This is a genomic window from Chryseobacterium wanjuense, from assembly GCF_900111495.1.
GTDB lineage: Bacteria > Bacteroidota > Bacteroidia > Flavobacteriales > Weeksellaceae > Chryseobacterium > Chryseobacterium wanjuense.
In genome coordinates, this window is the sequence record NZ_FOIU01000001.1 from 748,699 (window position 1) to 806,369 (window position 57,671).

Below are 57,671 nucleotides of genomic sequence, written 5' to 3' on the forward strand. Positions count from 1 at the left end.
CGGTCGTACTAATATTATGCAGGGTGTTGTGCTTATCGGTATATTTTTAATCTATCTTTTCATCACCATTGTACCATAAAGAGAGGTTTTATAATCAGTTATTTTGATCATCATTTCTTTTGAGTTCCCTTTCGATTTCATTGATTTCCTGTAAGGGGAGGAGATAGCTTTCTTTTATATAATTAAGAATTTTTTCGTCCGTACTGTCATTTATTTTCCGGATAAAAAGATAGTTGCTGGATTTTAGAGATTCAATGAATGTCTCAACATTTTGTTTTTTATTAAAAAAAGTCTTTTCGATGATGGCTCTCTTATCATCATTTACAATAACGTCATTAAAGGCGGTATTCATTAAAACAGTCTGAAAAAAAGATTCAGCGGGCAAAAGGGTATGAAGGTAATAATCTTCAAAATCCATCACCCGTTTATTATTGGTCATGAAAATACAGGTTTCCCTCGTGAGTACAAACCATTTCCCACCAATGTAGGGCGTGACACCAAGCATAAATTTTCTTTTATAAATCATGGAAGAAACCTTATGGGTAAGCTCCGTAAAATGATTTTGTATTCTCTGAAGGGTATCCGGTCTGTAAAACTTCTGGTCGTAATAGAAAATATAATTCCGGCCATTATTCACCGTAAGAAACTCGCGGATGATCTGCTGTGATTTCAGGGGATAATCTTCTCCACTCAGATTGATAAAATAATCCCATTCACCTGCTATATTTAGCAAAAACTCCATTGCATCGAGCTCTGCCTGGATCATGCTGAATCCTCCGGCGACAATATTTATGCTTTCCAAAATATAAACATTGGGAAATTGGGAAATATAAAGTTGGATCTCTTCGGTCACTTCCTCCTCAGCTTTGCGATCGATATGGATAAGGTAAAACTGGTCTTTGGAATAGATTTTCTGAAACATCGCCCTGAATACCTCCGGTTTATGGTGGATCATAATGAAGTAGGCAATTCTCACATGCTGATCCGGTTGCGATTTTGAAGGTTTCAGATAAGGTTTTGGGGTAAAAGCAGGGGTTTGCATCTGTTCGTAATTTAAAAAATCATCGGCATTTTGCAAACAATTCGGTTTATGTGCGAAATCTACAAATATATTTCTGATAATCAATTAATTAAATTTGCGGTTATTCGGTTTATTTATTGTATATTTGCATTGCATTTATAAAAACAGGTTTCTGCCTTTGCTATTCTGTAATAAGTTTAAAATCATTTTTTTCTTTCAGTTTTGCTTTATCAGCTGCCATTTTAAGCTTAATTATTATAATGAATATGGGCAGTTTGATTTCCGGAAAAGGAAAATAACACCTGAGACCATCTCCTGATAAACATTTTAATTTCTAAAGATAATGTAAATCATACGGATAAGATTTTTATTCTATGATGATAAAGATACGCATTGCAAAGCTCAACATTGTATTTTCGGACCGAATATGTTTTGTCACAGTTGAAGCAAAAGTGAAATAAGATAAATAATGATTTCCTTTTTCATTGTTTTAAAAAAAAGCATCAATTCAAATCCCCAAAAAGGATTTTGTCACAAAAAAACCGGAATTCCGGAATATTTACAATGAGTTTTAAAAATTTAAATTTAATCAATCCTATCATTCGCGCAGTTACTGAAGCAGGATATTCCAAACCTACGGAGATACAATATACGGCAATCCCGCATATTCTGGAGGGGAAAGATATCATCGGATGCGCCCAGACAGGAACAGGAAAAACGGCTGCATTTGCCATGCCTGTTCTGCAATTACTGAAAAAACACACTCCCGACCATAAAGAAATAAGAACTTTAATATTAACACCTACCCGTGAACTGGCGGTACAGATAGAAGAAAACTTCAAAGTGTACAGCAAATATCTACCATTATCACAGCTTTCCATTTTTGGAGGAGTTTCGATAGGAGGTCAGCTGGCTGCCCTTAGAAAAAGAGTAGATATTCTTATTGCTACGCCGGGAAGACTTTTGGATCTGGTGAACCAGAGACATATTGATCTTTCTAAAATTGAAATATTGATCCTGGATGAAGCCGACAGAATGCTTGATATGGGATTCATCAATGACGTGAAAAAAGTGTTAAAACTAATTCCACAGAAAAGACAAACTTTGTTTTTTTCTGCAACGATGCCTTCAGATATCAGAAGTTTTGCCTACACCATGCTGAATAATCCGGTGGAGATCAATGTCACTCCGGTGTCATCAACAGCAAAAACAATTCAGCAGTCGGTATATTTTGTTGAAAAAAAAGATAAAACAGATTTGCTGATCAATATCCTGCAGGATGAAAGTATTTTACGCTCGCTCGTTTTTACCCGTACCAAACACGGAGCCAATAAGTTGGTAAAACAACTGGAAGACACAGGAATTTTCGCAGCCGCAATCCACGGAAACAAATCCCAGGTTGCAAGACAAAAGGCGCTGGAGGATTTTAAAAGCAGCAAAATCCGCGTTTTGGTAGCAACAGATATTGCCGCAAGAGGAATAGATATCGATGAGCTTCCTTATGTGGTCAACTACGAGCTTCCCAATATTCCTGAAACCTATGTACACCGAATCGGAAGAACCGGAAGAGCAGGTACGGAAGGAAATGCAATTTCATTTTGCGATCATGAGGAACGTTCTGACCTTAAAAACATACAAAAACTGATAGGATTTTCGATGCCGGTAATACAGCAGCATAAGACATTCCAATATCAGAATTAATTCAAGATATTTTCCGGATTTCCTTTAAAAAATTAAGTCAGGGAAAAAGAAAAAGCACAAAGGTGGAAAGAAAGAATAAACAAATGATTTACGTGAAAACGGAAGAAAATTAAAAGATTTTTCCGCCATTATCGTAAGTCTCAATACTAATACAATTTTTAATAATCATTACAATGCAACAAGGCACAGTAAAATTTTTCAATGAAGCAAAAGGCTTCGGATTCATCACTCCTGCAGACGGAGAGAAAGATATTTTTGTACATTCTTCGGGATTAAGTACCAGATCGATTCAAGAGAACGACAAAGTAACTTTTGAAGTACAAAAAGGCGAAAAAGGTTTAAACGCGGTAAACGTAAAGTTAGCTTAATTTAAATCCACTAACATATAATTAATCAGATACAATCTGAATATATTGTTTGAAAGACGTTCATATACGATATAATTAATTTTTATTTTATATAAATGTTCATCAACCTCTCGCTTTATGTGAGAGGTTTTTTTTATATCAAAGATTAATATTTTTTTCAAAAAAATTACCGCATCTGCTTTATACAGTGCGGCAATACAAGAAAATAGAATAATATGGGATAAAATGTTAACCTAATAATCTGTAGATCGGGCCTCCAATTCTTCTTGCAAGTGTGGTGAGGTATCCTCTCGTACGGGTTCCTCCCAGAATAGCTCTCTGTAAGGCAATTTCAATTTCCTCATCCGTTGCATACCCCGGAACCAATGCTATACTATTAATATTCCTTGCAATAATATCATCGATATTGCTGTGTCCTTCTCTTAAAAATCGGGAGAAAAATCTTCCCAAAAAAGTAAGTTTTGCACGGGTATCATCTTGTCTGTCATTCCTTATTTCAGTCATCTGGCGCAATGTTTCCAATTGGTCTTCAATATTGATGGCTGCATTATTTCCCGGGCTTAAAATTCCCCCGGTGAGCAAAAAATCTGCGCTTTGATCAGCTTTCACGACATAGTTCTTATATCTTTGGTATAAGTCATGAATAAACAATCCGGAACCGAAAAGTGCGGTTATTCCTAATGCGGCCAGCACATTCGTTAATGTCAATGAAGCGCCGGCTGTTTCTAAAAGTTGTCTGTAATTTGGCATGTGATAAAATTTTTAAAAATTAAATTAATTACGAGAAAAAAAGGTTTCTCTGATTTTAGCCAGAAGTTCTTGTATAACGGCACGCGGCACTGGATACATCCAGGCTCCGATACAAATGACAACATTATCTGGTAAAGTCGCTCCCTTACCTTGATGAAGTATCCAGTAGTTTTGATCGATGACACCAAACCGTCTGTTATTTTTAAAATTTCTTGGACTGTCCAGAATTTCCACAGCATACGGCAGGCCAAATTCTCTTCCAACTTTTTGTTGACCAAGATCCCTGAATATAATGTAAATAAAAATTGTTGCTGCATGTACTCCAAAACCTACCTTATCTGGTGTATAGTGACTTGTTGAGACCACTGCCTTCAGTCTTCCGTCAGGAGCTACCTTATCAGGATTTTTTAATGCAGAGGTTACTTGTTGGTAATTTTTACTAAACCAGGGAATGCTCACAAAACCTCTGGTCTGAACACTTATCAATTGAGCACTTCCTGCAAGGCGTAAATAATGTTTAATCATAGTTATAAATTATTTTAAAGAATAAATGGGTTCCTTCTGATATTGTATAATAGAAGTATCACAAATTTCCACCGAAAGATCTTTGCAGCATAGAGGGAAAATCCCCATTTTCTGAAATTGGGGGCTTACCCTTACAGTAAAAAACGAAAGCACATTGTAGGTAAAATTTCACCATTGGGAGAATTCCCTTATTTTCTAAAATTCAGTTTTTTCCCTGAATGTTGAATTGTTTTGATTCGAGAAATTTGTATCAGACAAAAGAGATAACGAAATCTATTGTTCGGGTCAGATTTTAAATGCTATGAAATATTGACTTGAGAATTGAAAGGCGTCTTTGAGAATAAGATGTCTAAAATTAAAAATAATAACCAATTAAACAAAATATATGGCAGATACAGTAAACAATCAGACTACAGATGCAGTTACGCAGACCAATGTTACCGTGCTTGGCGAATCTCCGGCACAGGCTATGAGTATGCTCTATCAGATGGCCACGCACGCCAGCGGAATTTCCATTCAGAACTCGGTGACCAATCAGCAGAACCTGAATCAGCTCAACCCCGCGATTGTTGCCGATGCCATTAAAATTTTAAAAGGATAACCTAAAATTTTACCACAATGGATGAGAACAACAGTGAAGCAAAGGAAACGAAGGCAGTAGCCACGACTCCGGCAGAAAAAGCGGTAGAATTTGTAAACGCCGAAGTGCTGTCACCGCCAACAGCCTCTCCGATGGGCGGAGTTGCAAAAGTAATGATAGAGCAGTCAGCAGGAATGATGGTTCAGGATTTACAGTCCTTTTTAAAAGGTTTTGAACAGGTGGGACTTATTGCATTGAGCCGATTGGCCAATAATTTACTGACCTACGGATCACCGAGTGGACCGAAAAGTAAAAAAAATAAGGACGGAAATGGTAGCAGTAATGGCGGAGATAAATCCATTGAAGAAGATCAGGAATTCGGCGCAGGGAATGGAAATAATGAAATGATGCGGGAATTATTTAAAATCGTAAGCGATTATGCCGAAGCGAAGACCAAAATTTCCGGTGCCATCTATAATCCCAGTATTCTTTATCCGGCAGATCCCAGCGGAACGCAAAATCCTCCCCCTTATACCGATTTTTCTGCTGTAGCTGAGGATCCCGAAAAAAAAAACGAGTAGCCGAACCGGCTAAGGAAGAAATTCCGGAAAACAAAGATGATAGTGTGAAAAAAAACTTTATCTCGGCTGATAATGGGGGAAAATTGGTATTAAAATCAGTCAAACTAACAGAGCCACTCGTAAAACCTGAAATAAAAGAAGCGGTAATTCCTGCAGAAGTACATACCAGCGAATCATCGAAAAAATCAATATTAACAAAACTAATCGATCAATTAAAAAAAATTAGAAGATGAATTATTCAAACGAAACAAAACCTGCGAAAATTTTAAATTTACGTTCATTAAAGGAAATCAACGAAAGCCTTTATCTGGAAAGAAATAGCGATAATGCCTATTTCAGTGCCAAAAAACCGGAAAATAACAGCGACCGTGCCGTATTCAGCCTGGCAACATCCGATATTAATATACAGCCGCTCGTAAGACAGGTAATCTGTACCAATAAAGGAAAGAGATACAACAATTATCAGTCGTTTGTGGTAGAACCAAAGGATAAATCTATGGGCATTGCGATCATCATGCTCAAGCTGGAAGAGCATCAGACGTTCTTCTGTAATGTGAGGATTCTTCCGCTGAATACGCTGAGTGATATTGCAGAACCGGAAATTGACTCAAAACTTCTTACCGTAAACCTTGAAAAATCAAAATGTGTCCTGAAAACAGATATTACCATCACGGCATCCAATACCGGGGAAGCTATGTATTCCGTGCACGATGTGGATGTAAATGGAATTTCTGATCTCGTTACCCCAAGTGAAATTGTGGAATTAAAAAGAGAACTTGAATTCCAGGGATCTAAATTAATTGCCCATTATTTCCAGGAAATCCTAAGTATTGTAGTAAACGAAAATCCTTCGAATACCGGCAAATTACCCGTAATCCCGGATGAATATATTCTTAACCTTCCTCCGGATCAGTTGAAAGAAATGATTTCAGCAAATGCTATTTCGGGCTGTATTGCGATAGAAATCATAGGAAGCAATGTGATCCAGGATCTCAACCGTGACTGGACTGCAGCGGGAGCTTTTATAGGCTATCTGATATAGGTCCGTCTTTTTTTGAAGAACAATCTTCAATTATTAATCTTTAAAAACAAAATCTATGCGCAGACCCATACATCAACGGGTGAAACCTCCTGTTCCTGTTGTTCCGGATCCGGAACCGATAATGAAAGAGTTGCTGGCGGCAGAAGATGCCATCCTGGAAGCAGATGATGAATTGATAGATGAAGAGAATACCATCCTGGATCAGGAAGATGTCATGCCGTTTGTTATCACCCATGAAGATGAAATCATCAATTATATCAAAGACAAAGCAACGAAGGAAACCCTCAAATCTTTAGCCCCTTTACTCGAAAAACTGGAAGAAGCCGTGAAACAGCAGCAAGCTTATCAGCAGGTGACTCCGGTGGCCGCAACAGCAGCTAGCCCGATTCCGTTGAGCTACGAAGATCAGCTGAAAAAGCTTCAGGAAGCTTCCAAAGGAAAAATAAAAGAGAAAGAACTGAAGATCGCAGAAAGAATGAACAAGCTGCAAGCAAGATTTGCCAATATCCGTAAATAATATCTTTAACCCAAAAAATTAATAGTTATGATACACAATCAGAATCACATCAACACAGAAGTTGTAGGGATGGCTCCCACAGTGCCCACCGCAATTTCTATGCAGGTAAATGCCCACTCCACAGGATTAATGTATGAGCAATCCGTACTGAATCAGCACAGAGATTCGTTGATCGGCTTGAGCAATTCTGTGATGGGGATTAAAAAAATTGGCTCCAAGAAACTGAAAAAAGAATTGATGATGTTGAGAAAAAGCCGTTTTGATTTTTAATTTTCAGCGGTAGCCAACTACGGATGCGGCACACTTCCCTGCAGAGACAAAAGCCGGTGCCCTCAGCATATACATTTAGGTCAACATTTTTTTTGCATCGTCTTTTAGATGCTGTGAATGCACAATTAATTTTTTAGAAATGCGTTCTTCAGCCCACGGTAATATTTACAGCATACCTGCAGAAGGAATTGATTTTAATGAATAGTAAAAAATCTTCGCCGCATCCTTTATGTAAACCATCCTTTAAGCTCCCGCAGATGATACGGGTCACGATTTTCAACCATTGTACCAAGAGTCACACTTACGATCCAATATCAATTTATTAGCCTGAAACAGTGCTTTTAAATCTTGTCAGCGTACCGTCTGCGGAGATTAAATCAATATAAAAACTAGTTTAACAATCAAATAATTTATTAACCGAGAGTAAATCTCAAAAAAAACCAATTACAATTATGGCAACAACAGTGAATCCACAAATTACAGATGCAGTAACACAATCAAACGTAAAAGTGGTAGGCGAAGCTCCTGCAATGGCTTTAGGCAACGTTTATCAGACGGCTGCACATTCAACAGGTATCATGTTTGAAAATGCAGTGAACACTCAGAATCAACAAAACATTTTAGGACAGGCAGCGACTACTCAGGGAGTAATGCAGATCTACAGCATGGATACCGTAGCAGACGCTATTTCTATTGCTAAAATGCTGAATCCTAATACTTAAAAAAATCTTTCTCTGAACTAAAAAACAGAAAAGTAATGGCCGGAAAGCCCGGTTGTTTTTTAAACTTAATAATTAATAATCATTTATGGCAACAGTAGTTAATGAACAAATTACAGATGCGGTAACTCAGACCAACGTGAAGGTAGTGGCAGAATCTCCGGCGATGGCTTTAGGGAATGTTTATCAGACGGCGGCCCATTCTACGGGAATCATGTTTGAAAACGCGGTGAATATCCAAAACCAGCAAAACATCCTTACCCATGCGGCAACTACGCAGGGAACCATGCAGATCTACAGCGTAGATACCATCTCGGATGCACTTTCTATCGCTAAAATGCTGAATCCTTAAATTCATTTCTAAATAATATAAAAAATAAACCATACAGTCGGAAAATCCGGTTGTTTTTAAACCCAAATAAACAAAATCATTATGGCAACAGTAGTTAATGAACAAATCACAGACGCAGTAACGCAGTCGAACGTAAAAGTGGTAGCAGAAGCTCCGGCAATTGCTTTAGGTAACGTTTACCAGACAGCAGCGCACTCAACAGGTATCATGTTTGAAAATGCGGTGAATACGCAAAACCAACAGAATATTTTAGGTCAGGCAGCCACCACTCAAGGGGTAATGCAGATCTATAGCCTGGATACGGTAGCAGATGCAATTTCTATCGCTAGAATGCTGAATCCTAATTCATAATCCGGCATTTTACTTTAGAACAAAATAATTTCAGCAACCGGAGCTGTTTTCCGGTTGTTTTTTAAAATCAAATCAACAAGTATACAATAACCATGACCGGAAAAACCGGTTATCCAAACTTTAATAAACAATTACAATTATGGCAACAGTAGTTAATGAACAAATTACAGACGCAGTTACACAGACCAACGTAAAAGTAGTGGCAGAAGCTCCTGCAATCGCTTTAGGCAACGTGTATCAAACCGCTGCACATTCGACAGGAATTATGTTTGAAAATGCAGTAAATAATCAAAATCAGCAAAATATTTTAGGTCAGGCAGCCACTACTCAGGGTGTAATGCAGATCTACAGCCTGGATACGGTAGCAGATGCAATTTCTATTGCACAAATGCTGAATCCTTCTTAATTCTCAGTGTGTTTTTTAGATTTTTTTTATCAGGGAGAAGGTTACAGTTCTCCCTGACTTTTTTTAATAATTACAAATTTTTTTAACTTAAAATAAAATTAATATGAGAGTATTCTTATACGGTGTTTTGTTGCGATCTGCTCAATATGCCTATCAAAAGTCTTGGGAAAAAGAAAAAAAATATATCCGCGAATACAGAGGAACTCCGATAATGAATGCTGTACACGGTGTATGGAAAAAATTAGATCTATCCATAGATAAGCGGAAACATTTTTATTCTGAGATACAATTAGTAGGAAAAGTTGAATCCGGACTGGATGCGCGTGCATTTTACGAATTTTTAAAGGCTAACAGCATCAAGACTGTTCCCATGTCCATCAGAGGTGGAAATAATCAAATTCTAGGCCCAAGAACTCAGGGCGGCAGGGCTACGGCAATATTTGGCGGCCCGGTAGAAACATCACACGATGATAAAACCATGATGCTGATCAACTTTGCCAAGCAAGGACACTTTTTCGAAGGAGGATATGTGATGATCAGGGTTTTTGAAGAAGATGGGAAGGTGTATTCAGAGTTCATAGGATTTGGGAAAAATAATTTTGCAGGGTTTAATGAACAGCTTGGCAGTAAGCTGTTTAAGGGAATGATGAGCTTCAATATTCTATTATTTAATTTTCGAAGGTATACGGAGTAACTATTTATCAAACAACACAATCTCATTGGCATCTACAATATTATTCTGTACGGCATAAATTACTAGCCCCGCCATATTTTTTACACAGGTTTTGATCATCAGATTGGTTTTGTGCGTTTCCACCGTTTTTGGAGAAATGAATAGAATATCTGCAATTTCTTTAGTGCTCAATTGCTGACAGACCAGTTTTAGCACGTCAATTTCCCTTTCTGTAAGGGCATCTTTGGAGTAGGAATGAAATTCCGGGAGTTTATTCGAGAGCTGGCTTCGCATCACATCGATCTGCTCATCGGAAAAATAATGCCCATGATGATAAACCGCCTGTATCACCTTCAAAAGTTCTTCCATCTCAATTTCTTTGGGTAAAAAAGCATGAGCGCCCATTTTCAGCATTTGTCCCATAAAAGACCGCCGGTAAAAACTAGACAGCACAATGATCTTGGTTTCGGCGTTTTTTTGGGATAAAGCAGACAAGACTTCAAGCCCGTCGCCATTGCTCATTCTGAGATCCAGGAGGAGAATATCCGGTAAATCTGTTTCTGTTTCGTTTAGAAAATGATGTCCGCCGGTTGAGGTCAATACCACTTCGTAATGTTCACTAGTATTGATATAATTTTCTAAAAGCTGTACAAATAGCAGGTCATCATCCACGATGCCGATTTTAATTTTTAAATTTTCCATGTTTATTGTTGTATCGTATTGACAAAGAAGATGTATTTTGTTCCTCTTTGCGGTTGGGTTTTTAGTTTATAATGGGCTTTTATCTGTTTTGTTCTCAGTTGAATGCTTCGCAAACCTATTCCTGTGGCCTGATTTTTTGCATTAAATCCACTTCCGTTATCTTCAACGATAAGAATGAGGTATTGTCTTGAAATTCTTAAATAAACCTTTATTAATGAAGCATTAGCGTGTTTTAAAGTATTATTGATCAGTTCCTGAACGATCCTGAACGTGTTGAGTTTTATTTGATTATTAATACTGTTTTCGTTTACAATTAATGGATAAAAATCTACTTTAATATTTGTTTTTACCTGTTCGAGATAATCTATAAGTAAGTCTGTCAGATCAATCTCACTGAGATCGGGAGGGGTTAAATTATGTGTCAGTTCCCGGATAAGCTGCATAGAGTTTTTTAAATCCAGATTCAGTTCATTCATATTTTTATAATGGGCATTCAGCCGGATGAGGTTCAGGCGGGAGATGATGTTGTCATGCAGCTCTTCCGCCAGTCTTTCCCTGTCTTTTTCCTGCAGATAAAGGGTGTTTTCCCAACATTCCGATTGGGTATTCCGAACCATTTGCATGACTTTCTGTTTGTTTTTTTTGACGCTTTTTGTATAACTGGCAATCAATAATGTTATAAATAGGGTGGTTAAGAACAATAGCCCGATACCTATCCATATCCATAGTGTTACCACACTTTCATTTTCCCCGCGCGACATCCCAGGTTAATAAAAGCAATATAAAAGAACCATAATAATACGCCTCTAAAAAGCCAGACGGGCGCTACCCATTCCAGATGATTATTAATTAAAAAATTAAAAGTCGTTGAAATTATACTTTCAATCGAGAAAAATAAAAAGATAAAAACGTTGACGATAAATAAGGTTTTGTCGATTCTTGATTTCCTGATCACATTCAGAAAGTACACGGCCGCAAAACTGCAGATGAAAATATTGGTAATGATGTTTGAATAAAAAGTAACTGATTCTGTATTTTGTTGATAAGTGAAATTAATGATTAATGACAAGCCTGCAAAAGCATAGATTATCCATTTTAAAGACCGGGGAATTTTAAAAAAATATTTGTTATAAATCTCAGTCATCATCAATAAACCAAAGCATTGACTTATGGGATAAATATAAATATTCACAGTATTCACCTTCAACAACCGGAATACAAGATCCGACAGCTCTAATGCAAACTCACCCAAAAGAAAGATCAGCAATAGTTTTTTTACCTGTTTTCCGCGTTTCAGAAACAGGGCAACTCCGGTGAGCAGGGTAAGATTGATGGTAAACTGTAGGTAAAATGAAAGCTCGTTATACGTGGGCATCACTCTTCAGCAATAGTTGATAATCTCCGATAGGATCATTGGCTGTAAACGGAGGGCGCGGCGTAGAATAGTTCTCTGCAGTCTGGCTGATGCTGTTGACCCCGATATCTTTTACGGTAATGATTTCTATGTGATAATCTTCGATGGGATTGTTTTCTTCCGTTTCATTGGTAAGTCCGAAGAATGATGTGCAGGATTGATCATCTGTAAGCTGCATTCTTTCATAGTCGTCAAACGGAACATAAATAATGCGGAAGGGCTCTGCCTTCTGAGCTGTAAGCCATGCGCTGCAATACATATTGAACCTGAAATTGCGGTAAATGGCAGATTCTGAAGTGATAGGCGGCCCTGAAACCAATTCTGCAGAGGTATTTACAGGACTTTCAGGAGGTATACGGTTGAATTCTTTTACGACGATATAGCTAAAATCTGCATCTGCATCGCTTTTAGAATCGATCAGGAAAAATTTAAGGATGTTGTTATCAATGCCCATATAAACATGGATTGCTTTATCCGATTCATTTTCAAGGCGTTTTTTCCATTCTTTAATTTCCGTTCCTTCGACAGAAAAATGAGATCCCTGATTCAAAAATTTCATGATCTCTTTCCCGCTTTCATCGTTTCCGTTTTTGTAGGAATCAATCAGAATTTTCCAGTTTTTGATAGCTTGATAAATGGTGTCAATTTGCATATTTTTTTATTTGTGAAGTGGTAAAATTATTTGTGTTGAAATTTACAAAAAAAAGCGTTTATATTTAGTGTTAAATCACTTTTTGGTGGGAATTGTTTTGTAGTTTGCTGTAATAAAGAAAAATAGTTGAATTGATGTTTTGGGAGAATATAAAAAAAGACAAAATTTTTTCTTCGTTTCCAACACCAATGCAAAAAATTGCATCCTTAATATAATACGACATACTTTGTCGTTTTGCGAATCTATCTTTGAATCGGGGAAATTTAAAACAGATATAGATAAAAACGTGATAATATTCACATTAAATCTATGTAATAAATGTTTCTGACATAAAGTAAAAGAGATAATTTTGCAGCGATTTAAAATTAATAATTAATAAAATTCAAATAAACACTAGGTATGAAGAAATTTTATACTGGTGCATTTTTCTTATGCACAATCTTGGGAGTCTCAGCTCAGGAAGTAGTCTGGCAGAAAGACATCAAATCCTCGACGCAGGATTTTCTAAGTCAGGTTACGACAACTATCGATCAGCAATATCTTATTTCAGGAAGCTCGATTCAGGCTGGAGGCCAGAAGATGGGAGCTGGAAGTAAGCAGAATAACGGCTACGACTATCATTTTATAAAATTGAACCAGCAAGGAGAGGAAGTCTGGGAGAAATATTTCTCGGGTCAGAATCATGATTTTTTGTCGGCTACTGTTGCTACTCAGGAGGGTGGATTTTTAGCGGCAGGAACTTCTTATTCAGGAAAAGGATTGGATAAAAAAGACGATTCTAAAGGAGGAACAGATATTTGGCTGATTAGACTCAATGAATTCGGGGATGAATTGTGGCAGAAAACAATCGGAACTCAGGCCGATGAAGAAGCAAGAGCTGTTATTCAAACCACAGATTTCGGATTTTTTGTGGCCGGATCCTTCGTCTCCGCTCAGGACTCTAAAATGAAGGGTTACGGCTCAAAGGATGTTCTCATTGTAAGGTTGGATAAAAATGGCAAAGAGCTATCACAACTTATTTTAGGTGGAAAAGGTTTGGATGAAGTAGAGAAAATGATTCCGACAAAGGATGGTGGAGCTTTATTGGGAGTATATTCAAGGAGTTCCGAGTTTCGTGGTTCGGGTTCAGGAGTTCAAAATTCCGACAATAAAACCTCGAATCCCGCATCCCGTTATCCAAAATCGACCAACAATTTCGGTGAAGGTGATTATTGGATCATTAAACTTTCAAAAGACGGGAAAGTAGAATGGGAAAAGAATTTTGGAGGAAAAGGTGATGATCATTTGAGAACCTTGGCTCTAACATCAACAGGATATTTAATCGGCGGAGAATCAAGATCGGAAAGGTCTGGAAATAAATCTGTAGGAATCGAAGAAGGAACAGATTTATGGTTGATTTCACTCGATGAAAGAGGAGAAGAAATCTGGCAAAAATCTTACAATTTCAAAAACAGAGATGTTTTAATGGGAATGAGTGTGATAAGCGGGATGATGGAAGATGGAAGCGGGAAGTCAAAAGGAATTTTGTTAGGTGGCTACACGCAAGCGGAAGGCAGAATTGAAAATGATGATGAGACTTTTTGGATGTTATATCTTGATCAAAATGGTAATGAACAGTGGAGAAAACATGTAAAAGGTGAGACCAGAAAGAAAGAGGAAAGATTGTCTGATATTAAATTAAACAGAGACGGCTCGATCATCCTTGCAGGAACCAGTGCAGAGGAATTAGGAAAAGAAAACTGGAAGATTGTAAAACTGGGTGATAAGCAGATTAATCAGTTGATTGAAAAACAGGATATTAAGATTTATCCTAATCCGGTATCAGACTATGCTTATGTAGAAATAGGTTTTGATTTCAAGGAAGCCGAGATTTTGTTGTATGATATGTCAGGAAGACAACTTCAAAGTTTGAAAACCAAGAATAAAGTGACTAAGATTAATATTCAGCCTTTAATTCAGGGAGCTTATCTCATCACTATAAAAACAGATACAAATAAAACTGCGAATGCTAAATTGATTAAGAAATAACTATGAAAAATGTAATTAATATTCTTATAACAATTGTTTTTATAAGCTTTAATCTGAAGGCTCAAACAATTATTACTCCTGAGCCCACAAGCTCTTCGTTACAGAATTATGTAAATGCAAGTGTATCCCCCGCTATGGGCATTCCTTCTATTAATATTCCTTTGTACCAGTTAGAAACCTCAGATGCAAACCTTCCTCTATCTCTATCATTATCTTACCACCCCTATAATGCTAAGGCTATTGTGCCAGCAAGTGAAGTTGGTGCAGGATGGAGTTTATTCAAAGGAAGCATGATTTCAAAAGAAACTTATTCGAAAAACAACGAATATACTGAGATCAATGATTTGACAAAACTTAATGCTGACCGATTTTATTATAGTATTCCGGGGCATAGTGGTAAATTTATAATTTATAAGGATCCGCTTAGTGGCTATCTGAAATTACAAAATCTAACAGGTGAAAAAATAAAAATTGATTTCACGCGCGATGAAAGTAGTACAAAACTTATTATTAACTCTTTTAAGATTACGGACGATAAAGGCTATCAATATCTTTTTGATAACTATAATATCAGTTCCTGGAGTCAACCTGGAATCCCTTATGGTGTTAAAACTCAAAGATCATCGTATGTCATCACAAGTGTTAAAAAAGCGGATAACACAGATATTATCATATATAGCTATGACATTAAAACAAGGTACATTGATAATACTCCAAATATTCCTAAATATAAACTGTGTAAACTTAATACCATCACCACATCTAAAGGGAAAATTAAATTTGAATACGATTATGATCTTTATTTAGATAACACAAATAATTATAATAATGATTTTTATACCATTAACAATATTTCATTAGTATCTAACTCAGGGAAGATGATATCAAAATATAAGTTTATTAAAGGTAATATACCTGGCTTGGTGACAACCTATTCATTTGATACTCCAATAGCAACACTTGGATCAAAATTAGGCTTATATAGACTTCAAAAATTGGATTCTAATAATGTATTAGAAGAACAGACAGAATTTTTTTATAATGAAACGGGTTCTGATACTCAATATGGTTATTCCGAAAATCCAGATTTGTACGGAGATGATATATGTTCTAATGAAAATCCATATATGAGTCCTAAAAAGGAAGTTATCGGCTTGTTGCAGAAAATTATTTTTCCAACTGGAGGATCGGTCGTTTATGATTTTGAAGCGAGTGAAGTGTATACAGATAGAACTACTGAAGATTATACTACTTCAAATATATTTAGTGAACCACTATTTCAATATTATGATATCAGTGACAGTCTTGATTTTGATACCAATATTAGCAGAACGTATACCTTCAATGTTAGTGGAGCAAGCAACAAAACCTATCCAGTCAAAATAGGAAAAGGACTTGATGGATTAGATTATGGACTGACAACTACTCATGGAGATCCTTATCCTTTTAGCTTTTCTGTATTGAACTCAAATAATGTTACTATGCAAGTTGAGAACTCACCTTGTAATAATATTTTTACTAAAATGTACAAACTACCACCAGGTACATATACTATAAAAATAAATTTATGGGGTGGAACAGGAAATTTTGCTATCATTCAACTTAAGAGTCTGCCAAAACCATACAAAAATTACGACCCATTACAAATTGGAGCAAGGATTAAGAGAATTACTTATTTTGATCATGATGATAATATACAAAAAGAAAAGGTTTATGAATATAATCTATTCACTGATCCTCTTACATCTTCTGGTTATCAGTTCGCTGATGAAAACACTTCATTGGCAGCAGACCTGGATGGTTTTGTACTATATCGAAATGTAAGAGAAAAAGAAATATCAGGAAATCAAAGTAATGGATATATCGATTATTATTTTGACACTCCTGAGGATTATAAAGACCTTTCCGGTAACATAATTTATTATTATTACAATCTGACTTCTCAAGGAATTCTGAAAAAAAAGAATACATATAATTCTCAAAATCAGTTGATAGAAACTTCAGAGTATGATTATACCTTTGAAGAAGTTCCCGGAGCAGAATCTCAAAATATGGGTTATTTTACATCTGTTCCCTCGTGGATCCAATATATAAAAGATACTTCCATCTCATATCTAGGACAATCTTTTAACAAGACAATGAAGGAAACCACATTCAGCCCTAATAATTTTCAGGAAATTCTTTCGAAAATCACGACGAATAATGGAGATATTAATGAGGTAAGTACTAAATATGCACAAGACTTGAGTGATTCTCATCTTATCACAGCCAATATGATTTCCGTACCGTTGCAAGTAGAAACAAAATCCAATGGAATAACCCTTTCCAAAGCGACGACTGTTTATGGAAACTCTAGTCATTTTTATCCTACTGCCTTAGAGTCAACAGACCTTGATCAGATTTCTGAAACACAGATAACTTATGATCTTTATGACAATAAAGGAAATCTTGTACAGACTACTGATAAATCAGGAAACAGCGTTACGACAATCTGGGGATATTATCAGACACTTCCTATTGCGCAGATTGTTGGGGTGAAATACAATGATATTTCTTCTTTATCTGTTGTAACTGCAGCAATTAGCGCTTCCAATTCAGATGCGGATAATCCGGCAAATGAAGGTGCTTTATTGACTGCGCTTCAAAATCTTCGCCTTGCTTCACAGCTTCAGGGGTATTCTATGACTGTTAATACATACGATCCTCTGGTAGGAATTACCAATACTATCTCTTCCAACGGAATTAAGAAATCATATGAATATGATGCAGCTGGAAGATTATTGAAAGTAAAAAACAGTGATGGACAGGTATTGAAAGAAAACCAATATAACTACAAACACTAATAAAAATGAAAAGAAAATTAAAAATATTGAGCCTATTGTTTGTAGCGGGATTATCTTATGCACAAACAAGCGGACTTTCAACGAGTGAAAACTATATCTACACCAAAAACTGCCTGAATGAAGATTGCAGTAAAAAGACAGAAGCGGTAGAATATTCAGATGGGCTAGGAAGATCGAAACAGGTAATAAACATCAAAGGTTCTCCAAACGGAAAGGATATTGTAACCCCTGTTGAATATGACAATTTTGGGAGACAGTTAAAATCGTATCTTCCTATTCCACAGTCAGGAACCCAAAACGGAGCAATTTATACAGATCCAAAATCCAATGCTTCCCAAACATATGGAACTGATTTGTATTTCTATGCTGAATCTGTTTTAGAAAATTCACCCTCTGCAAAACTTCTTTCACAGACCAAGCCGGGGATAGATTATCAGGGGCATTCTCAAAACTATGAATATGAAATGAATATAGCAAACGATGTAAAAAAATATATAGTTTCTACTTCATGGACAGATAAAGCGACGAATAACACTATTTCCATCTCGGGAACATATAATGCAGGAGAACTCATTAAAACTTCTGTAACGAATGAAGATGGGAATAAAACCATAGAATTCAAAAATGGGAAAGGACAAACTATTCTAGTCAGAAAAAAAGTAAGTGGTACCCAAAATGCAGACACTTATTATATTTATAACAAATATGAGCAGTTGGTTTATGTGATTCCTCCATTGGCTTCTGCTCTGCCATCAATTTCAACAACAACCTTAGATGATCTCTGTTATCAGTATAAATATGACAGTAAAAGCAGACAGGTAGAAAAAAAACTTCCCGGAAAGGGCTGGGAATATATGGTGTATGACAAAACAAATCAATTGGTAATGAGTCAGGATGCTAACCTCAAAGCTCAGGGTAAATGGCTGCTTACTAAATATGACCAGTACGGAAGGGTTGTTTTAACAGGTGTAACTAATAACACCGGAACTAGACTCACTTTGCAAACTGCTTTAACAGCTGCTGCCTATACTTTTGAGATAAGAAGTGTTGGTTCTTTTACAGTAAGCGGAATGCCCATTTATTATACGAACAGAACACTTCCGGGAAATCTAGCGCAGGTTTTAACGGTTAATTATTACGACACCTATCCCGCAGGAAGCCCAGCAAGACCCTCACAGATTCTTGGTAAAAATACAATTGGGGATAATATGGGAGATGTAGTGAATACCAAAAACCTTCCTACTGCTTCTTATGTAAAGAATATTGAGGATGATAATTGGACGAAAAACTACATATGGTATGACATCAAAGCAAGAGCAATTGGAACACACTCGATCAACCATTTAGGAGGCTATACGAAAACGGAATCTTCTTTGGATTTTGCAGGAGTTTCTCAACTCTCAAAGGTATATCATAAAAGGTTATCTTCTGATAACGAAAAAGTAATTACCCAGACTTTTGAATATGACAGCCAAAATCGTTTGAAAAAACAATGGCACCAGGTAGACAGTAATCCTCAAGAACTTCTATCAGAAAATACCTACAATGACCTTTCTCAACTTATCAATAAAAAGGTCGGAAATAACTTGCAAAGCATAGATTATATTTACAATTTAAGGGGAGCAACAATCAAAATGAATGACCCGGCGAATCTTGGGACAGATCTTTTTGGATATTCGCTTTCTTATTATAATCCTTCAAGTTCTTCTGTAGGAAAATACAATGGAAGTATTTCGGAAGTAAGCTGGAAAACGGCTCAGGATAATATGTTAAGAAAATATACTTATCAATATGATGCCTTAAATCGGCTAAAAAAAGGAGTTTACTCAGAACCAAACTCATCTATTCCAGAAAATGAATTCTTTAACGAAAGTGCAGAATATGATCTGGGAGGGAACATCACTTCATTGCAAAGAAATGCAAAAGGACAATTTTCGTCAACTGCTGAGCTTATAGATAATCTTACCTATACCTATTCAGGAAACAGGTTGAATACGGTGAGTGATATTTCTGCCAACTACCGAGGCTATCCTGATACCTCAGGAAACTTAATTTCTTATGATGATAATGGAAATATGACAGATCATATCGACAAAGGTATTTTAAAGATTGATTATAATATTTTAGACTTGCCCGTATATGTTAAGTTTAATGAATTTGCCGCTCCGGACAGGAACAATAAAATTTATGTAAATACTACTTATGTATACAGGGCAGATGGAACAAAAGTCAGAAAGATACATAACTATAAAGATCCTTCTTATAATAGTGCTCTAGGAAATAAAACAACGGATTATCTGGATGGTTTTCAGTATGAGTACGACTGGAACCCACTAGCTGGAACTTCTCCCACCAATAATTTTCAGCTGAAATTTGTGCCAACATCCGAAGGCTATTACAATTTTGAAAATAATAAGTATATTTACAACTATACAGATCATTTAGGGAACGTGCGTCTAAGCTACACCAAAAATGGTTCAGGAACGGAGATCATTGAAGAAAATAATTTCTATCCGTTTGGTTTAATACACGAAGGATATAACCAAACAGTCGGAAATCTATCATACAATTACGGATACAATGGTAAGGAATTACAAAAAGAAATGGGCTGGAGTGATTATGGAACAAGGATGTATATGAGTGATATTGCAAGATGGGGTGTGATTGATCCCCTGGCTGAATCGTCAAGAAGATTTAGTCCTTACAATTATGCTCTAAATAATCCAGTAATGTTTATTGATCCTGATGGCAGAAAAGCGATTTCTCCTGACGCAAGACTTGAAATGATTGGAGGAATTTCAACGGGAGGTGCAGCAGAGTATCTAGCAACTGGAGGAAGAGCCGAATGGGGGTCTTTTGATAAATTTATAATCCCCTATGATTATACAAAAGATTGGAAATCTGGAGGCGGCGGGGGCGGCAGTTTTAAGTCAGGTACTACAGTTGGTGGTATTATGGCTGCATTAGGTATTAATATGGATGGGAGTCTTAAATCTTATGAACAAGTTATTGGAGGTTTGAATCTTTGGCAACAATTAGTTATTGCAGGATTTAAAAATCCAGAAAAAACTAAAGCAAGCTATAAGGATTTAGGAGCCCTTTTAACTAATATTCCTTCTCTTACAGAATTATATAGAATAACAGAAGCAGAATTTATAGAAGATACTAAAGGTAAACATCCTGCCGAAACTGTAGATAAATATGTTTATCTTACTATGTCAAAAATAGATAATATTTTATTTTTTGCGTATACATTGGGACATGAAATGAACCATGTATTTGATAATAGATTTTTTCAAAATGAATTTATTGAGATAACGAAATTTGGAGATAAAACTAGTATACCGTTTCGAACGACATTTGGGCTTTATAAAGAATCAAATGGATTGGGCTGGGAAATGCAATTTGGGAATTCAAAATTATGTGGATTAACAGGTTTTGAGGCTGCTTCTTTTTATTATGGTCCAAGTGGATGGGGACTTTATAATCAAGAAACGGTTGATAGATTAAGTCCATATATAAATCGACTGAACAGAGCGCGTGCTATTATTTACAGTACAAAAAAAAATAATTTAAAATGATTTACAAGATTATAAAAATATATTTCACATTTGTAATGTTGTTTATAACAACTAAATTTTATACTCAAATCAGAATTACCTGGGAGTTGGATTCAAAAAAGGAAAATGCTGAAGTTACGGTATATAATGATAGTGATAAAAATATTGCCATACCTCTTGATACATTGTCTCTTCAAGGGTATTATAGTGATAGTGATAGAATAACGGAAAAGAATTGGAACAAAGATTATCCCTTTTTTGCTCTTACTTTAAATATTTATGAAAATTCCAAAAAGAGAATCAAAACAAATTCAGGGGCACCTTATTTTGATATGTCTAAATTTGAAGAAATAAAAAATAAGAAAGATTCTATTCAAAATGAGTATAATTTTGTTATAAAACAATGGCAGGCCAAAAATAAGATTCAAAAGGATTTTACCGCGCAGATAAATTATTATTTATTAAAAAAAATACTTTTAATTAAATCAAAAGATAAAATTAAATTTTCAGTAATTTATAATTTACGGAATATTACTAATACAGAAAATGGTTTACATGATTCTTATCAATTAGAATTTGGGAAAAATTATTTTGCTTCTTTAACATTAAATATAAATAGTTTAATTTATAAATATCTAACTAAAGATCAAAAACAAGAACTAAAGAAGTATGAGCTTTTTGAAGGTAAAATTGAGAGCAATAAAATCGAATTAAAGGATTAAATAATAGAAAAGCTTAAAGAATATAAACTGTTTGTTGGAGAAGTTGAAAGTAATAAAGTCGAATATAAAGAGTTATAATTAAGGTTAAAAGAAGATTTAAAGTTAAACATGAACGGATAATCAGAAATGATCATCCGTTTTTTACGTTTTCCCGTAAACCAGAATTAAAAAAAATCATTATCATTGTGCCTGAAAGACAAAACATTTTTCGTTGAATTCAGAAACTAATAATCGAATATGAATTTTACAGAATTAATCAATGAACAGGATATTTGGGAAGAATGGCGGGGAAATTATAAGAATTTTGTTCCGAAATTTATTGAAGAAGCCAAAGCCAATAAAAACTGGCAGGAATGGGATGAAGAAGTTTTTTATGAATTTTTCATGCGTTCTTCAGATCAGTGTGTTTCTTCATTAAAACAGGGCTATTTCAACAATGCGGAGAAAGAGGCCATCAAAGAAGACTGGGCTGAACTTTCCCCTTTATTGGCACAGATTTCATTAAGTCAGGATAAACCATTGTTTGAGACTTACCATCAGATAAAAACTTTAATCAGAAAAAACACGGGAACTAATAAAAAAGCTGCGACAAATCGCCTGATAGCGAGCCTTCAGCCCAAATTATTATGTACCGTTGTTAATGAAGAACGATTACGTCATTTAATCCATTTATTGAATACCAAACTCGAAGATTTTAATCTGGAAATAAAAGCAGATTGGTTTGAAAACAGCTATTATTTGTTCCAGGAATTTAAAAAACGAATGGGAAGTGAAAGTGGTTATGAGATAATGACTTATCCTTGGCAGTTGTACGATTATTTATTAGATCAATCCAACTTTCCCGGTGAAAAAAACAATGATATGAGTGAAAGTAATATCGAAAGCAGAATAGACCTCCTTAAATACAAAAAACAAATCATCCTTCAAGGCCCTCCCGGAACAGGGAAGACGAGGGAGGCGAAGCTTATTGCAAAAGAATTGTTGGGCGTTTCTTCTTTGAAAGAGTTGGAGGAGCATGAGCAGTTCAAATTGGTGCAGTTTCATCCAAGCTATACTTACGAGGATTTTGTGAGGGGTATTGTGGCTAAACCGAATGAAGAAGGAGAGGGCGTTATTTATGCCGCTGAAAATAAAACGTTGGGAAAATTTGCCGAGGAAGCCAGAAATAATTTTTTAGCTCATCTTGGAAAAACAAAGAATAAAATTAACTTTCAGAATAAGTTGAACGTCTTATTGGAAAAGATAAACACTGAAATCAATAAAGGTTCAGTATATTATTTCGGAGAAAAAAGTACGGCGCAAATTATTTCCATTAAAGAAGATGGATTGATTTATAATTTTCAGGATCGTGAAGAGATTAAATATAAAATTCTTTTCAGCGATATGGAAAAAGTATACAATAATTGGAACGAAATTTCAAAACCTATTGATTTAAGGGATCAGGAAGCCAAACTCGGACTGACCATGAAAGGGAAATATCCTTATTATTACATGATTCAGCAGCAATTGATTTCCATTAATGTCAACAAAAATAACCCGTTCATTCCGGAAGATCTTAAAAATTATGTATTGATTATTGATGAGATCAACAGGGCGAATTTATCCTCCGTCCTTGGCGAACTGATTTATGCCCTCGAATACAGGGGCGAAACGGTAGACAGCATGTATGAAGTCGGCAGCCGCGAACTGATGCTTCCGCCCAATCTCTATATTATCGGGACGATGAATACGGCGGATAGAAGCGTCGGACACATCGATTATGCGATCAGAAGGCGTTTCGCGTTTGTTGATGTCTTGCCGACGGATCTCGTGGAATTGGGTAATGATTTTAAATCCGATCTGTTTAAAAAGGTTAAAGCGCTGTTTACCAGGGATAATTTTACTTCACATTCTTCCAATTTATCGGGGGAATTTAATCCGAAAGATGTATCATTAGGCCATTCTTACTTCATTCAGCATTATGAAAAGGATGAAAATGGTGAAAATATTAAAGAAAGTCCGATCGATTTCAGTTTTAGGCTGGAATATGAGATAAAACCGATCCTTCTTGAGTACGTAAAGGACGGAATTTTAATGGGAAATGTAGAAGGACAAAAGATCGAAGATTATATTAAGGCGTTGTAATGGGCATCGTATTAAAAGAACATCGCTCACATTCACTGAGTATTTATTACGAAAATTTTCCGGAGAATATATCTTCCTCGGACGCTTTGTTATTTGCTCAAAAAGATGATCTGAATACGATAAATACAAGGCAATTTAAAACGGAAAGAGGCAAGGATTATCATTGTTATGAGGTTAAAATACAGGATGATACCATTACTGTTTTCTCCAATTATTTTGTAGGGGTAGATTGGTTTTGGCAGCAGGGAAATCGAACCATTCGGGTAGAACCGAAGATCAATTCAACCGTTTATAAGTGTTTTGAAAATCTTACAACTCTGGAAGATGAATACTTAATTGAAAAGGAAAATGAGGCGGCTGAAAAGAATATTTTTAATGATCTTTACGAAAAAGAAATAGATTGTATCGCGATGCTGATGGAGATCATGTCTTATCCTGAAGTCGCAAAAGAAACGGAAAAATTAGTTTTGATCGATTGGGATTCGGCACAGATTAAAATTACCCAGAAACAGGATTTGCTGACTCCTTTTTTGATTGTCCGCTTTCTGAAAATTGTACAGGATATTGTAAGAAAAGGGTTGAAAAAATCTTATTATAAAGTAGAAGAAAACCTGAGAAGCAGAACAAAAGGGAAAGTTCTTATAGCCAAAAATATCAAGCAGAATGTTTTCAAAAACAGATTCACAGATACACTTTGTGAATATCAGGTTTTTGGTGAAAATTCAATCGAAAACCGTTTTTTGAAAAAGGTTTTTTCGTTTTGTGTTCAGTATGTAGAAAATGATTCTTCTTATTTTAAAAACAAACAAAATATCCATTGGATTCTGAATTATATCCGTCCTGCATTTGACCAGATCGGTGATGAAGTGAATCTCCATGATGTTAAAAATTTAAAGCATAATCCGTTTTTTAAAGAATATAAAGAAGCTGTAAAAGTGGGAGAATTGATATTAAAAAAATTCTCTTACAATATTACAAAAACAGTGCAGCAGGAGACTTTCACGCCGCCGTTTTGGATTGATATGCCTAAAATGTTTGAGCTGTATGTCTACGTCAAATTATTAAAAGACAATCCAGGAATTTCAGCAGAGCAGCTTCATTATCAGTTTTCTACCTATGGAAATTCATTGGATTTCCTGATTTGTTCAGACCTGACGAAAATTGTGGTAGATGCAAAATACAAGCTTCAATACAATTATAAAACAATTCACGACGATATCCGACAGGTTGCAGGATACGCAAGATTGAAGAAGGTAAAAGCCCAGAAACCTCAGATCGATGATGAAGAAATTTCCTGCCTGATTATCTATCCAAATCCTGACACACAGGAAGATGTAAGCTTACATATTGAAACACTCTTGCGCGAAAACAACGAATTAAAAACTTACCATAAAGTCTATAAAATAGGGATTCCTTTACCTCTTTTGAAATAGAATAAACAGAGATGGTTTTTTGTAGTTGAAAAAATTAATCTAAAATCTGAATCAATGAAATTTTTTCATATTGCTCCGGACGGGTTTTGGGATTTAAAAATTTTAATGATAATCGTGTAATTCTATAATGATTTTCCGTGTCGATAAATTGATAATTCTTTTTCACAAGATTCAGATGTTCATTATAAATCACGAGATAATCTCCTTTTTTCAACGTATTTTCATCCACTCTCGGTGTATTTCTTCGGGTATAAAAATCGAAAGCCCAAGGTTCATATCCTTTTAGCATCAATATTTTTTCCTTATCAATCTTATTTTTATTTACAAATTCAGCCATCTTTAAGCTGCCTTGATATTGCGTAAGAACAGGATAAAATTGAGTATTAAGATAAATATTGACACCTATCGAAAAGATCAGCGAAATGAAAACATATTTCTTAAAAAGATCTTCTTTCGTGAAAATTTTAACTAAAAGATACATCATGACCAAACAAAACAACAGGTAAAAGACAATATTGTGAATTCCCGTGAAAAAATAGGTCAGCAAACCGGTTCCGACAAAAGCCGATAAGATAACAACCAGCTGAATAATGTATAAAATTTTTATTTTTTTAATACAGTTTCGTCTGTAAATATCGAATAAATACGCCGATGTCAAGATTGCGAGAACGGCAATCAAACCGTTTAAATAATGCGGAAGCTTAAATTTTGAAACCGAAAAAATAAGCATCACCATCCAAAAACCGCCTAATGTAAGAAATTCTACGCCTTCAATTTTTTTGAATTTATTTTTAATGAAAAAAGCTGTTTTTTCGAAAACGCCAAAATAAAATGCCAGAGAGAATGGCAAAAATGCCCACAACAAGGTATGGAAAAAGAAAAAGTAATCCGGACTTGTTTCTTTAAAACCATTCGCCGTAAGCCTGTTCAAGCTCTGATTAAATAAGATAAATTTAATTCCTTCTTCTCCAAACTGATGTTGGTAAGCATACAGTACAGGAGTAATTCCGATTATAAAAAATATTAATGCGAAAAAGATTTTCAGGTTAAAAAATTTCTTCCACTCTTTTGAGTACAATAAGTAAGAAAAAATGCAAAGCCCGATAATCACAAAGGCCATCAAACCTTTTGACGAAAATGCCAAAGCAGTTCCCAGTCCGGCAAGAATCGCATAGGTAACAGATTGAGATTGAATAAATTTCACAAACTGCCAGATCGAAAAAATAATGAACCCGGTTAAAACCGCATCTGTTCTTACATCGTGAGCGGATAAAATGATAGTCTGTGCCGAAAGGAAAATCAACGAAGCAAGATGGCTGGTATTTTCATTTTTATAAAGCAGATAGGCTAATTTTTTCGTTGAATAAACGCCCAAAAGTAAAGCCAGCAAAGCCGGAATCCTGTAGGCAATATGATTTATTCCGAAAATTTTCATAGAAATCGCAGCCAGCCAGAAATGCAAATGGGGTTTATCCAAATAAGGATTTTCTCCTTTGTAAATGGTGAAAAAATCATTGTTTAACACCATTCTCATGGCCATTGAAGCGTGCTGTGCAGAATCATTTTCCATGAGAGGAATAAAGAGCCCGGAGATGTAAACGAGGGCAAAGCCAATGTAAAGAAAAAGTAATTGACGAGGCGAGATTAGTAACATTTTGTTCATCTGAAAGAATAAGGTTTTTAATATTTTTACTAAACGCTCGCAAAGCAAATTTAAAAAAAATCCTATAAAAAAAATGGATTATAAAAAATTTTACTCTTTGGTGATTCCGATGTATAATGAGGAAGGAAATGCCGGGCTCATTATCGACCGGATTTTTGAAACGATGAAGGGCTATCGGTACGAACTCATCCTCGTTGATGACAATTCAAAGGACAAAACGGTAAAAGAAATTATTGAAAAAAATGATCCCAACGTAGTTTTGATCCAACTGAAAAGGAACTATGGCCAAAGCTCGGCAATGATGGCCGGATTCGATTATGCTTCAGGGGATTACATCATTACGTTGGATGGCGATCTGCAAAATGATCCGGCTGATATTCCCGCAATGGTGGATCTGCTCGAACGCGGTAATTACGATCTGGTAGTAGGAAAACGGCAGAAAAGAAAAGATTCTTCGTTAAAAACAATTCCTTCGAAAATTGCCAATTTTATTATTAAAAGCTCAACAAAACTTAATATTTCGGATCAGGGTTGTGCTTTAAAAGTTTTCAGGTACGAAACGGCAAAAGATCTTACTTTATATGGTGAAAATCACCGTTTTATAAGTCTTATGGCGCATCTCAACGGTGCCAGTATCGCGGAGATTCCGGTGAGGCATCATGCGCGGCAATTTGGTGTTTCGAAATACAGGATCAACCGGACTTTCAAGGTGATCAACGATCTGCTTTTGATTTTATTTAATCAGAAATATCTATCCAAACCGATCTATCTTTTCGGAAACATCGGATTGGCGGCTTTTACCCTCGGAATGATCATTAATGCCTATCTTTTTATAGTAAAATTAATGGGGCATCATATCGGAGGCCGGCCCTTGCTGGTTTTGGGAGTGCTTTTGGTTTTTGTTGGAATTCAGATGTTTACAACGGGAATTGTCGTTGATATGCTGATGAAAACGTATTATGAATCTCAAAACAAACGTCCTTTTAATGTCAGAAAAATTACAGATTTTGGGAAAAACAGATTCAAGGAAAAAGAAGATTTTCATCAATGGTCTGAAAGTGCTCATTAGCATTGCTTTCCTGTATTTTGTGTTTAAAAAAATCCCTTTTCGGGAGGTGGCAAAAATATGGTCGACCGTCCACGTTTTGTATGTGATTTTCGGAGCATTTTTCTTTTTGGCTTCTCAGATTTTATCGGTAAAAAGACTGGATTTTTATCTTAAAGCGAATAGTTTTAACCTCAGTTTCAGAAGCAATCTTGAGCTTTATTTTCTGGGAATGTTTTACAACTTTTTTATTCCGGGAGGAATAGGAGGGGATGCTTATAAAGTTTATATTTTAAATAAAAAATTAGGTTGGGAATTAAAAAAAATCACTTCTGCTATTTTTAATGACCGACTCAGTGGCTTGTTGGCGATTTGTGTTTTAATTTTAATATTCTCATTATTTCTGTTACCATTACAATGGATCGGATTAATGGTAATAATGATGATTGCTGGGTTTTCCCTGACTTATTTTTTGGTTAAAAAATTATTTCCCGTTTATACGCCAATCTTCTTTAAAACATTTTTCATTTCAATCGTAATACAGCTTTTACAAGTGATATGTTTTTTATTTTTAATTAAAAGTTTAGGATTAAATGAAAATTATTTAATCTACATGATTGTATTTCTGGGAAGTTCCATATTAAGTTTAATTTCTTTTGCAGGAATCGGAGTGAGGGAGTTTTTATTCCTTCAGGCTTCCGGATATTTCAATTTCAATGCGTCTGTATCGGTTTCTGCGTCTTTACTTTTTACGGTAATTACAGCATTTTTTTCTCTTTTCGGTTTGGTCATTATGTTTACAAAAAGAGTTGATGAAATAAAGGAGAATAAAGAATTTACTTAATTATTTTTCGACCGTACAATAAGATTCTTTTGAATGAATAGATTGCCGGAAGTTTCGGAAAGCTGGCCGCAATACGTTTCTTAAATTCCGCTGTAAAGACCGACTGTTGTTCTTCATCAAGCCTTTCCAGATAAGGGATCAGCGCCGATCCTGAAATAAAATTGAACAACGTTTCATGATCTTCCGCAATGATAGGATACACCTTCTGGAACAAATTCAGATTTTCGATCCCATTATCGAACAAAATCTGCGCATATTCGTCGATCGTAAGCACTGCAGACGGGCGGTTCCAGCTGTTCAACTGTGTCTTGAAAGGCTCCTCGTCTGCCAGTTCAAACAAAATCTGATTAAGAATATTGCCCGGCTGATAGGGCATTTGTATAGCCAATTGACCGTGAGTATTCAGTTTTGAAATCAGTTTCGGGAACAAATCCTGATGATTGTCAGACCATTGCAAAGCAGCATTGCTGAAAATAAGATCCCAGTTTTCATCGCTTTCCAAAACTTCTTCCGTTGTCGCTTGTCGAAACTGAAGTCGTTCATTTTCAAGTGCTTTGGATTTTTCAAGCATTTCGGAAGACGAATCGATCCCTATAAATGTCGCCTTCGGAAATTTCTCTGAAAGAATGGCGGTCTGTTCGCCCGTTCCGCATCCCAGATCGATCGCTTTCATCGGATTTTCTTCACTAATGAGATCGGCAAGATCAAAAAAAGGCTTAAAACGGATATTTTTAAATTGGTTGTAAACTTCAGGATTCCAGGGCATAACTTGTAAATTTAAGGTGACTCAATTTACTTAATTTCAATGTAAAAATGTAAAAAGAAATATTAAAAATCACTTAAAAATTGCAAACTAAAATAAAAATTCGTGTCCAGATCCTTGTAGAATGATAAATTTTGTGTAGGGGTTTATGTTAATGAAATTCAGTCTTTAAATGCTGCTAGGTTTTTGCTGAGTGAAACGCCCTTGCGAACGAAAAATATTCACAATAATTTTAAAAAAAACTTTCCGTCTTTGTGTTAAAATCAAAATTAAATTCAAAGAATCTGAGCACTTTCCTTAATACTATTCATCACGAAAATACTTTTTGTCTGCCCGATTCCTTCGATTTCGGATAATTTATTGACAAAAAATTCATGAAATTCATCCATATTCGGAGCTAAAATTTTTAGCATAAAATCAAAATCCCCGCTGATGTTGTAAAATTCTACCACTTCATTCAGCTTTCCAACTTCCTCGATGAATTTTCCTGCTGTTTTTTTATTGTGAACATTAAGGGCGATCATACAGATCACCATCATTCCTTTATTCACTTTTTTGCGGTCGACAACGGTCGTATATTCCTTAATAATTCCCAGTTTCTCCATTCTTTTGATGCGTTCGTGGGTCGGAGTCGGGCTCAGGTTAATTTTATTCGCAACATCACGGACACTCAGTTTGGCGTCTTTCTGCAGGATTCTAAGAATAGAAAGGTCTTTTTCGTCTGGTGTATAATTTTCCGTTGCCATTTGTTCTGTTTTTTAGGATTAAATTTTTAATAAAAGAATATTTGTTCTTTTTAAATTAATTTAAATTTAAATATGTTCCAAATTTAATATAAAATTTTATAATATGTTCTGTTAATTTTAATTTTGCAGCATAATTGAGCTATATGGACAGGAAGAATTTGATATTAATTTTAGCATCGGCGGGAACATTTGTAGAGGCTTTGGATATTGCCATTATTAATCTTACAATTCCTTCGATTCAGGAGCAATTTGGTATTGGTGCGGAGACGGTGCAATGGCTTCAGACACTGTATGTATTGTTTTTCGGAGGTTTTTTAATTATCGGTGGAAAACTCTCAGATCAGATTGGTAGGAAGAAAATTTTTCTTTTAGGATGCCTGATTTTTATGCTGACTTCTTTGGGAGCTGGCTTGTCCACAAACTTTGAAACACTGGCCATTTTCAGGGCGCTGCAAGGTCTTGGAGCGGCTTTCATCATGCCTTCTGCCATGTCGATTGTGACGAATACTTTTACGGGAGATCAGGAAAGAAACCGGGCGATCGGGATTTTCAGTTCGTTTGCTGCGATTGGCTCTGGAAGCGGCCTTTCGCTGGGCGGAATTATCAGTACTTATCTGAGTTGGCATTGGGTTTTTCTCATCAATGTTCCGATTCTTTTTATTACGTTAATATTTGCCTATCAATACCTTCCGAAAGATGAAAAATCCGGAAAATCTCAGAAAACAGATGTCGCATCAGGTATTTTATTGGTGTTGGGATTATTGAGTTTGACATACGGAACGCACGAATTAATTCACATTAAAGAACAAACTTTCATGGTTGTTGCTTCTTTAATTTTGTCGGTTTTATTGCTGGCTTTGGTATTTTATCGCTTAAAATCGGTGTCGCAGCCGTTGATTGATTTAAAATTATTTAAACATCAATCTTTACTGGTTTCCAATTTTGCCTTTGTTGCGTTGGGTGCGTTTTTCATCGGATTTTTGTTCCTGATTTCACTGATGCTGCAAAAAGATATGAATCACAGTGCGGCTTCTGCGGGATTACTGCTGGTTCCTTTCAGTGTGATGTCTGCTTTGGTAGCGAAGTTTGTCCTGCCTCATATTTCCAGAAGATTAAATTCTACACAAATGGGAATTTTTGGTTGGATTTTCATGCTAACCGGTGCTTTATCTTTATTAATTTCCGTTTACTTCGGACATCCGTTGCCGTTGGTTTTGTTGGGGGCGGCCTGTATTTCCGGAGTCGGAATGACGTTTTGCTTTACCGCTTTGTCGGTGTTGGGAATCCAGGATGTGGAACCTTCAAGTTATGGGGTGGCTTCAAGTTTAAGCTCTACAAGTTACTTTTTAGGAGCGGGAATCGGATTGTCTTTCATGACTTTAATGAGTCAGATTTTCCCTTCAGAATGGGCAGTCGGAAATTTGAGTTTACTCATACTTATCGGGTATTCGGTAGCTGCTTTGGGAATGTTGTTTTATTTTATAGTTAAAAATGTAAAGGTGAAACAGACGGAAATGGCAGTTTCGTAAATATGATATAAAGAATCGGTGTGAAATATGCCGGTTCTTTTTTATTTTAGCGACATGAAAATACAAATCATCAGTGATCTGCATCAGGAATTTGGATATACCGATTTATCTTTTGATAAAGCGGATGTTGTTGTTTTGGCGGGAGATGTGAATTTGGGAACAAAAGGAATTGATTGGATAAAAACTAAAATCCAGGATAAGCCGGTGATTTATGTTCTTGGAAATCATGAATATTACAAAGGTTCTTACCCGAAAACGTTAAACAAAATAAAAGAATCGGCACAGGATTCCAATGTTTTTGTATTGGAAGATGATTTTGTGGATATTGATGGGATTCGCTTTCACGGAGCGACTTTATGGACGGATTTTTCCATTTTCGGAGATCCCAGATATTACGGATTTGTATGCCAGAACGGGATGAATGATTTTAAGCAAATCAGACGCGATCCTTCATATTCGAAAATGAGATCGATTGATATTTTTAAAATTCATCAAATATCCAGAGCCTGGCTTCAGGAAAGTCTGGAAAACTCAAAAGGTTTAAAAAATATTGTAGTGACGCATCATGCGCCAAGTCTTCAGTCGACGCCCGCACATTTTAAGGAAGATCCGTTGACATCAGCTTATGTTTCCAACCTCGAGGATTTTATTCTGGAACATCGGCCTTTGTATTGGATTCATGGGCATATTCATACGCCTTCAAGGTATAAGATCGGAGAAACGGAAGTGATTTGTAATCCGCATGGATATGTGGTAGACGAATATAACGGATATGAAAAGGAGCTGATTATAGAGGTGTAAAAAATATTTTTCTTATTTTTTTGCGATTTGATGTAACATTTATTCATCATTTGGTGTCTTATAGTTAAAATCAAATCATTAATGAAGAAATTATTTTCGTCAATTGCTGTACTCGTTGGTCTTTTGGCGTTTGCGCAGGAGAAAAAAGATACCATAAGAAAAGAAACACAAATCGAAGGAATCACGGTAACCGCCAGAAAACCCACCGTAGAATCAAAAGTTGACCGCACGGTTTTCAATGTTGCCAACAGTTCTATTTTAGCGGGAAATACGACGTGGGATGTCTTGAGAATGACCCCTTTGGTAAGTATCGATAACAATGATGCTGTAAAGGCTGAGGGTGAATCGGTGACGGTTTATATTAATGACAGAAAATCTGTTTTCACAGGAAAGGAACTGAAAGAATATTTAAAGACAATTCCTGCTGATAATCTGATGAAAATTGAGGTCATTACCAGCCCTTCTTCAAGATACGAAACTGCCGGATCGGTCATTAATATTGTTTTGAAAAAAAGGGATGATGAAGGAATTAAAGGAAGTGTCACCTTCAACAACAGGCAACAGCAAAAAAATTCGCAATACACAAATCTTAATTTAAATTATCATAAAAAAAGCTTCACACAAACCTTAATTGGAAGTTACAGTGATAATAGTTATCTGCAAAAAAGCGCTCTTCAAAGCACGTCTTATGCCGATAATTCTGTTACGGAAATCAATACGGTGAGTGTCGGGAGAAGCAAAAGCCCTTCACTTTCTTCCACTTCAGAATTTGAATTAAATGACAAAAATACTGCAGGGCTTATTTTGGAATACTATCAGGGAAACTCAACAAATTCCGCAGAAGCGAACGGAATAACGCACATTGATAATATTTTTAACCGTTCTTATACACAAAACCAGTGGGCATCGGGACTCAGCCGTACTTTAGGAACCAATATTTTTTATAAATTTTACGATAAAGAAAAAAACAGAATTCTAGACATCAATCTTGGATCGAATTATTATGGTCAGTCTGAGGATAATAATTTTGTGAAAAACCAATTAATATCAAACAATTCTACTCTATACGAAACGAGAGTGCTGTCGGACAGTGAAAACAGAAATTATTATGTTAAAATTGATTATACACAGCCTTTAGGGAAAGAATGGGGAACATTGGAAGTAGGCGGAAAAATGGACTTTAACAATAATGTTATTCCCAATGATTTGTCTGCTACCCAGATGGATGGTTTGAGTACTCATGATATTTTCCATTATGAGGATAATATTAACTCGTTGTATGCGAACTACAGTAAAACTTTCTTTAAAAAACTGGAAACAAGAATAGGGCTTCGTTACGAGCATATTGATTATAAAATGCGACAGGATGTAGCAGGAGCCAGCCGGAAAGATTCTTATGGAGCTTTCCTTCCTAATTTATTGCTAAAATATTCCTTTTCTGAAAAATATGATTTAAGTCTGACCTACAACAGGAATCTCTGGCGTCCCTGGTATGCGGAGTTTAATCCCTTTATGGTTCCAAATGACAACGGATTTTACAGTCGGGGAAATATGGAGCTGGAGCCTAATCCGAGCCACAGATTGTACATGAAGCTTGGGCTTTTTAAGAAATATTTTATTTCTGCGAGATACATGTATACCGATCAGGATTACTGGACAAGTTATATTTTTGAAACCAATCCTACAGACCCTACAAAAAACAAAACGATTACCCAGCCTGATAATTTCAAAGGGAGGGTACAGAAATACTATCTTTTTGCTAATACCAATCAGACATTTTTGAAAAATAAACTGACCGTAAATGTAGGTTTTGGATGGTATTATATGGATAACAGCGATTTTAATCTTAAAAATAATCTGGAAAACGCAAGAGATTATCTAAGCTATTGGGGAGGTTCTACGAATATTTCGTATACCAACCTTTTTAACAAAAATATTAATCTGAGCGCCTGGGTAGAAATTTCAAATCAGAATAACGGAAATTCTTATGCTAACAGAACGAATGTTTTCCATAATATTTCTGTGACAAAAATTTTCCCGAAAACTCAGATGGAAGCCAGTTTACAGCTGATGAATATTTTCCAGAGACCAAATTTTGATGCTACGACCTATAATCAAACCGGAACTCTTAGAAATTCTATGCAATGGGATTGGTACGGGGTTTCGCTTTCATTCGTAAAACGTTTTGGAAACCAGAAAGTGAAAGAAAATACCAAAACCGATGTTGAGAAAAATGCTGGTGGCGGTAAGTAAAAAGCTGATTTTAAAATATTTATTTAACACGGATTTTTTCCGTGTTTTTTGTTTGTTTTAATTTTGATAGTATCATTTGATACTATTAATTATTTCAAATTTACTAGATGATCTTAAAAAATAGTATCTTTGATACTATCAAATGATACTATCAAGCTTTGAAACCACCATATAAAATTACAGATAAGATTTTAATGTTAGTAGCTTCTATTTCAGAGAAAATAGGAGAAATTAATGCTAATCATCTCTATAAACCAACGACTGAATTACGAAAAAAAAATCAAATCAAAACGATTCAATCTTCTCTTGAAATTGAAGGAAATACCCTTACGGAAGAACAAATAACCGCTTTGTTGGAAAACAAAAGGGTTATCGCTCCGGCAAAAGATATTTTGGAAGTACAGAATGCCATTAAAGTATATGATGATTTAAAAATATTTGATCCGAAAAAAATAAAAGATTTACAATTGGCACACTCGATTTTAATGAAAGATCTGGTAAGCAGTGCCGGAAAATTCAGAACTACCAATGTGGGAATCGTAAAAGGATCTCAAGTGGAACATCTTGCTCCCGGAGGTTCGATGATAAAAGGATTGATGAATGATCTTTTTATATATCTGAAAAATGATAACGATTTAATCTTAATTAAAAGCTGTGTATTTCATTATGAATTTGAATTTATACATCCTTTCATCGACGGCAATGGAAGAATGGGAAGGCTCTGGCAAACTTTAATTTTGATGCAGCAATATCCTGTATTTGAATATTTACCGGTTGAAAGTTTAATCAAACAAAATCAGCAGGAATATTACAACAAGCTCTCAGAATCCGATAAAATGGGACAGTCGACTCCTTTTATTGAATTTATGTTGGGAATAATATTGGAATCTTTGAAACATGTTTTACAATCTCAGAATATCAATTTAAGTACAAAAGACAGAATATTTTTATGTAAAGAAAAGATGGGAGATAAAAAATTCAGTAGAAAAGATTATTTGCAGAATTTTAAAAACATTTCTGCACCCACAGCGAGCCGAGATCTGAAATGGGCAGTTGATGAGAATATTTTAATAAAATCGGGTGAACAAAGATTGACGGAATATCAGTTTAAAGAATAAAAAAAGAGCCCAAAAATTTGGACTCTCGGCTTTAGAAATATAAATAAGTAAAATTACTTCAATGTAAACTTCACCTTTGTTTTAATAGCGTCGGAAGAATTTCCGATTTGTGCTTCAAAATCTCCCGGTTCGGCCACCCAGTCGTGTTTATCGGCATCGAAGAAGCTTAAAGCGGTTTTGTCAATCGAAAATGTCACTTCTTTTTCTTCACCCGGATTCAAAAATACCTTTTCAAAACCTTTCAATTCCTTTGCAGGACGCTGAACAGACGATTTCAAATCACTGATATACAACTGTGCAACTTCTGCTCCGGCTCTTTTTCCGGTGTTTTTAACGGTAACGGAGATTGTTATTTTGTCGTCCTGCGTCATCGTTGTCTTATCGGCTTTTGCTTTTCCAAATTCAAAAGTTGTATAGCTCAGACCATGTCCAAAACTGAACAAAGGCTTAATTTTTTTCGTGTCATGCCAACGATAGCCTACCAAAATTCCTTCGTTATAAGCAATATTGATTGGATTATTCTGGTCTTTTCCTTTTCCGGCAGCCAATTCTTCTTTATTTCCCGGATATTCTCCCAATTGATGAGCTGCATTATCTTCCAGCTTCACAGGGAATGTAAACGGCAGTTTTCCTGAAGGGTTTGTGTCACCAGCTAAGATCGAAGCAATAGAATTTCCTGCTTCAGAACCCAGATACCAAGCCTGAACAATCGTCGGAACTTCCTTCACCCAAGGCATAGCCACCGCATTTCCTGAAACCAGAACCACCGCAAGATTTTTGTTGGCTTTTGCCAATGCAGAAATTACATTGTTCTGATTATAAGGAAGTTCATAGCTTTTTCTGTCATTCCCTTCACTGTCCTGAAAATCAGCTTTATTTAAACCTCCGATGAAAATAACATAGTCGGATTTTTTAGCTAATTCTACAGCTTCATTTAAAATTTCACCCGGAGAACGGTCGTCTTTCAGGTTTTGCCCGGATTTTACCCCATTGTATTCTCCACCGATGTCTCCCACATAGCCTCTTGCATATTGTACGTCTGCCTGTTTTCCGAATCTGGCTTTAATTCCGTCTAATGGAAGGGTTTCATATTTTACTTTTAAAGAAGAAGAACCTCCTCCGATAGTCATGATTTTGATGGCATTTTCACCGATTACGGCAATTTTTTTAGCTTTATTAATATCAATCGGAAGTACATTTCCTTGATTTTTCAACAAAACGATTCCTTCTTCGCCGATTTCTTTGGCCACAGCTTTGTGTTCTTCAGAAGCGATGTTTCCGAAAGGTTTGTTTTTATTCATCGTGGTTTTGTAAGCCAAACGTAGAATTCTCGTTACTTTATCATCAAGTTCCTGTGTGCCGACTTTCCCTTCTTTAATTAACTTTAAATAAGGTTTAGCTAAATAATAATTATCATAAGCATTGGAATTCCCTTCCGAAAGCCCGTTTGTCCAGCTCCCGAATTCAAGGTCTAATCCGTTGTGTATGGCTTGTTCTGTACTGTTTACCGCACCCCAGTCTGAAACTACAACTCCTTTATAATTCCATTCTTTCTTTAAAATATCATTTAATAAATACTGATTCTGACTGGCATACTGACCTTTATACATATCATAAGCTCCCATGATTGTCCAGGAATCACCTTCTGTAACCGCCGCTTTGAAAGCCGGAAGATAAATCTCGTACAACGTTCTGTCATCGATTTTTACATTGCTTGTATGGCGGAACATTTCCTGGTTATTCAGCGCAAAATGCTTCACCGAAGTTGCCACACCGTTTGACTGAACACCTTTGATATAAGGAACCACCATTTTTGAGGTTAGATAAGGATCTTCACCCATATATTCGAAATTCCTTCCGTTCAGTGGAGTTCTGTAAATATTCACTCCGGGTCCTAAAAGGATATCTTTTTTTCTGTATCGTGCTTCTTCGCCCAAAGCTTTACCGTAGTTCCAGGACATTTTTTTGTTCCATGTTGCGGAAAGGGCTGTCAGTGCCGGATAAGCAATGATAGAGTCGTTGGTCCAGCCAGCCTGGTTCCATTCGTCCCACATTACTTCCGGGCGAACACCGTGTGGTCCGTCTGTTGTCCAGAATTCCGGAATTCCCAACCTCGGAACACCTGCTGAACTGAATTTTGACTGTGCATGAAGCATCGCAATTTTTTCTTCCAGCGTCATTCTGGAGAGAGCATCCTGAACACGCTGTTCCACAGGTTTGGAATCGTCTAAATATACAGGTAGAGCAGTAGTATTTTGAGCCATATACGAAGCAGAAATAAGGGTAATTAAACTTACAATGGCGGTTTTCTTGAACATAAAAAGCCTTTTTTGATTGGTAACAAAAATAGCAAAAATTTTTATTATCTCAAATTGAGAAAATGAAAATTTAATGAAATGGTTATTAATAACCAATATGTTATTTCATTTAGACAAAGCAGTGAGTTGTTATTCTGACAAAATATGATAAAACATCATTTATTAAACTAGTTAAATGTCCAGCATTTCAAACCGTCGTAATTTAGCATCATAAAATAAAAACAACATGGAAAATAGAATTTTAGGTTTGCATCACATTACAGCGATCGCAGACAACGCAAAAAGAAATTTAGATTTTTATACTCAGGTTTTGGGAGTTAGACTGGTAAAGAAAACGGTGAATTTTGATGATCCGGGAACTTACCACTTTTATTTCGGAAACGAAGAAGGAACTCCGGGAACGATCTTAACATTCTTTCCGTGGGAAGGAATTGGAAAAGGCACCAACGGTTCCGGTTTAGCTACACACATCGGATATTCCGTTCCAAAAGGAAGCTTGGAATTCTGGAAAAACAGATTGCAACAATTTAATATAAATGTAGAAGAAGGGGAAATTTTCGGGGAAAAACTGATTTCATTTCAGGATCCGGATGGCTTACAATTACAGTTCATCGAATCAGCAACACCTGACAACAGAAAAGTCTGGACAACTGATGATATTAAAGATGAAAATGCTTTGAAAGGCTTCCACAATATCACATTGACATTGAGAAAAGCAGATCCGACAATCAAAGTATTGACAGATATTTTCGGGTACGATTTACAAAAACAGGAAGGTGAAAGATACCGTTTTGCAACCGATGCGATTGAAACAGCAAATCTTGTCGACATCATTGAAAATGATAAAATATCAGCAGGAAGAAATGCTGCGGGAACCAATCACCACGTTGCATTCAGGGTGAAAAATGATAATGTTTTAATGGAATTCCGTGAAAAAGTTTTATCTGCAGGATTGAATATCACTCCGAAAATCGACAGAGATTATTTCTACTCACTGTATTTCCGTGAACCGGGCGGTGTTTTATTTGAAATCGCGACCGATAACCCGGGATTCACTGTGGATGAGCCTTTGAACGAATTGGGAACAAGCTTAAAGCTTCCAAAACAACACGAAGGACTACGCGAAAAAATTGAAGAAGTTTTACCGAAATTATCATAGATCATTACTCAATTTTCAGAAAGGTCTTACCTTTAAATTATTAATTAAAAAATCAAAAGCAATGGAAACTACAAAAGTGCTCATGGGAAACGTGAGAGGTGAAATTCAACTTTTCTCAGACGATAACAAAGCAGGGAAAATGGATATCTCGGTAATCGGAAAAAAATTAACCGTTTATCATACCGAAGTGAATGAAGAATACGAAGGAAGAGGTTTTGCAAAAATTTTACTGGAAAAACTGGTTTCCTACGCAAGAGAAAATGATTTGAAAATTCTGGCGTTGTGTCCCTATGTTCATGCCCAATTCAAACGCCATCCTGAAGAATATCAAGATGTTTGGTTGAAAGAAGAGGAATAATTTAACTAAAAGCTTTGCGTCTTAGCGTTAAAAGTAAACAACTATCAACAACAAAAACCAAGAACTATGTCACTCATCACAGGACTTCACCACGTAACCGCCATCACAGGCGATTCACAGGAAAATATAGACTTTTACACCGGAGTTTTAGGACTTCGATTGGTAAAAAAGACGGTAAATTTTGATTATTCCGATGTTTATCATTTTTATTTCGGGGACGAATTCGGAACTCCGGGAACGATTATGACGACTTTCCCGTATGGAAAAGGTCTGGTGAATGGGAGACACGGTAAAGGAATGCTGAATACAACAGCTTTTTCAGTGTCAATGGATGCGTTGGATTATTGGATGAACCGTTTGAATCAGTTTAATATACCTTTTAAGCAGCCTCAGCAAAGGTTTTCCGGAGAAGTTTTTATTTACTTGGAAGATTTTGACGGATTGGGATTGGAGTTGGTTTTTAATGATAAAGACAATAGAAAAGGCTATTACAACGGATTTATTCCAAAAGATTTTGCTATCAAAGGAATTCATCATGTAGAAATCTGGCTGGATGCATATGAAAGAACAGCAGCGTTGTTGACGACTCAAATGGATCACAAACTCATTGCCGAGAGTTCAGACCGGTTCAGGTTTGCAACGGAAGATGTTCCCGGAAAATATGTGGATCTGCTTTGCACTCCGAATGCGTTGAAAGGTTTGGCGGGAAGAGGGACGGTTCACCACGTGGCTTTTGCGACCCCCAACGCAGAAACGCAGCTTGAAATGGTTGAAAAATTAAACAAACTTGGCTTGGAACATACTGAGGTGAAGGACAGAAAATATTTCACTTCCGTATATTTTAAAGAGCCGGGAGGTGTTTTGTTTGAAATCGCCACTTCAGGCCCGGGATTCGATGTGGATGAGGAGTTTGCTTCCTTGGGTGAACAGCTAAGCCTGCCGAAACAATTTGAAGAAAAAAGAGAACATTTGGTTGAAGTTTTACCAAAAATTAATTATCCGACAGAAAAATTTAGATAAAATAATGAGTCATACTTTAGATATAAAAACAGGAGGGAAATCATTGAATGAAGCTGAAAAAGTGTTAATCATGATTCACGGAAGAGGAGGAAGTGCACAGGATATTGTAAGCTTATCACAGCATTTGAATGTGAAAGATTATGCCTTATTAGCTCCTCAGGCGACCAACGGAACCTGGTATCCTTTTTCGTTCATGGCTCCGGTTGAGCAAAACGAACCGTGGCTGTCATCTGCTGTTGAAACGGTTGAAAAAACAGTTCAAACCGCTTTGGATGCAGGAATTAAATCCGAAAATATTTACTTTTTCGGATTTTCGCAGGGGGCTTGTCTTACGTTGGAATTTTTAGCAAGAAATGCTCAGAAGTTCGGTGGAGCAGCAGCGATTATCGGTGGAGTTATCGGTGAAAAAATCGATCGTGAAAATTATAAAGGTGATTTTGCCCAGACTCCGATTTTCCTGGGAACAAGCAATCCGGATTTTCATGTTCCGGTGGAAAGAGTGTATGCAACGGCCAATATTTTAAAGGAAATGAATGCTGATGTAACGGAAAAGGTTTACGCAAATTTCGGACATTCTATCAATCAAGAGGAAATTGAATGGGCGAATGCTTTGATTTTTAAATAATTTAAATACAAATCGACACGAATATTTTCACAAATAACACAATATTGGATTCAATAGGAACGGGCTTTAGCCTGTTTAAACAAATAAAATAAATCAATTGGCTTTAGCCAAAACAAAAAAATGAAAATAACAAGAATCTTCAGTGACGAAAAAGGCGAATCTCATTTTGAAGATGTAGAAATTCCTTTACTTGATCAGGGTGAAATCGGTTTTCTGTCAGAAGGCATTGATGTCAAAAAACTGCAGTTCAGAAAGGTTTCCGCAGATTATGATTATGACTTTCATCACGCTCCCCAAAAACAGTATATTATATTGCTGGACGGCGGCGTGGAAATAGAAACTTCGCTTGGTGAGATCAGACAGTTTCAGACCGGAGAAATTCTTTTGGTTGAAGATATTTCGGGAAAAGGTCATAAAACGAAGAACTTAGAAAAGCGGGAGAGAATGTCTTTGTTTATTCATGTTTAAATTAATTTTAATGAATTTATTAAAGAAAAGATTGCTTCGTCATTTCTGAGCCATGCTCAAAGATTTATAGTGTTCACAATGACAAAGCCTTAGCTGAGCGAAACGCCTTTGCGAACGAAAAATAAGCAGAAAGAATTAACAAAAAACCTAGCGTCTTCGCGTTAAAACCAAAAACCAGCAACAACCAACCAACAACAAAAACCTATGAAAACACTAAACTTTCTCGTCATCGGAAAAAATCAGGAAATTCTTGATGTATTAAAAAGGATCATCGAAAATAATGAAGGCTGGAAGGCAGAAATTCAGAGCGATGAAAATTTCTGCTATGAATATATCAAAGAAAAACAGGTAGATATCGTGCTGTTGAGTTCCGGATTGGAAGAACAATTTGAAAAAGATATTAAAGTTTTTTGTGAAAATTTAGACAAAGAAGTGAAGGTTATTGACCATTACGGAGGAGGAAGTGGACTGCTAAAGAATGAAGTTTACGCACTTTTTCCTAATTTGCAGTCATAAACTGCAATTTATGTCTGAAAACATCATCGAAAACGTAACACGATTCATCAACCTTAGCGAAAACGAAGAAAAATTTTTCACGGATTTATTGACGCTACAGACTTTTCCCAAGAAAACTGTCTTGTTGAGGGAAGGAGAAATCTGCCAGTTTGAGGGATACATCCAAAAAGGTTGTGTAAGAGTCTATTACCTTGATGATAACGGTTTTGAAGTAACTATTTTATTTGCCATTGAAGATTGGTGGATCAGCGATATTGCTTCATTTCAGGAACAAAAACCTTCACGATTATACATCGAAACTTTGGAAGATTCGGAAATTTATATGCTGAATCCTACAACGAAAGAAAAATTATTAACCGAAATTCCAAAATTCGAAAGAGTTTTCAGAATGTTGGTACAGAGAAATCTTTCAACCTTACAAAGCCGTTTGGTGAATACCATTTCAAAAAGCGCATCCGACCGATATTTGGAGTTTATCAAAGTTTATCCATCCATTCCGCAAAGGGTTGCGCAATATTACATTGCTTCTTATCTCGGAGTTTCTAAGGAATTTGTAAGTACAATCAGAAAACGTCTGGCTTCGAAGGAGAAATAGTTTTTTCTACCATTAAAATATATGCAAAATTCCCCTCCATTGGAGGGGTGGCGAAAATTCAAAGAATTTTTGACGGGGTGGTTTAAGCATACATATTAAACTACCCCGTCTTTTTGTTTCACAAAAATCCACCCTTTCATTGAAGGGGAATCTCACACTGCAAACCGACCTGGGAAAATGGAGCGTTAAGAAAATTCTACTGTTCGAAGCGCGAGACAAATGTTAAATTGAAACACTAACGTTGAATTCGCGCAAGTTTGGGAATTTTAGGAATAAATTTAAATTTTTAGCGGAAGTTTCCAAGTCCTGAACTTTTGGTTCTTCTGTTTCAAGACAAAAGGACTTAATTATTTAATAAAAATTAAATTTATTAAACTAGTTAAATGCACAGCAATTCCAATCTTCCGAAATTTGTCCTATCAAAACGAATAAATTACGAATACATATGGACCGAAAAGATTTTTTAAAGAAAGGATTACTGGGAACCGGAATGTTTGTAGCATCAGCTTCACTAGGCAACGCCATGAAAAATGAGATCGACGAAATCGAACCGTTGGAACCGATCGGATACAATCACTTACCCAATCCCGATTCGAAAATTAAAGACAATTCTGTGATTCACAAAGCGGATTCCAGAGGAAAGGCGGATCATGGATGGTTGGTGAGCAATCATACGTTCAGTTTTGCAAATTATTACAATCCCGAAAGAATGCATTTCGGTGTGTTGAGGGTTTTAAATGATGATAAGGTTGATGCAGGAAGAGGCTTCGGAACGCACCCTCACGACAATATGGAAATCATCAGTATTCCGTTGGAAGGTGATCTGGAACACAAGGACAGCATGGGAAATTCAGCCATTATCAAAAGTGGAGATATTCAGGTAATGAGTGCCGGAACAGGAATCATGCACAGTGAATTTAATAAAAATCAAGATCAGTTGGTAAAATTCCTTCAAATCTGGGTCTATCCGAACAAAAGAAATGTCACTCCAAGATATGATCAGATCACACTTGACAAAACGAAAAGCAAAAATAAATTTCAGCAAATCCTTTCTCCAAATGCCAATGACGAAGGTGTGTGGATTCACCAGGATGCCTGGTTTCACTTAGGAAATTTTGAAAATAATATTGAAACCAATTACCACATCAGGAAAAAAGGAAATGGAGTCTATGCTTTTATCATTAAAGGAAGCGCCGAAATTGAAGGTCAGAAGCTGGAAGAAAGAGATGGTTTTGGGGTTTGGGATATTTCAGATATACAAATTAAAACAACATCAGAAAACACGGAAATCCTTTTAATGGATGTTCCCATGACGATGTAATAAATTATATTAATGAACCTTGTTTCATAATTATTGTTGGTGAGCTCCCTTTTTTTAAGGGGGCTTTTTTATTTTTAAAACAGATAAAATTTAATAGTTTAAAAATTAATTTTCATAACATCCAAACTATCAACCATCAACTGACAACTCTCAACTAAATTAGCAAAATCCAAAAAAAATCCCGATTTTTGCTCCCCTTTCAATAATTCCGAAATTCATGAAACTTTGTATTGCCGAAAAACCCAGTGTTGCCAGAGATATCGCCAAAGTATTGGGCGCGACCACGCCTAAACAAGGCTATATGGAAGGAAACGGCTATTGCGTGACATGGACGTTCGGACATCTTTGTACCCTCAAAGAACCTCACGATTACGGACCGCAGTACAAATCCTGGAATCTGTTTCTGCTGCCCATTATTCCAAATAATTTCGGGATCAAATTAATTCCCAACAAAGGCGTTGAAAATCAATTTAAAGTCATTGAAAGATTGGTCGGAGAATGCGATGAGGTTATCAACTGCGGGGATGCCGGTCAGGAGGGAGAACTGATTCAAAGATGGGTCTTGCAGAAGGCAAAATGCACCAAGCCGATTCAGCGTTTGTGGATTTCTTCCCTTACCGAAGAGGCAATTAAAGAAGGTTTTGCCAGTTTAAAACCTGCCGAAGATTACAAAAATCTCTATCTCGCAGGAAATGCAAGAGCGATCGGCGACTGGTTATTGGGTATCAATGCGACAAGGCTTTTTACAAAGAAATTTGGTGGAAATAAAGCGGTTCTTTCGATCGGAAGAGTGCAGACTCCGACATTGGCAATGCTGGTTCAGCGTCAGAAGGAGATTGATGCTTTTACGGTGGAAGAATATTGGGAACTGAAAACCAAATACCGTGACGTCATTTTCAATGCTGCGATTGACCGTTTAAAAACATTAGACCGCGCAGAAAAAGGCCTGGAATATCTAAAGGAAAACCTTTTTGAAATTGTTTCTTTCGAAATTAAAGAAGGTAAAGAAAAGAATCCGAGATTATTTGATTTGACCGGACTTCAGGTGGAAGCCAACAAAAAATACGGTTACTCAGCGGAAAATACATTAAATTATATTCAAAGTCTTTACGAGAAAAAGCATGTGACATATCCGCGTGTTGATACGACTTATTTATCGGAAAGTTTGTATCCTAAAATTGAAGGAATTCTCAGAAAAATGACATTCTATCAGGATTTGGTGACACCATTGCTGCAGGAACCGATTCCTAAGTCGAAAGCGGTTTTTGATGATACGAAAGTTACGGATCACCACGCTATTATCCCGACCGAAGTTCCGCCTTCTCAGAATCTGAGCAGGGAAGAAAAACTGATTTATGATTTGATTGCAAAACGTTTTATCTCTGTTTTCTATCCTGAATGTAAAATTTCAAACACGTTGGTTGAGGCTAAAGTCGGCACGATTCCTTTTAAAACAAGTGGAAAGCAGATTCTGGAACCGGGATGGAGAGCAGTTTATGCCAAAGAACCGAAAGAAGAATCTACCGATAAAGAAAAAGATAAGGAAGAGGAACAAACGATTCCTGAATTCACGGTCGGGGAAACCGGTCCTCACGATCCGATGATTCATCAGGGAAAAACTTCACCGCCAAAACCTTACACGGAAGCAACGCTTCTGAGAGCCATGGAAACCGCCGGAAAACAGGTGGAAGATGAAGAGCTTCGGGAATTATTAAAAAATAACGGAATCGGAAGACCTTCGACCCGCGCCAATATTATCGAAACGCTTTTCAAACGAAAATATATCGAGAAGAAAAGAAAAAATTTGATCGCCACCCAAACCGGAATTCAATTAATCGACACCATTGAAGACGAATTGCTGAAAAGCCCGGAACTGACAGGAGAATGGGAATCAAAACTTCGCAGAATTGAAAAAGGTGAATATGAAGCCAACCAGTTTAAGGAAGAATTGATCCAAATGGTGACCGAACTGACCAATAAAGTAGTCTACGGAAAAGGAAAAGTCATTACATTGGAAGAAGAAAAAACTGAAACTAAAGAAAAGAAAAAGCGCGAACCTGCTCCTAAAAAAGAACTTCAGTCGTGGGAAGAAACCCAATGCCCAAAATGTAAAGAGCATCATTTAATGAAAGGTAAAACCGCTGTCGGATGTTCAGATTTTAAAAATTGTGGCTTTAAAGTAACTTTCGAAATTTTCGGTAAAAAAATATCGGATAAACAGTTGATGGATTTGGTGTTGAAGGGAAAAACTTCAAAATTAAAAGGCTTTACCACACATCCGGAAAGTCTAGCGGAAGGTGTGCTGGCTTTGGATGAAAATTTTCAGATTGTATTGAGTTAATTATAAACTTAACGCTTCGACTCCGCTCAGCGTGACATCGCTACAAATTAACCGTTAATAAAACAGTTAGTATTAGAAGTGTCACGCTGAGCGGAGTCGAAGCGTTAAGCAGTAAACCTTACAAAAATATTATCCAAACAAATTAAAACATCAATAGGAGCGGGCTTTAGCCCGCTTAATCTTTTTAAACCCTCCAAAGGCTTTAGCCAAAACATAATAACAAAATCATTAAACTACACATTTGTTCCATTCGTGAAAAATATTTGTGTAATTTGTGTTTAAATTTACATTCAAAATAAAATAATGACCCCACAGAAAAAACAGCTCATCACCGATAGTTTCAGCCGTTCCGAAACCTTAAAATTCTACAAAGCCGAACTTTTAGAAGTTGAAACAGACTTTATTTCCATGAAAATTCCGAAAATGGATGTAATGACCAGAAAAGCAGGAATGTTCAACGGTGCAATGATTGCTTCTTTGGTGGATGTTTCGTCGGGATATGCAGCGGTAAGTCATTATGATGAAGATTGTTATGTTGTGACAGTGGAATTGAAAGTCAATTATTTAAGGCCTGCGATGGGCGATGCGTTGGTTTCCAAATCGTATGTGGTAAAAGGTGGTGCGAAAATCAGTGTGATCAGAACGGAAATTTATACCGTTGACGAAAACAGCGGATCGGAAAGTCATGTGGCAACTTCTTTGGTAACGATGATGAAGATAAAATAAGAAATAAGAAATTTTCTTCTTAAAATTGGTGTTATTTTACTGGTTTTTAGAATCTCATGTTTTTTAAGAATGTATGAATTTTAAGTAAAAAATTAATCTTTTTTGCTTGGATATCAAGTTGTTTTATTGAATTCTGTAGATCATGCAGAATTTATTTTTTTGTTGGAAAATACTGGGTTTTATTCATAGATTTACTCCGATCGACTGGGTAAAAATTAACATAATATTAATCCTGGAGAAATTTATTATAAATACTTTTGCGCAGTTGTTTATCAAAACACAATGATGGAACAATTCAAAGCTATATATTCCGAATACAAACACAGAGTTTACTTCTTTGTGAAAAAATACGTCCAGAGAGATGAGGATGTAGAAGATATTGTGCAGGATATTTTTGTACATATCTGGAAATATGCCGAAAAAAATAATTCTAAAGTTCCTCTCGAAGCCATTATTTTTAAGACCTGCAAACAGGAAGTAGCCAATTTTTACCGTAAAAATAAAATGATCATGGTTTCCTCTGACAATATTGTTAATGTTGATGAAGATGAGACAATCGATGAAATTTTCACGGAAGAACAGATTTCTCAGATAGAAGCTTTACTCGATAAATTACCCCAGCAGACCAAAAAACTGTTTATTCAGAATAAAATTGAAAATCTCAGCTACTCACAATTAGCTAAAGAAAATAATATTTCCAAAACTGCTATCGGCAAACAGATCAACAAGGCTATCAGCTTTTTAAAGGTAAATCTGCAGTAATTTTTCCTCACTTTTAATATGAACGGAATGTTAAATCTTACACAATAAGGTTTACGATTTTGCATTTCCGCGTATTCTCTTTAAAAGACTTTTTTGTCATCGCAAATATGAATTCGGAAAAAGATTTTGAAGAAACCTGGAAAGAAACCAGCAAAGGGCAAAACACGATTGATGATATCACAGACAAACGAATCTGGGATGGAATCAATCATAAAATTAAAAAGAAAAAATCCGGCAGGAAACTGTATTGGATAGCTGCCGTTTTGGTACCTCTTTTTGCATTAATGCTGATTTTCAAACCTTCTGAGGATTCAAAAAGAAACCTTGAGGCAAAATATGTTTTTGAAACATTCGGCGTGAAAAAAAACTTCAAACTTCCGGATGGAAGCTGGGTAGAGCTTGAGCCTAACAGTAAACTTACCCTCAGTGAAAAGTTTGGAGAAAAAAACAGGGAAGTGATGTTTGCGGGACAGGGAAGATTCAATGTAGCCAAAGACAAAACGAAACCTTTCAGAATTAATGCGGGAGAGTTTTTTGTACAGGTTTTGGGAACACAGTTTTTCCTGGACCAGAGATCTGAGGAGAAAAAAGTGGAATTATTCGAAGGAAAAGTAAAAGTGGAACATGCCGATAAAATAACCTATCTGCTTCCAAAAGAAATCTGGAGAACCGACGAAAAAAACGGGGACTTCCATTTTTATACCCCGGAAAAACAGAAAGATTTTACTTTCACGAATATTAATTATTCCGAGGCTATAAAGCAGCTGGAAGAAACCTATGACATCAAAATTGTATATCCTGCTGAGTTTAAAAATAAAAAAGTAAGCGGTGCATTTACAGGAAATCTTAATGAAGTTGTATCTGTAATCAGTTTCCCGTTCAGTTTAAAGGCAGAAAAAATTAACGAAAAAGAAATAATATTAAAATAAAACAGCACCGATATTGGCGTATCGATGCTGGGATTAATTCATTGAAAACAGGTTAAAAAGTTTAATAAATTAACATTTGCGAATTTATGAAAAAAACGGCAATTAGTATTGCTATGCTTGGGATTTTGTGCTCATCACAGGTCATTCTGGCATCGGAAATACATACTCACTTACAATCTTCTTACACCGCAGGCATGCCGCTCACAAAAGTGTTGGAAAAGCTGAGTAAAACTACAAAAACACAGTTTTTTTATTCGGTTTCGGATCTTCAGGATATTCTTGTAGACGACAAAAAAATTGATTACAAATCTTTACGACAGACTTTATCGTATTTACAAAAAAATTACCCGATCGAGTTTAATGTTCAGAACAATATCGTTTCCGCAAGAAGAACGGCCGACAAAAAGATCGTGATGAACGATGTCATGAGCAAAACCTTTGCTCCCAAAACCGACACCATTCACGAAAAAGAAAAAAAGATCGATGAAGTAGTTTTGATCGGTTATGGAAAACAAAATAAAAAAGATATCTCAGGTGCCATCGCATCCATCGGAGAAAAAGAGCTGAAAAGTGTGGCTTCCGGAAACTTTGGAGATATGATTGCCGGAAAAGCTACGGGAATTCAGGTGGCACAATCCAACGCAACTCCGGGTGCATCACCTACGATCCGGGTGCGTGGTATTGGAACATTGACGGCAGGTGCGAATCCTCTTATCGTTGTAGACGGATTTCCCCTTACAGAAGGCACAAACCTTAATTCAATCGATCCCAATTCCATTGCGACCATAGACATTCTTAAAGATGCTGCTTCTACTGCAATTTACGGCTCAAGGGGAGCAAACGGAGTGATTTTAATTCAGACCAAAGAAGGAAAAAAAGGCAAGCTGGAATATACACTGGATTCGTATTATGGCATTCAAATGAGAAGCGACAACGAAAAATTTGTCAATGCCTACGACATGGCCACTTATATGAAAGAAGCCAGAGATAACAATTATCTCTCCAAAGGTTCCAACAGAAGTGCTTCCGATGATAATGCAACGAGAATAGGAAAAGGAGCTTCTTTGAGAGAGTTAATTCCCGATTATCTGGTTCCCTATTTAAATAAACAGCCCGGACTTATCGATACAGATTGGTACAATACAGTATTGAAGCCTGCTCCGATCAGTAATACAGCCTTAAATATTTTAGGAGGAACCGAGAAAACCAAGTTTGCTTTCACAGGAAGTTATTTAAATCAGAAAGGATTATTGATAGGAACCGGCTACGAAAAATATTCAGGGAATATCAATTTGGTTACCAATATTTCAGATAAGCTAAAATTTGGGGTTTCCATGAGTCCTTCTTATTCGAAGGGTGAACTTTTTGACATGGTAAATGGCGGAAGAACGTACAACCTGCTGCAGATGGCAACGACGATGTATCCTTTCTTTGCGCCGAGAGATGCCAGCGGAAACCTGATCATTTCACAACAGATAAAAGCAAATATCCCGTATGACGGAGCCTTGGTGGAAAATCCTGTTGCGGTGGCAGAGATGACCAAAAGGAAATATACGATGTTTAAAACTTTCGGAAATATTTTCGGAGAGTGGAATTTCCTGAAAGATTTCAGATATAAAGTTTCAGCAGGCGGCGATTACACAAGTTATGAATACAATTTCTTCGATCCTTCTACAGTCGGAAGCTACAGGACGGCTGCTCCCGATGCTACCACAGCAAGCAGAACGGAATACATTACAAAAAATTATTTGATTGAAAATTTACTGACTTTTGATAAAAGATTGGAAAAACATTCATTTAATGTCATTGCGGGACAATCGTTCCAGAAAGAACAGTCGAATCAGGTGACAACCCTGGCTGCCAATTTTCCGGACAACAGCCTGACCAATATCTCGGGCGGAACTTCCTTTAAAATAGATGTTACGGATTATACCTGGGCATTACTTTCGTATTTCGGAAGGTTCAATTATAGCTACGACAGCAAATATAGCGTGATGGCTTCTTACCGACGAGACGGCTCATCCAGATTTGGAGTGAATACGAAATGGGGTAATTTCTACGCATTATCACTAGCCTGGACTTTAAGTAATGAAAGCTTTTTTCCTAAAAATAAATTCTTAGATCCGTTAAAATTTAGATTCAGTTTAGGAACCAACGGGAATAACCAGATTCCGAATTTTGGGGCAATTTCTTTAATGACGCAGGAAAATTATGTTTTTGGAGGAGTTTTAGCACCGGGATACAGGGCTTTCACTGCTCCGAATGCTGATCTTTCTTGGGAAAAGTCGGAATCTACCAACTTTGGGGTAGACTTCGGATTGTTTAATAAATATGTAAATGTTTCAGCCGATTATTATATTTTAAACAGAAAAGGTCTTTTGCTGGATGTTCCGGTGCCGCAGCAGTCGGGATATTCTACTTCATTGCAGAATATCGGGGCAATTAGAAATCAGGGACTGGAGCTTCAGGTATCTTTAAGACCTGTCCGTTTCGGGGAAAATCTTGAATATTCTAATAATTTCAGCTTCTCTGCGAATACGAATAAAGTGCTGGCTTTGGCAAATAATCAGACTCAGATTGTGGCAGGAGCCAATAATTTTGCAGTGACAAAAGTAGGCGGTTCCATCGCCGAAATGTACGGTTATAATATTCTCGGGATCTACAAAACTCAGGCAGAAATCGATAACAGTCCGCACATTGCAGGAACTTTGGTAGGAGATTACATTATGGAAGATCTTAACAAAGACGGAAAGATAGATGCCAACGATAAAAAGAGCTTTGGATCGGGAATTCCGAAATATGTAATGGGTTTTACCAACTCATTTAAATATAAAAACTTTGAATTAAATTTTACATTATACAGCGAATTAGGAAGAAAAATCTACAATGGAGATCAGGTAAGCATTACGGAATCGGGGGAAGGTTTTGGTATTGCCAATCAGTATTATTTTGATAACAGATACAATCCGGTAACCAACCCAAACGGAACTTACGCGATGCCCAACATGAACTTTTCAAACAACAGAAAAGAAGCCAGAACATCAAATATTTTCTTTAAAAATGGAGACTATGTGAGATTAAGATCATTAAGATTAGCTTATAATTTACCCGAAAGTTTATTATCAGCTTTAAAAATAAGATCGATTCAGCTGTATTTTATTGGAAACAATCTGCTGACATTTACTTCGTATAAAGGTCAAAATCTTGATGCCAATTCGGATACCATCCTTACACAAGGCTACGACAACGGGTATTATCCTGTTGCGAGAACGTATTCTTTCGGAATGAATATGAAATTTTAAACCAAATCCAACCTTTAAATTGACAACAATGAAAAGAATATACATACCATTACTTTCAATATTTTTATTGCAATCTTGCTCGTCAGATGTTCTGGATACCTATCCTGAAACCATCAAGCAGACGGCTAATTTTTACCAGGATCAGGCGCAGCTCGAGCAGGGCGTAAACTCTGTCTACGGATCTTTGCAGTACAACGGGCAGTATCAATTGGCCATGCTGGCAATCGGGGAAATTCCTTCAGACAATACTTATGATGAGGTTCCTGCAAACGATAGTTTTACTTATGGTGAGTTCGATTTTTTTACCATTCAGCCCAATAATTCTTTGATTTCAAATACTTGGAGAGATCACTATATAGGAATTCAGCAGGCGAATATCGTGTTAAACAGAATCGGCGCTGTTCCAATGGATCAGAATCTTAAAAACAGCCGTATCGGAGAAGTGAAATTCTTAAGGGCATTAATGTATTTTGATCTGGTAAGGATTTTCGGAGACGTTCCTTTGGTAACGAAGGAAACCACCAATGTAAATGAATACTTCGGGCAGGGAAGAACGCCGGTCGAAACCGTTTATACCTTCATAGAATCGGAATTAAAAGAATCATTAAATCTACTTCCGGCAACACAATCTCAAAAGGGGAGGGTAACGAAAGGTGCAGCTTTAGGAATTTTGGCTAAAGTATTAATTACCAGAAATAAATTCAGTGAAGCTCTGCCATATCTTCAGCAGGTGGAAACTTTGGGATACAGCCTTTTACCGGATGTTACAAAGATTTTTGATGTGACCAATAAAAACAATGCCGAGATTATTTTCGATGTTCAGTTTGCATCGGGATTGAATGGAAATACAGAAGGAAGTCAGGCGTACCAGATGTTCAGCCCGTCAGGTTTTGTATCGGGAGCGAAAGGTCATAACCTGCCTACAAAACAGGTTTACAACATTTTTACGGCAGGAGATACAAGAAGAGATGCTTACATCGGCCTTACTCCGAATGGCATTCCGTATACCAAAAAACTGTCGAAACCTACCACAGCACCGGCCGATGGAGGCAGTAATATTGTGGTGCTGCGTCTGGCGGAAGTTTATCTTTTGATGGCAGAATGTTATGCTCAGACCAATGACTTTACCAATGCCAATTTATATTTAAATAAAATTAAAACCAGGGCGGGAATTTCTACCGTAAATCTTTCCGGACAGGCTTTGCTGGACGAGATCGATCTTGAAAGAAGAAAAGAGCTTGTAGGAGAAGGACACAGATGGTTTGATCTGGTAAGAACGGGTAAGGCGATTTCGGTAATGACCACTTATTTCCAAAATACGCCGGGGTATAATACCGCGACCATCAAAAGTTACAATTTACTGATGCCGGTTCCTCAGGATCAGGTGAATACAGATCCTTCGATCAAACAAAATCCCGGATATTAATTTTTGAAAATGTAATTATGGAAAATATTTTAAATAAAAATAAAAAGCTCTTCATTCTTTTTATATTTTTTATTTCGGTCACGGCATACGCTCAGATTTCCCTGAAAAAATTCCCGGATGATAAGGTAATGGTCGTGGCGCACCGTGCAGACTGGCGCGAAGCTCCGGAAAACTCTGTAATGGCAGTGAAAAAAGCAATGGAAAAGGGAGTGAATATGGTGGAAATCGATTTGGCTTTAACGAAAGATAATGTCTTGGTTTTAATGCACGATTACACCATCGACAGAACCACGACAGGAAAAGGAAAACCGTCGGATTATACGTTGGAAGAGATTAAAAAATTCAATCTGCGGGACGGATTGGGAGTGCCAACTCAGATGAAAATTCCGACTTTGGAAGAAATACTGGATATCACGCACGGAAAAATTTTCATTAATCTGGACAAGGCATTTGATTATTTTGATCTGGTGTATCCGATCCTGAAGAAGAGAAATATGCTGGATGAGGTTCTTTTTAAAGGAACGGCAGGGTATGAAGAATTTAATTCAAAATATGGGAAATTCAAGAATGAAATTCACTTTATGCCAATTGTAAGGCTCAGTGAAAATGAAGGTTGGGATAAAATCAATACTTATTTTAAAAATTATAAAGTTTACGGTTTTGAGCTGACTTTAGGTGCTGATGAAAGCCATTTGATCGATTTCAAAAAAATCATGGAAAAAGGGGCAAGAGTTTGGGTCAATGCTCTTTGGCCACAACTGAGCGCCGGTCACAATGATGATCTTATCCTCGAAAATCCTAATGCTTACGAATGGTATCTTAAAAATAATATCAATATGATTCAGACCGACAGACCGAAAGAATTAATTGAATATTTAAAAAAGACCAAAAAATATTCACCGGATAAATAAAACAATTTACTTATATTCTTTATACGTTTAGAAAGAGTCATTCGCTGTACGGATGGCTCTTTCGCTTTTTTTAATTACGTAAAATTCCTTAAAAAAATGGAATGGCTTTTGCACGCTAAAGCTCATAAACATTCAAAAAATAAAACTATGAACTTAATTATTCGACTGCTTGTCACTGCCATTGTCGCGTATCTCTTAACAAAAATTTTACCGGGAGTACATTTTGAAGGATTTTCAGGAGCAATCATTTTTGCGATTGTATTGGGTATTTTAAACCTAATTCTTAAGCCTATTTTAAGTATTTTGGGCTTGCCTTTAACGATCATTACGCTGGGATTATTTGCATTGGTCATCAATGCGGTCATTATTCTGATTGCGGATTATTTCATCGACAGTATGAAGGTAGATGGCTTCTGGTGGGCGTTGATTTTCAGTGTTTTACTTTCAATTATTACGTCACTCGCCAATTCAATGTTCTCGGATGGAGATTAAATTGTAAAAGTTAAATTCATATATCTTTGAATTCGTCAGTCATTTTTTGATTGGCGAATTTTTTTAATCATAAAGTATTATTTTTTAGTATATTAAAAGCATATAGTATCAGAGCTGTCATCCTGAGCGGAGTCGAAGGATTTTATAAGCATCAACGAAAAATCTAAAATTATTCCACTTCCAAAAACATTTATATCATTTGTATTTAAAAAACAAAACTTAAATATTAACTTTGGCAATCTTTGAATTAAATAAGAAATATAAAATCACACACTTTTGTATTTCCATAAAAAATTGAACATCAATATGAAACTTAAGTACAGTCTGCTGGCTTTGGCAGCTCCGCTTTTAATGAACGCACAACAATTAATGACGCCTGAAATTCTTTGGACTTTGAAAAAAGTAGGAGTACAGGCAGTTTCACCGGATCAGTCTTCGCTTATTTATAAAGTAGGACAGGTAGATCTTAAAACAGAAAAAACAAAAAATGAGAATTATTTCTTAAACGTTCTTAATAACCAGTCCACAAAAATAGATTTGGGTAAAAAAGCCCTTATCCAGTGGGATAAAAATGGAATTTACGCTCAGGAAGGAGATAAGATTTTCCTTTCAAAAGACAGCGGAAAAACATGGACGGAATTTTACACAATCGGTGAAGCCGACAATATTGTAATTTCTCCCGATGGTAAAAAAATTGCTTTCAGCAAACAGGTTTTGGTGGAAAAAGTGATGGGAAAAGACAAATTTTCCGACACTCCAAAAACGACTGCACAAATTTATACAGATCTGAACCACAGACACTGGGATTATTTTAATGAAGGAAAATACAACCATGTTTTTGTCGTAAATACTTCGGCGGCTGTAGATTCTGCCAAAGATTTACTGGAAGGTAAGACCTGGGATTCACCTCAAAGACCTTTCGGCGGGGCAGAAGATTTCATCTGGAGCCCGGATTCTGCACAGCTTTTATACGTTACAAAAGCGAAAAGCGGTAAAGAATATGCAACAAGCACGAATACAGATATTTTTGCTTACGACATGGCTTCCGGAACGACAAAAAACTTAACGGAAACAAATAAAGGATACGACGTAAATCCAAAATTCAGCCCGGACGGAAAGTCGCTGATCTGGCAGAGCATGGCCAGAGACGGCTATGAAGCAGATAAAAATGATATTAAAATCTTAGACTGGAAATCAGGGAAAACGACAAATCTTACAAGCGGTTGGGACGAAAGCGTTTCCGGAGATGTTTTCTGGGGTGGAGATTCTAAAACAATTTATTTCACGGCAGCTCTCAGAGGAACGAAACAATTGTTTTCTTTAGATCCTAAAAATGCTAAAGTTCAACAGATTACAAGAGGTGATTTTGACGTCAATGAAATTTTTGCCGATCAGAAAAATACACTTTTAGTCGGGAGAACAGACATCAACCACGCAACAGATATTTTCTCTGTCAATATTAAAAACGGAGAAATGAAGCAGGTTACGGAGGCTAATAAAGAGATGTATTCAAAATTGGCTCAGGGAAAATCTGAATTGAAAATGGTAAAAACTTCGGATGGAAAAGAAATGGGAGTATGGTTCCATTATCCGCCAAACTTCGATCCGAACAAAAAATATCCTACTTTAGTCTATTGTCAGGGAGGTCCACAGTCTGCATTAACACAATTTTTCAGCACAAGGTGGAATTTTGCTTTAATGGCAGCCAACGGATACATCGTAGTCGCTCCAAACCGCCGCGGAATGCCGGGTTGGGGTACAAAATGGAATGAAGAGATTTCTAAAGACTGGGGCGGACAGCCGATGAGGGATTATCTTGCTGCAACGGATTTTGCTAAAACTTTACCGTATGTGGATGGCGAAAGAGTAGCAGCTGTTGGAGCAAGTTATGGAGGCTACAGCGTATATATGTTGGCCGGAATTCATGAAAACAGATTCAAAACTTTCATCGCTCACGACGGATTGTTTGATATGAAATCCTGGTATCTGACAACAGAAGAGCTTTGGTTTGCGAACTGGGATCTGGGTTCTCCTTGGGAAAAACCGCAGCCAAAGGCTTACACAGAATGCAACCCAAGCAATTTTGTTGAAAAATGGAATAAGCCGATCATGGTCATTCAGGGTGGAATCGACTACAGGGTTCCTTACGAACAGGGTCAGGAAGCTTTCCAGGCTGCAAAACTGAGAGGTTTAAAAACAAAATTTGTCTATTTCCCGAACGAAAATCACTGGGTTCTTCATCCGCAAAACGGGCTGGTTTGGCAGAGAGAATTCTTTGATTGGTTGAAGGAAACGTTGTAAAAATT

At 36.4% G+C, this 57,671-nt stretch carries 54 protein-coding genes (1 of these 54 running past the window's edge); 43 read left to right on the forward strand and 11 right to left on the reverse strand.

All coding sequences use genetic code 11. The annotated features are described in order from the left end of the window. Nucleotides 1–79: the final stretch of a calcium:cation antiporter gene (locus BMX24_RS03360; protein ID WP_089790658.1), read on the forward strand. Its footprint begins 1,019 nt before the window's first position; 79 of the gene's 1,098 nt are visible here — the last part of the coding sequence; its start codon lies off the left edge, out of view; it ends in the stop codon at nucleotides 77–79. 15 nt (nucleotides 80–94) lie between these two features. Here the strand turns inward: BMX24_RS03360 and BMX24_RS03365 are convergent, their stop codons facing one another. Further along, nucleotides 95–1,042: a beta-1,6-N-acetylglucosaminyltransferase gene (locus tag BMX24_RS03365; protein ID WP_089792717.1), complete on the reverse strand. Its 948-nt coding sequence runs from the start codon at nucleotides 1,040–1,042 to the stop codon at nucleotides 95–97. A 543-nt stretch (nucleotides 1,043–1,585) separates the two neighbouring features. Between BMX24_RS03365 and BMX24_RS03370 the strand changes: the two genes are divergently transcribed. After that, a complete protein-coding gene (locus BMX24_RS03370; protein ID WP_089790659.1) occupies nucleotides 1,586–2,722 on the forward strand; it encodes a DEAD/DEAH box helicase in 1,137 nt (378 codons plus the stop codon). A gap of 173 nt (nucleotides 2,723–2,895) precedes the next feature. Beyond that, nucleotides 2,896–3,090 carry a cold-shock protein gene (locus tag BMX24_RS03375; protein WP_089790660.1) on the forward strand — a complete coding sequence of 65 codons (195 nt, stop codon included), beginning with the start codon at nucleotides 2,896–2,898 and terminating at the stop codon, nucleotides 3,088–3,090. A gap of 228 nt (nucleotides 3,091–3,318) precedes the next feature. Here the strand turns inward: BMX24_RS03375 and BMX24_RS03380 are convergent, their stop codons facing one another. Continuing rightward, nucleotides 3,319–3,840 (reverse strand): hypothetical protein, encoded by a 522-nt coding sequence (locus BMX24_RS03380; RefSeq protein ID WP_089790661.1) that lies wholly within the window; start codon nucleotides 3,838–3,840, stop codon nucleotides 3,319–3,321. 24 nt (nucleotides 3,841–3,864) lie between these two features. Next, the gene (locus BMX24_RS03385) at nucleotides 3,865–4,365 is read right to left on the reverse strand and encodes a hypothetical protein (protein WP_089790662.1); all 501 of its coding nucleotides are present in this window, start codon (nucleotides 4,363–4,365) and stop codon (nucleotides 3,865–3,867) included. 385 nt (nucleotides 4,366–4,750) lie between these two features. Between BMX24_RS03385 and BMX24_RS03390 the strand changes: the two genes are divergently transcribed. The 11 genes from BMX24_RS03390 (at nucleotide 4,751) to BMX24_RS03435 (ending at nucleotide 9,877) form a co-directional block, all read left to right on the forward strand. After that, the gene (locus BMX24_RS03390) at nucleotides 4,751–4,966 is read left to right on the forward strand and encodes a RebB family R body protein (RefSeq protein WP_047400697.1); all 216 of its coding nucleotides are present in this window, start codon (nucleotides 4,751–4,753) and stop codon (nucleotides 4,964–4,966) included. Between the two features lie 17 nt (nucleotides 4,967–4,983). Then, nucleotides 4,984–5,526: a hypothetical protein gene (locus BMX24_RS03395; RefSeq protein ID WP_089790663.1), complete on the forward strand. Its 543-nt coding sequence runs from the start codon at nucleotides 4,984–4,986 to the stop codon at nucleotides 5,524–5,526. A 44-nt stretch (nucleotides 5,527–5,570) separates the two neighbouring features. Then, nucleotides 5,571–5,759 carry a hypothetical protein gene (locus BMX24_RS20985; protein ID WP_139176708.1) on the forward strand — a complete coding sequence of 63 codons (189 nt, stop codon included), beginning with the start codon at nucleotides 5,571–5,573 and terminating at the stop codon, nucleotides 5,757–5,759. Next, nucleotides 5,756–6,568 carry a hypothetical protein gene (locus tag BMX24_RS03400; RefSeq protein WP_089790664.1) on the forward strand — a complete coding sequence of 271 codons (813 nt, stop codon included), beginning with the start codon at nucleotides 5,756–5,758 and terminating at the stop codon, nucleotides 6,566–6,568. Before BMX24_RS20985 ends, BMX24_RS03400 begins: the two co-directional genes overlap by 4 nt. 55 nt (nucleotides 6,569–6,623) lie before the next feature. Next, nucleotides 6,624–7,085: a hypothetical protein gene (locus BMX24_RS03405; protein ID WP_139176711.1), complete on the forward strand. Its 462-nt coding sequence runs from the start codon at nucleotides 6,624–6,626 to the stop codon at nucleotides 7,083–7,085. A 27-nt stretch (nucleotides 7,086–7,112) separates the two neighbouring features. Continuing rightward, a complete protein-coding gene (locus BMX24_RS03410) occupies nucleotides 7,113–7,355 on the forward strand; it encodes a RebB family R body protein (protein WP_089790666.1) in 243 nt (80 codons plus the stop codon). Nucleotides 7,356–7,807: 452 nt separating this feature from the next. Next, nucleotides 7,808–8,077, forward strand: a complete 270-nt coding sequence (locus tag BMX24_RS03415) for a RebB family R body protein (RefSeq protein WP_089790667.1) — start codon at nucleotides 7,808–7,810, stop codon at nucleotides 8,075–8,077. An 85-nt stretch (nucleotides 8,078–8,162) separates the two neighbouring features. Further along, complete coding sequence (locus tag BMX24_RS03420) at nucleotides 8,163–8,426, forward strand: RebB family R body protein (protein WP_089790668.1); 264 nt, start codon at nucleotides 8,163–8,165, stop codon at nucleotides 8,424–8,426. Between the two features lie 81 nt (nucleotides 8,427–8,507). Beyond that, nucleotides 8,508–8,777, forward strand: coding sequence for a RebB family R body protein (locus BMX24_RS03425; RefSeq protein WP_027381245.1), 270 nt, complete (start codon nucleotides 8,508–8,510; stop codon nucleotides 8,775–8,777). Nucleotides 8,778–8,916: 139 nt separating this feature from the next. Continuing rightward, the gene (locus BMX24_RS03430; protein ID WP_027381246.1) at nucleotides 8,917–9,183 is read left to right on the forward strand and encodes a RebB family R body protein; all 267 of its coding nucleotides are present in this window, start codon (nucleotides 8,917–8,919) and stop codon (nucleotides 9,181–9,183) included. A gap of 103 nt (nucleotides 9,184–9,286) precedes the next feature. Beyond that, nucleotides 9,287–9,877 (forward strand): hypothetical protein, encoded by a 591-nt coding sequence (locus BMX24_RS03435; protein ID WP_089790669.1) that lies wholly within the window; start codon nucleotides 9,287–9,289, stop codon nucleotides 9,875–9,877. Here BMX24_RS03435 and BMX24_RS03440 read toward each other — a convergent pair whose 3' ends face one another. From BMX24_RS03440 to BMX24_RS03455, 4 genes are all read right to left on the reverse strand, one after another. Then, complete coding sequence (locus BMX24_RS03440) at nucleotides 9,878–10,558, reverse strand: response regulator transcription factor (protein WP_089790670.1); 681 nt, start codon at nucleotides 10,556–10,558, stop codon at nucleotides 9,878–9,880. It abuts the gene before it with no gap. 2 nt (nucleotides 10,559–10,560) lie between these two features. Then, the gene (locus BMX24_RS03445; protein ID WP_170835648.1) at nucleotides 10,561–11,175 is read right to left on the reverse strand and encodes a sensor histidine kinase; all 615 of its coding nucleotides are present in this window, start codon (nucleotides 11,173–11,175) and stop codon (nucleotides 10,561–10,563) included. 113 nt (nucleotides 11,176–11,288) lie between these two features. Then, complete coding sequence (locus tag BMX24_RS03450) at nucleotides 11,289–11,933, reverse strand: hypothetical protein (protein ID WP_089790672.1); 645 nt, start codon at nucleotides 11,931–11,933, stop codon at nucleotides 11,289–11,291. Next, on the reverse strand, nucleotides 11,920–12,624 hold the full coding sequence (locus BMX24_RS03455) for a hypothetical protein (protein WP_089790673.1): 705 nt from the start codon (nucleotides 12,622–12,624) through the stop codon (nucleotides 11,920–11,922). Before BMX24_RS03455 ends, BMX24_RS03450 begins: the two co-directional genes overlap by 14 nt. 399 nt (nucleotides 12,625–13,023) lie before the next feature. Here BMX24_RS03455 and BMX24_RS03460 point away from each other — a divergent pair, with 399 nt between their 5' ends. From BMX24_RS03460 to BMX24_RS03485, 6 genes are all read left to right on the forward strand, one after another. Beyond that, on the forward strand, nucleotides 13,024–14,652 hold the full coding sequence (locus BMX24_RS03460; RefSeq protein WP_089790674.1) for a T9SS type A sorting domain-containing protein: 1,629 nt from the start codon (nucleotides 13,024–13,026) through the stop codon (nucleotides 14,650–14,652). A 2-nt stretch (nucleotides 14,653–14,654) separates the two neighbouring features. Next, a complete protein-coding gene (locus tag BMX24_RS03465; RefSeq protein WP_089790675.1) occupies nucleotides 14,655–17,495 on the forward strand; it encodes an RHS repeat domain-containing protein in 2,841 nt (946 codons plus the stop codon). A 5-nt stretch (nucleotides 17,496–17,500) separates the two neighbouring features. Continuing rightward, nucleotides 17,501–21,076, forward strand: coding sequence for a DUF6443 domain-containing protein (locus BMX24_RS03470; RefSeq protein WP_089790676.1), 3,576 nt, complete (start codon nucleotides 17,501–17,503; stop codon nucleotides 21,074–21,076). Further along, the gene (locus tag BMX24_RS03475) at nucleotides 21,073–21,777 is read left to right on the forward strand and encodes a hypothetical protein (protein ID WP_089790677.1); all 705 of its coding nucleotides are present in this window, start codon (nucleotides 21,073–21,075) and stop codon (nucleotides 21,775–21,777) included. Before BMX24_RS03470 ends, BMX24_RS03475 begins: the two co-directional genes overlap by 4 nt. Nucleotides 21,778–22,014: 237 nt before the next feature. After that, complete coding sequence (locus BMX24_RS03480) at nucleotides 22,015–23,901, forward strand: McrB family protein (RefSeq protein ID WP_139176716.1); 1,887 nt, start codon at nucleotides 22,015–22,017, stop codon at nucleotides 23,899–23,901. Continuing rightward, nucleotides 23,901–25,334, forward strand: coding sequence for a 5-methylcytosine restriction system specificity protein McrC (locus BMX24_RS03485; protein ID WP_089790678.1), 1,434 nt, complete (start codon nucleotides 23,901–23,903; stop codon nucleotides 25,332–25,334). The genes BMX24_RS03480 and BMX24_RS03485 overlap by 1 nt, the downstream gene beginning before the upstream one ends. 34 nt (nucleotides 25,335–25,368) lie before the next feature. Here the strand turns inward: BMX24_RS03485 and BMX24_RS03490 are convergent, their stop codons facing one another. Continuing rightward, entirely contained in the window at nucleotides 25,369–26,997 is a 1,629-nt protein-coding gene (locus tag BMX24_RS03490) for an ArnT family glycosyltransferase (RefSeq protein WP_089790679.1), read from the reverse strand. A gap of 73 nt (nucleotides 26,998–27,070) precedes the next feature. Here BMX24_RS03490 and BMX24_RS03495 point away from each other — a divergent pair, with 73 nt between their 5' ends. Together BMX24_RS03495 and BMX24_RS03500 are read left to right on the forward strand one after the other, a co-directional pair. Continuing rightward, nucleotides 27,071–28,066, forward strand: coding sequence for a glycosyltransferase family 2 protein (locus BMX24_RS03495; RefSeq protein ID WP_089790680.1), 996 nt, complete (start codon nucleotides 27,071–27,073; stop codon nucleotides 28,064–28,066). Then, complete coding sequence (locus BMX24_RS03500; protein ID WP_170835649.1) at nucleotides 27,984–28,886, forward strand: lysylphosphatidylglycerol synthase transmembrane domain-containing protein; 903 nt, start codon at nucleotides 27,984–27,986, stop codon at nucleotides 28,884–28,886. Before BMX24_RS03495 ends, BMX24_RS03500 begins: the two co-directional genes overlap by 83 nt. Here BMX24_RS03500 and BMX24_RS03505 read toward each other — a convergent pair. Together BMX24_RS03505 and BMX24_RS03510 are read right to left on the reverse strand one after the other, a co-directional pair. Continuing rightward, nucleotides 28,879–29,652, reverse strand: a complete 774-nt coding sequence (locus tag BMX24_RS03505) for a methyltransferase domain-containing protein (protein ID WP_089790682.1) — start codon at nucleotides 29,650–29,652, stop codon at nucleotides 28,879–28,881. The two genes, BMX24_RS03500 and BMX24_RS03505, sit on opposite strands and share 8 nt — an antisense overlap. A gap of 272 nt (nucleotides 29,653–29,924) precedes the next feature. After that, nucleotides 29,925–30,395, reverse strand: coding sequence for an Lrp/AsnC family transcriptional regulator (locus BMX24_RS03510; RefSeq protein WP_089790683.1), 471 nt, complete (start codon nucleotides 30,393–30,395; stop codon nucleotides 29,925–29,927). A 143-nt stretch (nucleotides 30,396–30,538) separates the two neighbouring features. On the opposite strand from BMX24_RS03510, the gene BMX24_RS03515 reads away from it, so the two are divergent. The 4 genes from BMX24_RS03515 (at nucleotide 30,539) to BMX24_RS03530 (ending at nucleotide 36,096) form a co-directional block, all read left to right on the forward strand. Continuing rightward, nucleotides 30,539–31,924: an MFS transporter gene (locus BMX24_RS03515; RefSeq protein WP_089790684.1), complete on the forward strand. Its 1,386-nt coding sequence runs from the start codon at nucleotides 30,539–30,541 to the stop codon at nucleotides 31,922–31,924. A gap of 54 nt (nucleotides 31,925–31,978) precedes the next feature. Beyond that, nucleotides 31,979–32,725, forward strand: a complete 747-nt coding sequence (locus BMX24_RS03520) for a metallophosphoesterase (RefSeq protein ID WP_089792720.1) — start codon at nucleotides 31,979–31,981, stop codon at nucleotides 32,723–32,725. Nucleotides 32,726–32,806: 81 nt separating this feature from the next. Beyond that, nucleotides 32,807–34,978 (forward strand): outer membrane beta-barrel protein, encoded by a 2,172-nt coding sequence (locus tag BMX24_RS03525; RefSeq protein ID WP_089790685.1) that lies wholly within the window; start codon nucleotides 32,807–32,809, stop codon nucleotides 34,976–34,978. A gap of 158 nt (nucleotides 34,979–35,136) precedes the next feature. Continuing rightward, nucleotides 35,137–36,096 carry a Fic family protein gene (locus tag BMX24_RS03530; RefSeq protein ID WP_449390476.1) on the forward strand — a complete coding sequence of 320 codons (960 nt, stop codon included), beginning with the start codon at nucleotides 35,137–35,139 and terminating at the stop codon, nucleotides 36,094–36,096. Between the two features lie 53 nt (nucleotides 36,097–36,149). Here BMX24_RS03530 and BMX24_RS03535 read toward each other — a convergent pair whose 3' ends face one another. Continuing rightward, nucleotides 36,150–38,414 carry a glycoside hydrolase family 3 C-terminal domain-containing protein gene (locus tag BMX24_RS03535; RefSeq protein WP_089792721.1) on the reverse strand — a complete coding sequence of 755 codons (2,265 nt, stop codon included), beginning with the start codon at nucleotides 38,412–38,414 and terminating at the stop codon, nucleotides 36,150–36,152. Between the two features lie 226 nt (nucleotides 38,415–38,640). Here BMX24_RS03535 and BMX24_RS03540 point away from each other — a divergent pair, with 226 nt between their 5' ends. From BMX24_RS03540 to BMX24_RS03620, 17 genes are all read left to right on the forward strand, one after another. Continuing rightward, on the forward strand, nucleotides 38,641–39,573 hold the full coding sequence (locus tag BMX24_RS03540; RefSeq protein WP_089790687.1) for a ring-cleaving dioxygenase: 933 nt from the start codon (nucleotides 38,641–38,643) through the stop codon (nucleotides 39,571–39,573). A 61-nt stretch (nucleotides 39,574–39,634) separates the two neighbouring features. Then, nucleotides 39,635–39,931, forward strand: a complete 297-nt coding sequence (locus BMX24_RS03545; RefSeq protein ID WP_089790688.1) for a GNAT family N-acetyltransferase — start codon at nucleotides 39,635–39,637, stop codon at nucleotides 39,929–39,931. Nucleotides 39,932–39,997: 66 nt separating this feature from the next. After that, the gene (locus BMX24_RS03550) at nucleotides 39,998–40,951 is read left to right on the forward strand and encodes a VOC family protein (RefSeq protein WP_089790689.1); all 954 of its coding nucleotides are present in this window, start codon (nucleotides 39,998–40,000) and stop codon (nucleotides 40,949–40,951) included. A 4-nt stretch (nucleotides 40,952–40,955) separates the two neighbouring features. Further along, nucleotides 40,956–41,576 (forward strand): alpha/beta hydrolase, encoded by a 621-nt coding sequence (locus BMX24_RS03555; protein WP_089792722.1) that lies wholly within the window; start codon nucleotides 40,956–40,958, stop codon nucleotides 41,574–41,576. A gap of 120 nt (nucleotides 41,577–41,696) precedes the next feature. Next, complete coding sequence (locus BMX24_RS03560; protein ID WP_089790690.1) at nucleotides 41,697–42,044, forward strand: cupin domain-containing protein; 348 nt, start codon at nucleotides 41,697–41,699, stop codon at nucleotides 42,042–42,044. A 204-nt stretch (nucleotides 42,045–42,248) separates the two neighbouring features. Next, nucleotides 42,249–42,560 carry a hypothetical protein gene (locus BMX24_RS03565; RefSeq protein ID WP_089790691.1) on the forward strand — a complete coding sequence of 104 codons (312 nt, stop codon included), beginning with the start codon at nucleotides 42,249–42,251 and terminating at the stop codon, nucleotides 42,558–42,560. A 10-nt stretch (nucleotides 42,561–42,570) separates the two neighbouring features. Continuing rightward, nucleotides 42,571–43,155 carry a Crp/Fnr family transcriptional regulator gene (locus BMX24_RS03570; protein WP_089790692.1) on the forward strand — a complete coding sequence of 195 codons (585 nt, stop codon included), beginning with the start codon at nucleotides 42,571–42,573 and terminating at the stop codon, nucleotides 43,153–43,155. A 445-nt stretch (nucleotides 43,156–43,600) separates the two neighbouring features. Continuing rightward, nucleotides 43,601–44,476, forward strand: a complete 876-nt coding sequence (locus tag BMX24_RS03575; protein ID WP_089790693.1) for a pirin family protein — start codon at nucleotides 43,601–43,603, stop codon at nucleotides 44,474–44,476. Nucleotides 44,477–44,693: 217 nt separating this feature from the next. Next, a complete protein-coding gene (locus BMX24_RS03580; protein ID WP_089790694.1) occupies nucleotides 44,694–46,817 on the forward strand; it encodes a type IA DNA topoisomerase in 2,124 nt (707 codons plus the stop codon). Nucleotides 46,818–47,120: 303 nt separating this feature from the next. Continuing rightward, nucleotides 47,121–47,543: a PaaI family thioesterase gene (locus tag BMX24_RS03585; protein WP_089790695.1), complete on the forward strand. Its 423-nt coding sequence runs from the start codon at nucleotides 47,121–47,123 to the stop codon at nucleotides 47,541–47,543. 282 nt (nucleotides 47,544–47,825) lie between these two features. After that, nucleotides 47,826–48,305, forward strand: coding sequence for an RNA polymerase sigma factor (locus BMX24_RS03590; protein WP_089790696.1), 480 nt, complete (start codon nucleotides 47,826–47,828; stop codon nucleotides 48,303–48,305). Between the two features lie 107 nt (nucleotides 48,306–48,412). After that, nucleotides 48,413–49,234: a FecR family protein gene (locus BMX24_RS03595; protein WP_089790697.1), complete on the forward strand. Its 822-nt coding sequence runs from the start codon at nucleotides 48,413–48,415 to the stop codon at nucleotides 49,232–49,234. Nucleotides 49,235–49,320: 86 nt separating this feature from the next. Continuing rightward, on the forward strand, nucleotides 49,321–52,536 hold the full coding sequence (locus BMX24_RS03600; RefSeq protein ID WP_089790698.1) for a SusC/RagA family TonB-linked outer membrane protein: 3,216 nt from the start codon (nucleotides 49,321–49,323) through the stop codon (nucleotides 52,534–52,536). Between the two features lie 28 nt (nucleotides 52,537–52,564). Next, nucleotides 52,565–53,962 carry a RagB/SusD family nutrient uptake outer membrane protein gene (locus tag BMX24_RS03605; protein WP_089790699.1) on the forward strand — a complete coding sequence of 466 codons (1,398 nt, stop codon included), beginning with the start codon at nucleotides 52,565–52,567 and terminating at the stop codon, nucleotides 53,960–53,962. A gap of 17 nt (nucleotides 53,963–53,979) precedes the next feature. Then, nucleotides 53,980–54,873 (forward strand): glycerophosphodiester phosphodiesterase family protein, encoded by an 894-nt coding sequence (locus tag BMX24_RS03610; protein WP_089790700.1) that lies wholly within the window; start codon nucleotides 53,980–53,982, stop codon nucleotides 54,871–54,873. 147 nt (nucleotides 54,874–55,020) lie between these two features. Next, on the forward strand, nucleotides 55,021–55,365 hold the full coding sequence (locus BMX24_RS03615) for a phage holin family protein (protein WP_089792724.1): 345 nt from the start codon (nucleotides 55,021–55,023) through the stop codon (nucleotides 55,363–55,365). Nucleotides 55,366–55,671: 306 nt separating this feature from the next. After that, nucleotides 55,672–57,666: a S9 family peptidase gene (locus tag BMX24_RS03620; RefSeq protein WP_089790701.1), complete on the forward strand. Its 1,995-nt coding sequence runs from the start codon at nucleotides 55,672–55,674 to the stop codon at nucleotides 57,664–57,666. Nucleotides 57,667–57,671: the final 5 nt, after the last annotated feature.

What these genes read in the sequence shown, in the direction of transcription:
- BMX24_RS03365 (WP_089792717.1), bottom strand. Translation starts at nt 1,042, where the DNA reads ATGCAAACCCCTGCTTTTACCCCAAAACCTTATCTGAAACCTTCAAAA.
- BMX24_RS03370 (WP_089790659.1), top strand. Translation starts at nt 1,586, where the DNA reads ATGAGTTTTAAAAATTTAAATTTAATCAATCCTATCATTCGCGCAGTT.
- BMX24_RS03375 (WP_089790660.1), top strand. Translation starts at nt 2,896, where the DNA reads ATGCAACAAGGCACAGTAAAATTTTTCAATGAAGCAAAAGGCTTCGGA.
- BMX24_RS03380 (WP_089790661.1), bottom strand. Translation starts at nt 3,840, where the DNA reads ATGCCAAATTACAGACAACTTTTAGAAACAGCCGGCGCTTCATTGACA.
- BMX24_RS03385 (WP_089790662.1), bottom strand. Translation starts at nt 4,365, where the DNA reads ATGATTAAACATTATTTACGCCTTGCAGGAAGTGCTCAATTGATAAGT.
- BMX24_RS03390 (WP_047400697.1), top strand. Translation starts at nt 4,751, where the DNA reads ATGGCAGATACAGTAAACAATCAGACTACAGATGCAGTTACGCAGACC.
- BMX24_RS03395 (WP_089790663.1), top strand. Translation starts at nt 4,984, where the DNA reads ATGGATGAGAACAACAGTGAAGCAAAGGAAACGAAGGCAGTAGCCACG.
- BMX24_RS03400 (WP_089790664.1), top strand. Translation starts at nt 5,756, where the DNA reads ATGAATTATTCAAACGAAACAAAACCTGCGAAAATTTTAAATTTACGT.
- BMX24_RS03405 (WP_139176711.1), top strand. Translation starts at nt 6,624, where the DNA reads ATGCGCAGACCCATACATCAACGGGTGAAACCTCCTGTTCCTGTTGTT.
- BMX24_RS03410 (WP_089790666.1), top strand. Translation starts at nt 7,113, where the DNA reads ATGATACACAATCAGAATCACATCAACACAGAAGTTGTAGGGATGGCT.
- BMX24_RS03415 (WP_089790667.1), top strand. Translation starts at nt 7,808, where the DNA reads ATGGCAACAACAGTGAATCCACAAATTACAGATGCAGTAACACAATCA.
- BMX24_RS03420 (WP_089790668.1), top strand. Translation starts at nt 8,163, where the DNA reads ATGGCAACAGTAGTTAATGAACAAATTACAGATGCGGTAACTCAGACC.
- BMX24_RS03425 (WP_027381245.1), top strand. Translation starts at nt 8,508, where the DNA reads ATGGCAACAGTAGTTAATGAACAAATCACAGACGCAGTAACGCAGTCG.
- BMX24_RS03430 (WP_027381246.1), top strand. Translation starts at nt 8,917, where the DNA reads ATGGCAACAGTAGTTAATGAACAAATTACAGACGCAGTTACACAGACC.
- BMX24_RS03435 (WP_089790669.1), top strand. Translation starts at nt 9,287, where the DNA reads ATGAGAGTATTCTTATACGGTGTTTTGTTGCGATCTGCTCAATATGCC.
- BMX24_RS03440 (WP_089790670.1), bottom strand. Translation starts at nt 10,558, where the DNA reads ATGGAAAATTTAAAAATTAAAATCGGCATCGTGGATGATGACCTGCTA.
- BMX24_RS03445 (WP_170835648.1), bottom strand. Translation starts at nt 11,175, where the DNA reads ATGGTTCGGAATACCCAATCGGAATGTTGGGAAAACACCCTTTATCTG.
- BMX24_RS03450 (WP_089790672.1), bottom strand. Translation starts at nt 11,933, where the DNA reads ATGCCCACGTATAACGAGCTTTCATTTTACCTACAGTTTACCATCAAT.
- BMX24_RS03455 (WP_089790673.1), bottom strand. Translation starts at nt 12,624, where the DNA reads ATGCAAATTGACACCATTTATCAAGCTATCAAAAACTGGAAAATTCTG.
- BMX24_RS03460 (WP_089790674.1), top strand. Translation starts at nt 13,024, where the DNA reads ATGAAGAAATTTTATACTGGTGCATTTTTCTTATGCACAATCTTGGGA.
- BMX24_RS03465 (WP_089790675.1), top strand. Translation starts at nt 14,655, where the DNA reads ATGAAAAATGTAATTAATATTCTTATAACAATTGTTTTTATAAGCTTT.
- BMX24_RS03470 (WP_089790676.1), top strand. Translation starts at nt 17,501, where the DNA reads ATGAAAAGAAAATTAAAAATATTGAGCCTATTGTTTGTAGCGGGATTA.
- BMX24_RS03475 (WP_089790677.1), top strand. Translation starts at nt 21,073, where the DNA reads ATGATTTACAAGATTATAAAAATATATTTCACATTTGTAATGTTGTTT.
- BMX24_RS03480 (WP_139176716.1), top strand. Translation starts at nt 22,015, where the DNA reads ATGAATTTTACAGAATTAATCAATGAACAGGATATTTGGGAAGAATGG.
- BMX24_RS03485 (WP_089790678.1), top strand. Translation starts at nt 23,901, where the DNA reads ATGGGCATCGTATTAAAAGAACATCGCTCACATTCACTGAGTATTTAT.
- BMX24_RS03490 (WP_089790679.1), bottom strand. Translation starts at nt 26,997, where the DNA reads ATGAACAAAATGTTACTAATCTCGCCTCGTCAATTACTTTTTCTTTAC.
- BMX24_RS03495 (WP_089790680.1), top strand. Translation starts at nt 27,071, where the DNA reads ATGGATTATAAAAAATTTTACTCTTTGGTGATTCCGATGTATAATGAG.
- BMX24_RS03500 (WP_170835649.1), top strand. Translation starts at nt 27,984, where the DNA reads ATGTCAGAAAAATTACAGATTTTGGGAAAAACAGATTCAAGGAAAAAG.
- BMX24_RS03505 (WP_089790682.1), bottom strand. Translation starts at nt 29,652, where the DNA reads ATGCCCTGGAATCCTGAAGTTTACAACCAATTTAAAAATATCCGTTTT.
- BMX24_RS03510 (WP_089790683.1), bottom strand. Translation starts at nt 30,395, where the DNA reads ATGGCAACGGAAAATTATACACCAGACGAAAAAGACCTTTCTATTCTT.
- BMX24_RS03515 (WP_089790684.1), top strand. Translation starts at nt 30,539, where the DNA reads ATGGACAGGAAGAATTTGATATTAATTTTAGCATCGGCGGGAACATTT.
- BMX24_RS03520 (WP_089792720.1), top strand. Translation starts at nt 31,979, where the DNA reads ATGAAAATACAAATCATCAGTGATCTGCATCAGGAATTTGGATATACC.
- BMX24_RS03525 (WP_089790685.1), top strand. Translation starts at nt 32,807, where the DNA reads ATGAAGAAATTATTTTCGTCAATTGCTGTACTCGTTGGTCTTTTGGCG.
- BMX24_RS03535 (WP_089792721.1), bottom strand. Translation starts at nt 38,414, where the DNA reads ATGTTCAAGAAAACCGCCATTGTAAGTTTAATTACCCTTATTTCTGCT.
- BMX24_RS03540 (WP_089790687.1), top strand. Translation starts at nt 38,641, where the DNA reads ATGGAAAATAGAATTTTAGGTTTGCATCACATTACAGCGATCGCAGAC.
- BMX24_RS03545 (WP_089790688.1), top strand. Translation starts at nt 39,635, where the DNA reads ATGGAAACTACAAAAGTGCTCATGGGAAACGTGAGAGGTGAAATTCAA.
- BMX24_RS03550 (WP_089790689.1), top strand. Translation starts at nt 39,998, where the DNA reads ATGTCACTCATCACAGGACTTCACCACGTAACCGCCATCACAGGCGAT.
- BMX24_RS03555 (WP_089792722.1), top strand. Translation starts at nt 40,956, where the DNA reads ATGAGTCATACTTTAGATATAAAAACAGGAGGGAAATCATTGAATGAA.
- BMX24_RS03560 (WP_089790690.1), top strand. Translation starts at nt 41,697, where the DNA reads ATGAAAATAACAAGAATCTTCAGTGACGAAAAAGGCGAATCTCATTTT.
- BMX24_RS03565 (WP_089790691.1), top strand. Translation starts at nt 42,249, where the DNA reads ATGAAAACACTAAACTTTCTCGTCATCGGAAAAAATCAGGAAATTCTT.
- BMX24_RS03570 (WP_089790692.1), top strand. Translation starts at nt 42,571, where the DNA reads ATGTCTGAAAACATCATCGAAAACGTAACACGATTCATCAACCTTAGC.
- BMX24_RS03575 (WP_089790693.1), top strand. Translation starts at nt 43,601, where the DNA reads ATGGACCGAAAAGATTTTTTAAAGAAAGGATTACTGGGAACCGGAATG.
- BMX24_RS03580 (WP_089790694.1), top strand. Translation starts at nt 44,694, where the DNA reads ATGAAACTTTGTATTGCCGAAAAACCCAGTGTTGCCAGAGATATCGCC.
- BMX24_RS03585 (WP_089790695.1), top strand. Translation starts at nt 47,121, where the DNA reads ATGACCCCACAGAAAAAACAGCTCATCACCGATAGTTTCAGCCGTTCC.
- BMX24_RS03590 (WP_089790696.1), top strand. Translation starts at nt 47,826, where the DNA reads ATGATGGAACAATTCAAAGCTATATATTCCGAATACAAACACAGAGTT.
- BMX24_RS03595 (WP_089790697.1), top strand. Translation starts at nt 48,413, where the DNA reads ATGAATTCGGAAAAAGATTTTGAAGAAACCTGGAAAGAAACCAGCAAA.
- BMX24_RS03600 (WP_089790698.1), top strand. Translation starts at nt 49,321, where the DNA reads ATGAAAAAAACGGCAATTAGTATTGCTATGCTTGGGATTTTGTGCTCA.
- BMX24_RS03605 (WP_089790699.1), top strand. Translation starts at nt 52,565, where the DNA reads ATGAAAAGAATATACATACCATTACTTTCAATATTTTTATTGCAATCT.
- BMX24_RS03610 (WP_089790700.1), top strand. Translation starts at nt 53,980, where the DNA reads ATGGAAAATATTTTAAATAAAAATAAAAAGCTCTTCATTCTTTTTATA.
- BMX24_RS03615 (WP_089792724.1), top strand. Translation starts at nt 55,021, where the DNA reads ATGAACTTAATTATTCGACTGCTTGTCACTGCCATTGTCGCGTATCTC.
- BMX24_RS03620 (WP_089790701.1), top strand. Translation starts at nt 55,672, where the DNA reads ATGAAACTTAAGTACAGTCTGCTGGCTTTGGCAGCTCCGCTTTTAATG.